The organism is Streptomyces sp. NPDC025273 (genome assembly GCF_040638585.1).
GTDB classification, from domain to species: domain Bacteria; phylum Actinomycetota; class Actinomycetes; order Streptomycetales; family Streptomycetaceae; genus Streptomyces; species Streptomyces cinereorectus.
In genome coordinates this window covers 226,937-284,607 of the sequence record NZ_JBEZYP010000004.1, presented here as the reverse complement: position 1 = coordinate 284,607, position 57,671 = coordinate 226,937, and the positions used below count along the sequence as shown (strand labels likewise).

The window sequence follows — 57,671 nt, the reverse complement described above, 5'->3', positions numbered from 1 at the left end:
TCAGCCCGTTGGGGCCCGCCCCCACGACTACGGCATCCAGCATCGATGGCACCTTCGGACTCCTTCGTCAGCCGATGGCCAGGACACCCAGGATATTCGGGCGCGCCGACGACCTGTCCGCGGGTAGCCTCCCGCCCGATGAACAGCGCACCCGCACTCTCCTCGGCCGTGTCCTCGATGGCCTCCCGGCTCGCCGGGCTGCCCGGCGTACGGGCCGTCGTCCTGGGCGGCAGCCGGGCCCGCGGCACACACCGGCCCGATTCCGACTGGGACCTCGGCGTGTACTACCGCGGCGCCCCCGACCTGGCCGCGCTGGCCGCCCTGGGCTCCGGGATCCAGGGTTCACCGCTGGAGGTGGCGGGGCCGGGCGGCTGGGGGCCGTGGGTCAACGGCGGTGCGTGGCTGACGGTGGACGGAGTCCGGGTCGACTGGATCCTGCGCGATCTGGACCGGGTGGAGTCGGTGTGGTCCGACTGCCGGAAGGGCCGCTTCGAGGTGGGCGTCCAGCCCGGCCATCCGCTGGGCTTCTGGTCCCCCTGCTACGTCGGCGAGGTCGCCCTCGGCCGCGTGCTGGAGGATTCCCGCAACGAGTTGACGCTCCTTCAGCAAGCGGTGCGGACCTATCCCGAGCCTCTGCGCGAGGCGCTCGCCGACGCCGCGTGGGAGGCGGAGTTCTCCGTGGCCGGCGCCCGCAAGTCGGCCCCGGCGGGCGACACGCTCCATGTCGCCCTGTGCCTGTCGAAGGCGTTCGGGATCCTCGCCCAGTCCCTGCACGCCCACCACCGCACCTGGTGTCTCAACGAGAAGGGCGCCCTCGCCGCGGCGGCGGCCCTGCCGCACACGCCCGCGGACTTCGCGGGCCGGGTCGCCCGGTCCCTGCGCGGCCTGGACGCGGCAGCGGTGGAGACCGCGGCCGGTGTCGTGCGGGACGTGCGGGAGGTGCTCTCCGGCGGCGGGACGCCCACCAGCCCCGGAGCGTGAACGCTACAGGCCCGCGCGCAGCGCGGACAGGATCCTGTCCGCGGTGGTCCTGTCCCTGGCGGCCGTGAACGGGAGGTCGTTGCCGCCGGTGATGCGGTACGGGACACCGGAGAGGGTCGACTGGGCCCCGCCCGCCTCGGTGACCAGGAGGAGGCCCGCCGCGTGGTCCCAGGCGAATTCCCAGTTGAACGCGACGGCGTCCTGTGCGCCGCAGGCGACGGCGAGGTACTCCAGGCCGGCCGATCCGCACGCACGCGCTTCGATGCCTTCGGTACGCAGGCCGAGCAGGGCGCGCTTCTGGGCGTCGGAGGTGTAGTCGGGGTGCGACATCGCCACCTTGAGCACGGCGCCCGCCGCGGGCGAACCGCTGTGCAGCGGTGTGCCGTTGAGCGTGGCACCCCTCCCCCGGACGGCGACGGCCATCTCGCCGAGCACGGGGGCGTACGTCCATGAGGCGTATACCTCTCCGTGGCGGGCGAGGGCGACCAGAGTGCAGAAGCCGGGTTCGCCGTGGACGAACTGGCGGGTGCCGTCGACGGGGTCGACGATCCATACGGGTGCGTCGCCGCCGAGCGCCTCGTACACCGCCGGGTCGGCGTGGACGGCCTCCTCGCCGACGACGGCCGAACCGGGCAGGAGCCGGGTCAGTGACCTGGTGAGGTGCTCCTCGGCCAGCCGGTCCGCGGCGGTGACCAGGTCGTGCGGGCCGCTCTTCTCGACGATCTCGTGCGTGGCGAGCTGCCGGTAGCGCGGCAGGATCTCCGCGGCGGCCGCTGCGCGGACCGCCGCCTCGACCTCGGTCAGGCGCCCGTTGTCGGCGAGGAAGTCATCGATCATGCCTCCAGCTAAGCATGCTCCTCGCGGGGCACCGAGGGTGGGCGTTCAGCGGCCGACCGCGTACCCCTGCATGCCGCGCGGATTGGCGGCGGCGGACAGCACTCCGGTCTCCGGATCGCGGGCGACGACGCACAGCCTCCCCTCGGACCAGGGCGCGCCGACGGTGACGTCGTGGCCGCGGCGGCGCAGCTCCGCGACGACTGCGGGGTCCGTGCGCTCCTCGACGGTCACACTGCCCGGGCGCATGCCGCGCGGGTGGAAGGAGCCGGGGAAGCTGTCGTTGTGCCAGTTCGGGGCGTCGATGGCACCTTGCAGGTCGAGCCCGCCGCGGACCCGGGGCCGCAGGGCGACGGCCAGGAAGAAGTGGAGCTGCCACTGGTCCTGCTGGTCGCCTCCGGGGGTGCCGAAGGCCATGACCGGGATGCCGTCGCGCAGGGCGAGCGAGGGGGTCAGGGTCGTGCGGGGGCGGCGGCCGGGGGTGAGGGTGTTGGGCAGCCCGTCGTCGAGCCAGGCCATCTGCAGGCGGGTGCCGAGCGGAAAACCGAGCTCGGGGACGACAGGGTTCGACTGGAGCCAGCCGCCGCTGGGGGTGGCCGAGACCATGTTGCCCCAGCGGTCGACGACGTCGAGGTGGCAGGTGTCGCCGCGGGTCGCACCGTCCCTGGAGACGGTCGGCTCGCCCGCACCGGCGGCTGCCGCGGGTAGGCCGGGGGTGCAGAGGCCGGACGCGACCGCCCGGGCGTGGGCGCTGAGGACGGGGGCGCGCCCGCCGGGGCTGCCGGGGCGGAGCTCGTGGGACGCCTCGCCGGTGACGAGGGCACGGCGCGCGGTGTTGTACGGCTCGGAGAGCAGGGTGTCCAGGGGGACGTCGTCGGCGTCGCCGTACCAGGCCTCACGGTCTGCCATGGCGAGCTTGCAGCCCTCGATGAGCAGGTGCACGTAGTCGGCAGAGCCGTAGGGCGGCAGCTCGTCGGGGAGCAGCGCGAGCTGCTGGAGGAGGACGGGGCCCTGGCTCCAGCCCCCGGCCTTGGCCAGCGTCCAGCCGTGCCAGTCGTACGTGACCGGGGCCTCGTAGGCCGCCGACCAGCCGGCCAGGTCGGCGGCGGTGAGCGTGCCGGTGTGGTGGGTGCCGCTGGTGTCCAGGGTGGGGACGGCCGCCTGGCGGACCAGCGCCTCGGCGACGAAGCCCTCGCTCCAGATCCGGCGGGCTGCCTCGATCTGGGCGACGCGGTCGGTGCCCCCGGTCCGCTCGGCCTCGGCGGTCAGCCGCCGCCAGGTCGCGGCGAGTGCGGGGTTGCGGAACAGCTCGCCCGGCCGCGGGGCCTTCCCGCCGGGGAGGTACACCTCGGCGGAGGACCGCCAGGCGGTCTCGAACAGTTCGCGGACGGCCTCGACGGTCTCCCCGATCCGCTCGACCGGTGCGTGGCCGTCCTCGGCGTATCCGATCGCGTACCGCAGCACCTGGCCGAGGGTCCTGGTGCCGTGGTCGCGCAGGAGGACCATCCACGCGTCGAAGGCGCCCGGCACGGCGGCGGCCAGCGGCCCGGTGCCGGGTACCAGGTCGAGGCCGAGCGCCCGGTAGTGGGCGACGGTCGCTCCGGCGGGGGCGGGGCCCTGGCCGCACAGCACCCGCACGTCGCCGTCCTTCGGCGCCAGAATGACCGGGACCTCCCCGGCCGGACCGTTGAGGTGGGGTTCGACGACGTGCAGGACGAATCCGGCGGCGACGGCCGCGTCGAAGGCGTTGCCGCCGTCCTCCAGGACGGCCATCGCGGACTGCGAGGCGAGCCAGTGGGTGGAGGACACCATTCCGAAGGTGCCTTGGAGGGTCGGCCGGGTCGTGAACATCGCACCTCACCTTGCTGGTTGGACGTGTCAAACGGACCGAACACGGCTCATGACCGGCCCTGGGGAGAGTCTGGGGAGTTTCGCCCTGCAAGGTCGTTCACCTGATCGTCGAGCAGACTATCGATCGCGACCCGCCTCCGGCACGAAGTGCCCGTAGCGATCGAGGATGATGGTGAGGGAAGCTTCCCGTGATCATGGAGTGCTCTACGCCGGCCCCAGTGGCACGGCGAGTCCGGAGCCGTCCGCGGACCCGAAAAGCCGACAACTCCTACCGGGCCAGGGGCGGGAGCCCGGAGCCAGCGGCGCCGGCAACAGGCGGGTACGACGACAATCCCGGCCATGACCGGGCGACGCGGCCTCCCGGGTCGCGTTGTTCAGCCGGCCTGGAAGACCGCGGCCTTGCCTACGCACTGCAGATCACGGGCGAGATGGGGCCCTGGCCCAAGGCCCTGGAACGGTTCAGCGGCCTGGAGGAGATCCTGCGGAAGGTGGGGGACTCGACGCGGATGGCCCAGCCGCGGCGGCGCGCGTGGCAGGCCGGTGCGAGGACGTCGAGGTTGACGGAAGCTTGGCCTCGCCGTGTCACTTGGCCTTGCCCCGGATGACTGCCAGGCAGAGCGCGTCGATCCACTCCCCAGTCGTGATGCTCTCCGCGGGGGCATCCTCACCCGGGTCGTAGCTCATGCCGAAGTTCACGTACTCCAGGAAGACCTGGAAGCTGCAGGGGGTGGTAAGCGGCGTAGGCGCCGGCAGCGGCTTCGGAGGCGTCCTTGAGGGCGGCCTTGGCCTCCGGGGTGCCGAGGCCGGGTGTCTCGACGGAGAGGGCGCCCAGGTGGTCGAGGAACTCCTCGGCGATCGCCTGCCACTCGTAGGTGGCCATGCGGCCCGCCCTCGACATGGAACGAACCTGACCCCCGATGCGGTTCGTGAAGTCCTCGCGCGCTGCCGACACGACGGCTCCGCCCACCTGGTGACGCTCTATTCGCACTGCCCTGCTCCTTGACCAAATATCTGCGACAGCCTAGGCGCGCCCGCACCGAGTCCGACTGACCGGGCCGGTGCCCGATCAGCGGCAGCGTTTCGGTGGTCCACCATCCAGCAGGACGGGGCGGATCCGGTTGGGACAGCCCCAGACCGTGGCCTCGTCGCGGGGCCGGGACCTGGGGCCGACGTCGTGCAGGAGGCGAGCCCGGTGCTCCATGTCGCGGCGGATTCCGGGGGCGCCGCCTTCGAGCTTGCGCTCCAGCCAGATCGAGCCGCATACCCGACATATTCGCGAACACGTTCGTTACGATCGGGCTATGACTGCGAGAAGAGAGCCGATCAGCCGCCGGGAGCGTCCGGCAAAGCCTGCCCTTTCACGGCAGTGGATCGTGGACACCGCCGTGCGGGTCATGCGCGCCGAAGGGCTGGAGAAGGTCACCATGCGCCGTCTGGCCAAAGAGCTGGATACCGGTCCGGCGTCGCTGTACGTCTATGTGGCCAACACCGCCGAACTGCACGCGGCCGTGCTGGACACCCTGCTGGGCGAGGTCGACCTGACCGGCGGAGGCGCCGAGGACAGCTGGCGCGAGCGGCTCCGCGCCGTACTGGCCTCCTACACCACCGTGCTGTTCGCGCACCCGCAGCTGGCCCGGTCGGCTCTCGTCGCACGCCCCGGCGGCGAGAACTACCTGCGCCTGGTGGAGCGCGTCCTGGAGCTGTTGTCCCGCAGCGGAGCGTCCCGCGAGCAGGTCGCCTGGGGCGTGGACACGCTGCTCCAGGTCGCCACGGCCACGGCCGCCGAGCACTCGACGCAGGAACACGACCCCATGACCGAGGACGACTGGAACGCCACCACCCGGGCCCTGCAGTCCGTGGACGAGGCCACCCATCCGGCGATCGCAGCACACATGCCAGCCCTGGTCAGCGGCTCGGCCGACGACCGCATGGGCTGGAGCTTCGACGTTCTGGTCAACGGCATCACGCACACACCCGTCCCCGGCACGGAGGGCTGAAGCGGCCGAGCAGGCAGCCCGGGCAGCTCCGCCGTGGGCGCACGCCCCGTGACCGCGCGAAGCCGGCACCGGCATAACGAACTTGTTCGGAACGAACATGTTCGTTATCGTCTGGGTGTCCGGTCAGGTCGCCTCACGACCGAGCCGTCCGCCGCCCTGCCGCGGGACGGGCGGTGCTGCTCCAACCCCTTCCCGGGCTGCGCTTGTGCGCACTCGGCCAGTCATCTGGAGGCTCTTATGAGCACCCACCACCCCATCGCGATCATCGGCGCGGGTCTCGGCGGTCTCACCGCCGCCCGCGTCCTGCACGTCAATGGCATCCAGGCCGCCACCTTCGAACTGGAGGCGTCCGCCTCGACCCGCACCCAGGGCGGCATGCTCGACATCCATGAGGAGAGCGGCCAGAAGGCGCTGCGCGCCGCCGGCCTCTACGAGGACTTCTTGAAGATCGTCCACGAGGGCGGGCAGGAGATGCGCCTGGTCGGCCCGGACGCCGTCGTCCACGTCTCGGAAAAGGACGACGCCACCGGCGGCCGCCCGGAGGTGGACCGCGGTGACCTGCGGGACCTACTGCTGAACTCGCTGCCCGACGGCACGATCCATTGGGGCAGGAAGGTCACCGGCGCCCATGCCCTGGGCGACGGCCGCCACGAGGTGTCGTTCGCCGACGACTCCGCCATCACCACCGACCTTCTGATCGGCGCCGACGGGGCATGGTCCCGCGTGAGGCCGCTGCTCTCCGACGCAACGCCCGCCTACACCGGCATCTCCTTCGCAGAGACCGACCTGTACGAGGCCGATGCCCGCCACTCGCGCAGCGCCGCCGTCATTGGGGGCGGGTTCTTCATCAGCCTGGGCAACCGGTGCGGCTTCCTCGCGCACCGCGAGACCGACGGCAGTCTCCACGTCTACGCCGCGCTGAAGGCCGACGAGGGCTGGCTCGACGCCATCGACTTCACCGATCTCGCTGCCGCCAAGACCGCCGTCCTCGCCCACTTCAAGGACTGGCACGAGGATCTGCGTGCCCTGGTCGCCGACGCGGACACCATCACCCCGCGCCGCATCCACGCCCTGCCGGTCGGACACCGCTGGGAGCGGATCGCGGGAGTGACGCTCCTCGGTGACGCCGCCCACGTGATGTCCCCCTTCGCCGGAGAGGGCGCCAACCTGGCCATGTTCGACGGCGCCGAACTCGCAGAGGCGCTCGCCGCCCACCCGGGCGACACCGAGGCCGCGCTCGCCGCGTACGAACAGGCTCTCTTCCCGCGCAGCGAGGCATCCGCCGCCGAGTCCGCCGCCGGCCTGGAGGCAATGTTCGGCGACCAGGCGCTGGAGCGGATGATCCAGTTCTTCACTTCCGGACCGGCAGCCGAGTGACCGCCGCGAGCAGCACCGACACCATCGACGCGATCCAGGAGATTGCATGACCGCGCCCGTCCTGCGCACTGTCACCGCACGGTCCGGCCTCGGCGTGACCGTGGGCTGCCGCCTGTGCGGAGCACGTCCTCGGCCTCTTCGAGTCGGCCCAGCCCGGGGACCCGCGACCGCGCCGGGCGATCGAGCATGCCCGGGCCTGGGTGCGTAGCGAGGTCAAGATGAGGCAGGCCCGCGCGGCGGGCGGCCATGCGCGGCCAGGCGCCGACCACCGGATGGCTCACTTTGCGGAACCTTTACCCGGAACCGGCCGTTGGGCCAGTGAGCACACGGCTCGCGACGACAAGTCAGAATCAGACCGAGGTGATGTCAATGGCAGTGTGGGACCGGCTCAAGGACCAGGCCAAGAATCTGCAGCAGTCCCAGGGAGGACGCCCGTCCGGCGGACGGAGCGGCGGAACGCGGTCCGGCGGTGGTTCACGTGCCCAGCTGGTCAGCACGCTGAAATCGCAACTGACGTCTCTCAAGACCGAGCTGAAGAGCGGCGCGTACCGGGACGCGAGCATGGCGGTGTGCGCACTGGTGGCCGCCGCGGACGGGCATGTGGACCCGGCCGAGCGGCAGCACGTGGAGTCGATGATCCTCGGCAACGACGTCCTGCAGAACTTCCCTCCGGATCAGTTGCGCCAGCGTTTCAACAAGCACGTGGACCAGCTGGCCCTGAACTTCCCGCAGGGCAAGGCCGATGCGCTGCAGGAGATCGCCAAGACCGCCAAGAAGCCGACCGAGGCGCGGGCGGTCATCCAGACCGGCATCGTCGTCGCCGGTGCGGACGGCGACTTCTCCCATGCCGAACACATGGTGCTGCGGGAGGTGTGCACGGCGTTGGGGCTGTCCCCGGCCGAGTTCCAGCTCTGACGACCGGCACCCGCGGTCCGGTTCCCCGGGCGGCGCCCGTCGTCGGACCTCGTCCGACGACGGTTCCGCCGGCCCGGCACCGTCCGGCGGGTCAGTGGCCTCCCCGGTTCTCGACGCAGGGCCCCGTGCCGGGCTGCGGCTCGGCGTAGGCACCGTGCACGTCGCCGGTCAGCTCGTCCTTCGTCACATGTCCGGACACACACGTGACTCCCGTGTGGACGCTGTAGAAACCGGACCAGATGTAGACGCCGTGCTCCTTGCCACACCCGAGGCGCTTCAGCGCCGCCGCGATCCGGGCGTCGCTGAAGTCGCCCTCCTCGCGGACGTTCTCCAGCTCCGTGCGGATGAGCCGGGCCGAGGCTTCTCCCTGTGCGCGCTGGTCCTCGGCCAGCGGGACCTGCATGCGGTACGCGTGGTTCTCGTCGTAGTGGGGTGCGCCGTCGCCGTTCTCGCCCTGCCGCGTGCCGTCGGCGTCAGGAACGGCACTCGGAGCCGGGGAGGACGGAAGATCCGCGGGCACCCCCTCGGCGGGCTGCGCGCATGTCGGCCGGGGTGCGAAGGATGTCTGCGGGGTGACGGAGGGCTGCGGCGCCGACCGCACCCCACCGCTCCGCTCGGTTCCGCAGGCGGTGACGATGATCAGCAGGAGGGCGGCTGCCGCGACGGACCGCCGGATGGGGTTGGCCATGCGCGAAGTTTCCCACCCGGGCCGCGTACGGGCATGAGCGCGGGTACTCATCTCCGCCGGGCTCTCGTTCGGTGAGGGTGCCGGTCTCCGGATTCGAGGACCAGCGGGCGGTACACGCGTGTCAGCGGTGCGCAGACCCGTGCCCGGCCGGATCTCGTCGTCAGGCCTGCCCCTTCGCCGGGCGGCCGGCACGTGGCGGGCCGTGGGGGTGGTCACGGGCGCGGGTCGTACGGGGCGCGGGTCGTAAGGGGCGCGGCCCCCTCACCACCGGCCGGGCTCGGGAGGGCACACGCGGGCCGCCCCGGCAGGCTGGTGCCTGCCGGGGCGGCCGGTGACGTGGGTGCCGCGCCGACGGGACGGCGCAGCAGGGATCAGCCCAGCGTCGCGATGGCCTTGTTGAAGGTCGCCGACGGACGCATGACGGCGGCCGCCTTCGCCGGGTCGGGACGGTAGTAGCCGCCGATGTCGGCGGGCTTGCCCTGGACGGCGACCAGTTCGTCGACGATGGTCTGCTCCTGCTCGGCCAGCGTCCTGGCGAGGGGCGCGAACGCCTCGGCGAGCTTGGCGTCCTCGTCCTGCCTCGCCAGCTCCTGGGCCCAGTAGAGGGCCAGGTAGAAGTGGCTGCCGCGGTTGTCGATGCCGCCTAGCTTGCGGCTGGGCGACTTGTCCTCGTTGAGGAACGTGGCGGTCGCACGGTCCAGCGTGTCCGCGAGGACCTGGGCACGGGCGTTGGCCGTGGTCTGCGCGAGGTGCTCGAAGCTGACCGCCAGGGCGAGGAACTCACCCAGGCTGTCCCAGCGCAGGTAGTCCTCCTTGAGGAGCTGCTGGACGTGCTTCGGCGCGGAACCGCCGGCGCCCGTCTCGAACAGTCCGCCGCCGTTCATCAGCGGGACGACGGAGAGCATCTTCGCGCTGGTGCCCAGTTCGAGGATAGGGAACAGGTCCGTCAGGTAGTCACGCAGCACGTTGCCGGTGACGGAGATGGTGTCCTCGCCGCGGCGGATGCGCTCCAGGGAGAAGGCGGTGGCCTCCTCGGGCGTCTTGATCTCGATCTGCAGACCGTCGGTGTCGTGGTCCGCGAGGTAGGTGCGGACCTTCTCGATGAGCTTGGCGTCGTGTGCGCGGTCCTCGTCGAGCCAGAAGACGGCAGGGTTGCCGGTCGCGCGGGCGCGGGTGACGGCGAGCTTGACCCAGTCCTGGATCGGCAGGTCCTTGGTCTGGCACATCCGGAAGATGTCACCGGCGCCGACGGCCTGCTCCAGCACGGCGTTGCCGGCGGCGTCGACGACCCGCACGGTGCCCGTGGCGGGGATCTCGAAGGTCTTGTCGTGGCTGCCGTACTCCTCGGCCTTCTGCGCCATGAGGCCGACGTTGGGCACCGAGCCCATCGTGGACGGGTCGAAGGCACCGTTCGCACGGCAGTCGTCGATGACGACCTGGTAGACACCCGCGTAGCTGCTGTCCGGCAGGACGGCGATGGTGTCGGCCTCCTGGCCGTCCGGGCCCCACATGTGGCCGGAGGTGCGGATCATGGCCGGCATGGAGGCGTCGACGATGACGTCGCTGGGGACGTGCAGGTTGGTGATGCCCTTGTCGGAGTCGACCATCGCGAGCTCGGGGCCCTCGGCGATCTCGGCCTCGAAGGACGCCTTGATCTTCGCGCCCTCGGGCAGCGCCTCGAGTCCCTTGAGGATGCCGCCGAGCCCGTCGTTCGGGGTGAGGCCGGCCGCGGCGAGCGTCTCGCCGTACTCGGCGAACGTCTTCGGGAAGAACGCGCGGACCACGTGGCCGAAGATGATCGGGTCGGAGACCTTCATCATGGTGGCCTTGAGGTGCACGGAGAACAGCACGCCCTCGGCCTTGGCCCGGGCGATCTGCGCGGTGAAGAACTCGCGCAGCGCGGCCACCCGCATCACGGCGGCGTCGACGACCTCGCCCGCCAGGACGGGCACGGACTCGCGCAGCACGGTGGTGGTGCCGTCGTCGCCGACGAGCTCGATGCGCAGGGTGCCGGGCTCGGCGATGACGGCGGACTTCTCCGTGGACCGGAAGTCGTCGACGCCCATGGTGGCGACGTTCGTCCTGGAGTCGGCCGACCAGGCGCCCATGCGGTGCGGGTGCGTCTTGGCGTAGTTCTTGACCGAGGCGGGGGCGCGGCGGTCGGAGTTGCCCTCGCGCAGGACGGGGTTGACCGCGCTGCCCTTGATCTTGTCGTAGCGCGCGCGGACGTCCTTGTCCTCGTCGCTCCTGGGGTCGTCCGGGTAGTCCGGAAGTGCGTAACCCTGCGCCTGCAGCTCGGCGACCGCGGCCTTGAGCTGCGGAATCGACGCCGAGACGTTCGGCAGCTTGATGATGTTGGCGCCGGGAGCCTTGGCCAGCTCGCCGAGCTCGGCGAGTGCGTCATCGATACGCTGGCCGGCCTCGAGGTGCTCCGGGAAGGCGGCGATGATCCGGCCTGCCAGGGAGATGTCGCGGCTCTCCACCGTGACTCCTGCGGTCGAGGCGTAGGCCTCGACGACCGGCAGGAACGAGTACGTCGCCAGGGCAGGGGCCTCGTCGGTGTGCGTATAGATGATGGTCGAGTCAGTCACCGGGTGCTCCGCTCCACGTCTGCAACATTGCTTGACATCAAGATATCTCGTGACCGCCCCCCTCTCCACAGGGGCCCGCCCCCGTTCTCGGCCGGATGTCACGTGCGCCCGGTACCCGGCGCACCGGTCCCCCGCGTCCCGGGTGGCCTGCCTGCCCCGACCAGCCCCGACTCGTACGCGAAGACCACCAGCCGCAGCCGGTCCGCGCGCCCAGCTTGATCATGGCGCGGCTGATGAGCGACGAGGCGCATCTGGTCGCGTCCGGCGCGGTCTGCGCCGTGGAGCGGGTCGCGTCCGGTCTGCGGGAGAGGGAGAGGTCAGCCCCGTGACGTCCCGGGGGCGGGCGGCCGGTGCTCGTACCAGCGCTGGTCGGATTCCAGCTGGGCGGCGAGCGAGACGAGGCGTTCCTCGCTGCGGGAGGGGCCGAGCAGCTGGGCGCCCAGGGGCAGGCCGTCGCGGGTGAAGCCCGCGGGGACGTTGACGCCGGGCCAGCCGAGGACGTTCCACGGCCAGGCGTACGGGCAGGCCGCGGTCATCGCGAGGTCGGTGCGCCAGGCGCTCAGGTGGTCGAAGGTGCCGACCCGGGGCGGCGGGGCGGCGGTGGTCGGGGTGAGCAGTACGTCGTATCCGCGGCCGGACCCCGTCGGCTCGAAGAAGGCGCCGAGCCTGCGGTGCTGGCGCACCTCGCGGGCCCTGGCCGCGCGGACCACCCGGCCGCCGAGGCGGGTTCCGGTGCGCAGGGCGCTGCGGGTGCGCGGGTCCAGGAGAGCAGGATCGGGGTGCAGCGCGGCGAGTTCGGCGATTCCGGCGGTGGCACGGGGGACGAAGGAGAGACCGATGAGTCCGTAGCGGGGGCGGGCCTCCTCGACGTGGTGGCCGAGGCGGGCGAGGGCTTCGGCGAGTGCGGTGACGGCGCGCACCACCTCGGGGTGGGGTGTGTTCCTGGTGAGGGTGAGCGGGGGCTGCAGGGCGAGGCCGATCCGCAGTCTGCCGGGGTCGCGGCGCGCCGCGGCGGACGCGTCGACGGCGGGCGGCCGGTGCGGGTCGCCGGGGTGCGGTCCCGCGGCGGCGTCCAGGAGCAGGGCCGCGTCGGCGACCGTACGGGCGAGAGGGCCGTTGACGGTGAGGCCCTGGAAGGCGTCGCTGTTGGGGTGGACGGAGATCCGGCCGCGCTGCGGCTTGATGCCGACGAGGTGGGTCCAGGCTGCGGGGATGCGGATGGATCCCGCGCCGTCCGAACCGAGTGCCGCGGGGACGAGGCCGGCGGCGACGGCCGCGGCGGAGCCGCCGGACGAACCGCCGGGCGTGTGGGCGGTGTTCCACGGGTTACGGGTGACGCCGAAGGCGGGCCCCTCGGTGAAGGCCCACTGGCCCAGCTCGCAGGAGTTGGTCTTGCCGACGACGACGGCCCCGGCCGCGCGCAGCCGTCGGACGGCCTCGCTGTCGGCGGTGGCGGGCGGCAGTTCGCCGTCGCAGCCGAAGTAGGTGGGCATGCCGGCGACGTCGGTGTCGTCCTTGACGGCGACCGGCACCCCGAGCAGCGGGAGCCGCTCCCCCGCGGCGAGGCGCCGGTCGGCGTCGGCGGCCTCGGCGAGCGCGGCCTCGGTCCGCAGGTGCCGGAAGGCGTTCAGGGAGTCGCGGCTCGCCTCGATGCGGGCGAGCGCGGCGGAGACGAGGGCCCGCGAGGTCGTCCGGCCGTCGGCCAGCCACTGTGCGCTGTCTGCGAGTCCGGGCTGTTCGGACAGCTCGTCGGGCCTGCCCGGTCGCCGCTCCATCGGTTCTGCTGAGGACATCGCTGCCGCCTCCTCGCGCCCGCCCGAGCACCGGTCTCCCGGGTCCGCCCCGGGGCCGCCCGAGCGGGGTCTACTGGAGAGTAACGAGGCGGGGTGGTCCGCTCAAGCATGCTGTCGGAAGGACGGTCCGCGCCGCCGCCGGCGACGCGGACGGTCCGGGGGCTCCATGGGGGGGCCGGAGGCCTACGGCCTGACGTGGATCTCGCCGATCCCCGTACCGAGACCGGCGCAGTGGGCGGTCGACTGCCCGGACTGGCCCGGATCGAGGGTGACGTGCTCGCCGTCCACGTCCGGGGACCAGCCGCAGACCAGATGGACCCAGAAGGTCCGGGGCGCGGCGCCGTCGTTCCGGCAGAGCGCGTACCCGGTGTGGTCGTCGGCCGCGTGCTTTCCGGTGTCGCAGGACAGGCCGGGAGGTGCGGCGGCCGGAGCCGGGGCGGCCGCGGCGGTCACCGGCGCGGCCGACGCGAGGGCCAGCCCCATGACCGCGGCGGCGCGCGCGAGGGTGCGGACCTTGGACAGCTTCTTCATGTCTCCCCTTCGGTTCCTCGCTCGTCACGGCAGCTCTCCCCCACGGTCCGTAGCCGAAAACAGCGCCGAACCTCACACTCCGTGCATGCTGTCGGCCGCGTGGGGGAGAGGTGCGGCGGCCCGGGGAGGTGGGCCGCCGCGGACGGCGGCCCCTCGGTCAGACCCGGGCCCGGGAACCTCGGCTGAGCAGTATGTACAGCAGCAGCGACGAGGCCAGGCCCACCGCCCAGCCGTAGTCGGCGAGCGGTTTCAGGAAGGGGATGAGCCCGTCGGCCGGGAAGGGGCCCTTGCCGGGGGCCGAGTGGGAGCCGCCGATCGCGAGGACGCCACCGGCCGCGAAGGCCGCCACCGCCCGCGGGTTCCAGCCGTTGGTGTACCAGTAGCGGCCGCCCGGCCGGTAGAGGTCGGGCAGGTCGAGCACGGTACGGCGGATGATCCAGTAGTCGGCGATCAGGATGCCCGCGACCGTACCGAGCAGCCCGCCCACCAGGCCGAGCCAGGTGAAGATGTACAGCTCCGGGGTCTCGGTGAGCTTCCACGGCATGATCAGGACGCCGACGACACCGGTGATCAGTGCGCCCGTACGGAAGGTGATGAACTTCGGCGCCAGATTCGCCAGGTCGTACGCGGGTGACACGACGTTGGCCGCGATGTTGACGGAGATCGTCGCGATGAGCACGGTGATCAGTCCGAAGAGGAGTCCGAAGACGTTGTCGGTCCTGGCGACGAGCTGCACCGGGTCCCAGATGGCCTCCCCGTACACGGCCTGCGAGCCGGAGGTCACGAAGACGGAGAGCAAGGCGAAGAACGTCATCGTGGTCGGAAGTCCGAGCGACTGGCCCCAGATCTGTGCGCGTTGGCCGGCGCCGAAGCGGGTGAAGTCGGGAATGTTCAGCGACAGCGTGGACCAGAAGGCGATCATGCCCATCAGGGACGGGAAGAAGACCGGCCAGAAGTCGGCACCCCAGCCGAGCGCGGACGGCTGGTCAAGGAGCGGGCCGAAGCCGCCGGCCCTGACCGCGACCCAGACCAGCAGCACCACCGCGCCGACCAGGACGAACGGCGCCGCCCAGTTCTCGAAGCGCCGCAGGGTGTCCATGCCCCGGTAGATGATGGCGAGTTCGAGCGCCCAGAAGAGGACGAAGCAGAGCCAGAGCGTCCAGGGCTGCCCGCCGATCTCGTCGGCCCGCGCCCAGCCGCCGAAGATCTTGCCGAGCAGCGTGAAGATGCCGACGCCGCCGATCCAGGTCTGGATCCCGAACCAGGCGCAGGCGACCGCCGCCCGGATCATCGCGGGCAGATTGGCGCCGCGCAGCCCGAAGGAGGCGCGGGCCAGGACGGGGAAGGGGATGCCGTACTTGGGTCCGGCGTGCCCGGTGAGCAGCATCGGGGCGAGCACGATCAGGTTGGCCAGCGCGATCGTGAAGACGGCCTGTTTCCAGTCCATGCCGAGCGCGACGAGCCCGGAGGCCAGCAGCCAGGACGGGATGTTGTGCGCCATCCCGATCCACAGGGCGGCGAAGTTGTACGTCGTCCAGCGGCGCCGCTCCAGGGGGACCGGCAGCAGGTCCTCGTTGACGAAGCGGGGGTCGTCGGGGACGGCACCCTGGACGAGTTCGACCCGGCCGGAAGGATCGGGTATCTGCTCCCCGGGTCCGGAGGGTGGGACGGGTGGGACGGTGGCGGTCATGGCTGCGGGACCCTTCGCTCGGGAGCGGTGCCGTGCGGGGCGCGGGGGGGGTTGGGGGTGCGGCCGGGGGACTCGCGCGGGCGCGGGTCAGGCGGAGAGCGCGGGGATGATCGTCGAGCCGTAGGCGTCGATGGTCGCCTCTCGCGCGTCGTGCATGTCGTAGACGGCGAACTGGTCGACACCCAGGTCGCGCAGGGCCCGCAGCTTCTCGATGTGGGCCTCGGCCGGGCCCAGCAGGCAGAACCGGTCGACGATCTCGTCGGGGACGAAGGCCGTGTCCGGGTTCCCGGTGCGGCCGTGATGGCTGTAGTCGTATCCGGAGCGGCCGGCGATGTACGCCGTGAGGGCTTCGGGCACGAGGTCCGAGTGCTCTCCGTACCGGGAGACGAGGTCGGCGACGTGGTTGCCGACCATGCCCCCGAACCAGCGGCACTGCTCGCGGGCGTGGTCCAGGTCCTCACCGACGTAGGCGGGCGCGGCGACACAGATGGTGACGGAGTCCGGGTCGCGGCCGGCGTCGGCCGCCGCGTCGCGCACCGCCTTGATCATCCATTCGGTGAGATAGGGGTCGGCCAGCTGCAGGATGAATCCGTCGGCCTTCTGCCCGGCCAGGGCCAGCGCCTTGGGGCCGTACGCGCCCATCCAGACGGGGAGCCGGCCGTCCTTCACCCACGGGATCCGGACCTGCTGCCCGTCCACGGTGGCCTCGCGCCCCTCGGCGAGGTCGCGGATCACGTCGATGGCCTCCCCCAGCCTGGCCAGGGTGTTGGGCTTGCGGCCGGCCACCCGCATCGCCGAGTCGCCGCGCCCGATCCCGCAGACGGTGCGGTTGCCGTACATCTCGTTGAGGGTGGCGAAGGTGGAGGCGGTGACCTCCCAGGTGCGGGTGCCGGGGTTGGTGACCATCGGGCCGACGATCAGCCGCTCGGTGTGTTCCAGGATGCGGCTGTAGATGACGAAGGGCTCCTGCCAGAGCACCGCCGAGTCGAAGGTCCAGCCGTAGCGGAAGCCGTTCCGTTCGGCGCGGCGCATGAGTCCGACGACGGCCGAGGCGGGCGGGTCGGTCTGGAGGACGAGTCCGAAGTCCATGGCGGGTGCTCCTAGTCGAGGTACTGACAGGTGGCGCGCGGGGTGTACATGCCGTGACCGGCCCGGCCGGTGAACGTGCGCTCGTCGATGACCACGTCGCCGCGCGAGAGGACGGTCTCCACCCGGCCGGTGAGCTGCTTGCCCTCGTACGCCGAGTAGTCGACGTTCATGTGGTGGGTCTCGGCCGAGACGGTCTGCCGGGCCCGCGGGTCGTAGACGACGACGTCCGCGTCGGCACCGGGCGCGATGGTGCCCTTCTTCGGGTAGAGCCCGAACATCCTGGCCGGGGAGGCGCAGGCGATCTCGATCCACCGGCGGCGGGAGATGTGGCCGTCCACGACCGCCTGGTGGAGGAGGTCCATCCGGTTCTCCACACCGGGCATGCCGTTGGGGATCTTCGAGAAGTCGCCGCGGCCCATCTCCTTCTGGCCCGAGAAGCAGAACGGGCAGTGGTCGGTGGAGACGACCTGCAGTTCGTTGTTCCGCAGCCCGCGCCAGAGCGCCTCCTGGTGCTCCTTGGGGCGCAGCGGGGTGGAACAGACGTATTTCGCGCCCTCGAAACCGGGCTCGGCGAGGTTGTCCGTGGAGAGGAAGAGGTATTGCGGGCAGGTCTCACCGAAGACCGGGAGTCCCTTGTGGCGGGCGGCGGCGAGCTCGGCGACGGCCTCGTCGGCGGAGACGTGGACGACGTACAGGGGTGAACCGGCGACCCTGGCGAGCTGGACGGCGCGGTGGGTGGCCTCGGCCTCCAGGGCGACCTTGCGTACGTCGCCGTGGTGACGCGGGTCGGTTCGGCCCTCTGCGAGCGCCTGCTCGACGAGGACGTCGATGGCGATGCCGTTCTCCGCGTGCATCATGATCAGGCCGCCGTTGCCGGAGGCCCGCTGCATGGCGCGCAGGATCTGTCCGTCGTCGCTGTAGAAGACTCCGGGGTAGGCCATGAACAGCTTGAAGGAGGTGATGCCCTCCGCGACCAGGAGGTCCATCTCCTTGAGCGAGGACTCGTTCACGTCGGAGAGGATCATGTGGAACGCGTAGTCGACCGCGCAGTTGCCGTCCGCCTTGGCGTGCCAGGTGTCGAGCCCCTCGCACAGGGAACGGCCCATGCTCTGGATCGCGAAGTCGACGATCGTCGTGGTACCGCCCCAGGCGGCGGCCCGGGTGCCGGTCTCGAAGGTGTCCGCGGCGAAGGTCCCGCCGAACGGCATCTCCATGTGCGTGTGCGCGTCGACTCCTCCCGGGATGACGTACTTCCCGGTGGCGTCGATCCGCCGGTCGGCACTCCAGCTCGCGGCCGCGTCGGTGCCGTGGGCGGCGAGGGCGGCGATGCGACCGCCCTCGATGAGTACGTCGGCGTGGATCTCGTCGGACGCGGTGATGACGAGGCCGCCGTGAATGACGGTGCGGCTCATGTACCCCTCCTCGCAGTGGCGGAATGGGTCTACGCACGTAGACATGATGCGTGGTCAAGAACGTAGGAGCGGGTGCCCCACTGTGGCAATACCGCTGCTGTCAACCGGTGAAGACGTTTCTGTTTCCGCTGCGGCACACCCCTGCGGCCCGGCGCGCGGCGTGCCGTATACGGGCGCCCGGACAGGGGGCGCGGACCCCCGGCGGGCGGCCGGTGCCGGAGGGCCCCTGACCGGCCGGCCCGTGCGGCCGGGCCGGTCAGGACGTCTCACACGGCGCGCAGGGCGTCGGCCAGGATCTCCGCGCCCTCCTCCGCCTCGGCGACGGTGAGCGAGAGCGGTGGTGCGATCCGCAGGACGCTGGTGCTGTGCCCGCCACCCTTACCGATGAGCAGTCCGCCCGCGCGGGCCGCTTCGAGCACGGCCGCCGCGGCCTCCGGATCGGCCTCGTCGGTGCCGGGTCTCACGAGCTCGATGCCGATCATGAGGCCCCGGCCGCGCACCTCCCGTACGGCCGCGGAACCGGCACCGACCGCGCGGATCCGCTCGATGAGCAGGCCGCCGACCCGCCGCGCGTTCCCCTGGAGGTCGTGTTCCAGGAGGTACGAGAGGTTGGCGAGCCCGGCAGCCATCGTGACCGGGGAACCGCCGAACGTCGAGATGGAGTTGGCGTCCAGGCAGTTCATGACGTCGGCACGGGCGACGACCCCGCCGATGGACATGCCGTTGCCGATGCCCTTGGCGAAGGTGAGGATGTCCGGCGGGCCGCTCGAAGCGTGTGCCTGCCAGCCCCAGAAGTGCTCGCCGGTCCGGCCCCAGCCGGTCTGCACCTCGTCCGAGATCCACAGGACGCCGTGCCGGTCGAGGACCTCGCGGAAGGCCGCGTACAGCCCGTCGGGCGGTGAGGTGAAGCCGCCGACGCCCTGGACCGGTTCGGCGATCAGCGCCGCGGCCTGCCGGGTGTGGCCCAGCAGGTCCTCCAGGTCGGCCACGCACGCCCTGATGAACTGCGCGTCGCTGAGCTCCGCGTACGGTCCGCGGCTGCGGACCCCGCCATGGACGTACAGCGTCTGCAGCGGCGACAGACCGGTGGGCGACCAGGCCTGGTTGCCCGTGATGGACACCGCCGAGAACGATCTGCCGTGGTAGCTGTTGCGCATCGCCAGGATCTGGTTCGACCGACGGTAGGCGGTGGCGAGCAGCAGGGCGGTGTCGTTGGCCTCGGTGCCCGAGGTGGTGAAGAAGACCCGGGCGTCGGGGATGCCGGAGAGTGTGGCGATGCGCTCGGCCAGCTCGACCATCGGCCGGTTGAGGTAGAGCGTCGAGGAGTGGATGATCCGGCCGGCCTGCTCGGTGACGGCCTTGGTCACCTCGGGCAGCGCGTGCGCCGTCATCGTGGTGAGGATGCCGCCGAAGAAGTCGAGGTAGCGGCGGCCGTCCGCGTCCCAGACATGGCGCCCCTCGCCGTGGGTGATCTCCAGGGGCTGCCGGTAGTAGAGGGCCAGCCAGTCGGGACTGACCGCCAGATGCCGTTCGTGCAGTCCGGTCACGGCTCCACCAGCCCTTCGTAAGCGTCCGGCCGGCGGTCCCGGTAGAAGGCCCACTGCTGCCGGACCTCCTCGATCAGGTCGAAGTCGAGGTCGCGGACGAGGAGTTCCTCCGCCTTGTCGCTGGCGACCTCGCCGACGAACTGACCGCGCGGGTCGACGAAGTAGCTCGTGCCGTAGAAGTCGTTGTCGCCGTACTCCTCCTGGCCGACGCGGTTGATCGCGGCGATGAAGTACTCGTTGGCGACGGCGGACGCGGGCTGCTCCAGCTGCCACAGATAGCTGGAGAGGCCGCGCGAGGTGGCCGACGGGTTGTAGACCAACTGGGCTCCGTTGAGCCCTAGTTGGCGCCATCCCTCGGGGAAGTGCCGGTCGTAGCAGATGTAGACGCCGACCTTGCCGACCGCGGTGTCGAAGACCGGCCAGCCTGCGTTCCCGGGCTTGAAGTAGTACTTCTCCCAGAAGCCCTTGACCTGCGGGATGTGGTGCTTGCGGTACTTGCCGAGGTACGAGCCGTCGGCGTCGATCACCGCGGCGGTGTTGTAGTAGAAGCCGGACTGCTCCAGCTCGAAGACCGGCACGACGATCACCATGCCCGTCTCGCGGGCCAGGTCCCGCATCCGCCGGACGGTGGGACCGTCCGGGACGGCTTCGGCCCAGCGGTAGTGCTCGGGCTCCTGCACCTGACAGAAGTAGGGGGCGTTGAACACCTCCTGGAAGCCGATGATCTGCGCGCCCTGCCGGGCAGCCTCGCGAGCGTGTTCCTCATGCTTGGAGATCATGGATTCGGTGTCGCCGGTCCAGGTCGCCTGGACAAGTGCGGCGCGTACGACGTGGGACATGAGCTGCTCCTTCGACGCGGCGTCAGAGAGCCTCTACGCGTTTTCTACGCCCGTAGACGCGGTGCATAGGAGGAGAACGTAAGCCCCGTCACACAGCGGGGCAAGACCATCGCCGTGAAGCGACGGAGTCGATCATGTTTCACACCCGAGCGGTCCACAGGGTCCGGGCGGCGGCTCGTCCGGTGCGCGTGGCGTCCCGTACGCGGCCGGGACGAACCGCGCGAGCGGGTGGCGGCCGTGTCCGTGAGGGCCACTGGTCCGGTGCGCGAGCCGGGGAGGAAGCCCGCGGAAGCGGTGACCGCGGGTGCCTCCGGAGGGGTGGAGCACCGCTCCGTCCGGTCGCGGGCGGAGATTCCGGACGCGCACGCCCGGGAACCGGTCCTGGGCACGCCCGGCCGGGGCGGGCAGGCCGGGCATCAGCGGGACCGGGCGCGGTCTGCCCCTCCGATGTCACCGCGGTCGTGGAGATTCGCGAGCAGGGCGGCGGGACCGGGGACCAGGTCGCGCCGTCCCGGCTGCGCGGCCGGCCGGACGACACCGTGCCGGTCGCCGGCTCCCCCACGGGGCGCGGCCCACGGACTGTCTGGCCTACGGCGCCGCGATGCCCGCCACCCGCAGGGCGTGGACCAGGTCCCACTCCCGCTCCGCGGACACGTCGCGGGCGGCGGCGAGCAGCTGGGGGACGAGGTGTCGCGGACCGCCCTCGGCGATCCGCGCCGCGTCCTGCGCCGTCCGTACGCGCACGAACGCGCCCAGCAGCGCCCGCGCCTCGGGTTCCCGGCCTGCCCGGTCGAGGGCGACCACGGCGTCGGCGATCTCGGCGGCGGGCCGCGCCACGCCCTGCCGGAGCAGGTGCCCACAGTCCTCGGCGCGTCCCGCCGCGGCCAACGCTCCGGCCGCTGCCGCGAGTTCGGCGGGCGGCAGGGAGGACACCTCCCACAGCAGGGTGGCCCAGTCGGCGGCCAGTCCGGCCCGGTGCAGCGCCACGGCGAGTACCGGCAGATGCCCGGCCGGCCAGGCCGCCGCCTCGCAGAGCACGGCGTGCGCCTCGCCGCTGCGGCCCTCCGCGCGCAGCCGCACGAGCAGTGCGACGGCGTCGTCGGCGGCGCCTCGGGCAGCGGGGTCGGGTACGGGCGCCTGGGGCAGGGCCGCGGTCACGTTCTCGGCGGGGGCACCGCCGAAGCGGGCGCCGCGCGGTACGGCGGCGGCCGGAGAGGGCTCGGGCAGCACGGGGACGGCCGGCGCGGCGGGGGCCGCCTCCGTGTCGTCCTCCGGTTCCAGACCGGCGAAGCGGGCGCCGCGCGGCTTCCCGCGCTTCGGTGCGGGCCGCGCCTCCGGCTCACCGCCCGGAGCCGGGGCCACCGTCCCGGACAGGCGGCGGGGTCGCGGGATCCGGTGCGTACTCCCGGCGGGTTCCGGTCCGGGTGTGCGCCCGTCCACCTCCGTGCGGAACCAGGTGTCCGGTACGGCGCCCTCCACGGCCGCCAGCCGGTTGCGGAGCTCCGCGCAGCGGGCCGTGGCACGACTGTGGTCGTCGCGCGCCCAGGCCAGGACGTCCGGCTCCGCGCCCGCGTGCTCCTCGGCGGCCCGCAGCCGCTGGGCCGCATGGGTCTGCTCCCTGAGCATCAGTCCCAGTCGGTCGACGAGGGCCTGCCGTCCGCCCGGTCGCCGGTCGTACGCACCGGCGGACGCGGTGTACAGCGCGGCGGCCCGGACGGATTCCTGCGCGGCGACGTCGTTGCCCCGTGCCGCGGCGAGGTCCTGGAGGAGCGATTCGACCACGTCCCAGGGCGGCACCTCGGCGCCGTCGAAGCAGGCACGCATCCCCTCGGGGTCACGGGTGCAGAAGACTCCGTACCACCCCTGCCCGGGATCGAGCAGGGCAGCGAGATCTCGCAGGTACTGCGCGAACTTCCTTATGTCCCAAGCATGTTGCTGCACTGTCACCGTCGCCCTCGCCGGCCGTCGACTGGAGCGTTCCAGTCCGGTGGCATTCGACCGCAGGCGTGTTACGGGCGGACTACGCGCGCTTTTCGAGCGTGGTGCGTCCGGAGCGCGGCACGGGCCGCGCGCGCCCCTCAGAAGGTGACGGCGATCCCGGTGTGGGGCCGCTTGCCGAGGCGTACGACCATGGCGGGCCAGTCCACGATCCAGAACTTCCAGGTGTACTTGCGTGCCAGCACCTTGCGCACCCCGGTCGTCCCGGCCTCGTCGAGGAGCCGCGCCGTCCCTTCGGCGCTCGGCGCCCCCTCGGCGATCCTGCCGCGGGCGTCGCAGACGGTGACCAGGACCCGCGGGTCGTTGCGCAGCCGCTTGACCTTCCAGGAATCGCTTCGGGTCCAGACGTACAGCACGTCGCCGTCCGCCGCGGCCCAGACGGGCGTGGCGACGGGCGTGCCGTCCTTCCGGTACGTGGTCAGGCTGACGTACTCACTGCGGGCGAAGTCCTGGAGGGTCACGGGCGTGACCTTACTCCGCCCTTCGCCATGAGCAGCGCGGTGTCCCCGGTCCGGTCACCGGCACAGGACGCTACGGCCGTCGGGAGGGACAGCGGCCGGCCGGACGCGGAGAACCCCGGCGGGTCCTTCCTCGCCTACGCGGACGGGACAGACCCGGCCGCGTCATGACCTCGGGGTCCGGTACGACGCGGCAGAGCGCGGCGTACCGGCCCCGGGGCCGGTGCTACGGCCGGCCGGTCATGGACGACCGCTCGGACGCACCACCATGGCCGAGCCGCCGCCCCGCCGCACCTTCTCCGCGGCCGCGAGCCAGCGTCCGTCCGGCAGCCGCTGGACGCCGGTGGCGGCCCCGATCTCCGGATTCGCCCTGAAGACGTGCCCGAGCGCCTCCAGTTGCCCGCGCACCGGACTGTTCCACAGCCCCGGCTCGATGTCCGTGGTGGCCGCGTTGCGCTGGCTGGCGCGCGGCGCGGCGATCGCCTCGACCAGCGGCAGCCCCCGGTCGAGATGACCGGTCAGCGACTGCAGCACGGTGGTGATGATCGTGGCGCCGCCGGGCGAGCCCAGGGCCAGTACGGGGGTGCCGTGCTTCAGCACGATGGTCGGCGAGATCGACGACCGCGGCCGTTTGCCCGGACCGGGCAGGTTCGGGTCGTGGACCGCCGGGGCGGCGGGCGCGAAGGAGAAGTCCGTCAGTTCGTTGTTGAGCAGGAAGCCCCGGCCCGGCACCGTGATTCCGCTGCCGCCCGTCGACTCGATGGTGAGGGTGTACGCGACGACGTTGCCCCACTTGTCGGCGGCGGTCAGATGCGTCGTGTTCTCGCCCTCGAACGTCGTCGGGGAGGCGGTGCCGCCGGTTGCGCAGCGCGCGGGGTCGCGCGGGTCGCCCGGAGCGAGGGGGCTGGTGAGGACCGCGTCGTCCTTGATGAGGCACTCGCGTGCGTCGGCGAAGCGCTGGCTGAGCAGTCCTCGCGTCGGTACGTCCTCGAAGGCCGGGTCGCCGACCCAGCGCCCCCGGTCGGCGAACGCGATCCGGCTCGCCTCGATGAGCCGGTGCAGGTACTGCGCCTCGGTGGACTTCGAAAGGTCTGTGGACTCCAGGATGTTGAGTGCCTCGCCCACGCTGGTCCCCCCGGAGGAGGAGGGTGCGATGCCGTAGACGTCGAGGCCCCGGTAGCCGATTCTCGTCGGGGCCTGACGAAGGGCCTTGTAGGACGTCAGGTCTTCGGCCGTCAGATCTCCAGGTCGCACCACGCGGGCAGCCGCCGGAGCCACGGGGGGATTGCGTACCGTCGACACGATGTCCTGGGCGATGTCGCCCCGGTACAGCTCGTCGATGCCTTCCCGGCCCAGGGTCCGGTAGGTGCGTGCGAGGTCGGGGTTCTTGAAGACCGAGCCGACCACCGGGAGTTGCCCACCGGGCAGGAAGAGGTCCGCGGAGGCGGGGAAGTCGGCGAACCTGGCCTGGTTGCCCGCGGTCTGCGAGCGGAAGGTGTCGTCGACGACGAATCCGTCGCGGGCGAGTCGCTCGGCCGGCTTCAGCAGTTGGCGCAGGGACTTGGTGCCCCAGGCGTCCAGCGCCTTGTCCCAGGTGGCGGGGGTGCCGGGGGTGCCGACACCGAGACCGCTCGTGACGGCGTCGGAGAAGGGGATCGGCTGCCCGTTCTCCAGGAAGAGCGAGGAGTCGGCGCTGCGTGGCGCCGTCTCCCGGCCGTCGATGGTCTCCACGGTGCGCTTCGTGGCGTCGTAGTGGACGAAGTAGCCTCCGCCGCCGATGCCCGCCGAGTAGGGCTCGGTGACGCCCAGCGCCGCCGCGGTCGCCACGGCCGCGTCGACGGCGTTGCCGCCCTTGCGGAGCACCTCGATACCGGCGGCGGACGCGTCCGCGTCGACGCTCGCGACGGCTCCCCCGAATCCCACCGCCACCGGCGACTTGGGCGGTGGCTCCGGGGACGGCGTCGCCGGGGCCGCGGCACCGAGCGAGCCGATCACGGCGATCACGCTTAGGAACGACACATTCCGGCCTACGGAACGACGCATCCGTACCTCCTGTGAGGGATCGTCCGCGCAGGGTAACCCCGCCCCGGCCGGATCGTCAGGACCGCCTCGGACGCGGGGCCGCGCGTACACACGCTCGCGATGGACGACGCGCGCGCACGGTGCCGGGTGCCGTGGCTGCCAGGATCAGCGCCTGTCCGGGCCGGCTCGCCCGGAGCCACTGCGGCGGCGCAGGCGCGGTGCCTGGCCGACGGATCACCAGGCAGGGGGGCCGCATGGCCGGATGTCGCCACCGCCGTCTGCCGCACCCCCGTCACCGCGGGACTCCGGTGCCGGCTCACGGTGCCGACGGTGGTGACACGCCGCGGCGGGCGCGGCCCTCGCAGACCCCGGAATTCGCCCCGGTGCCCCGCTTCGCCGGCCCGCGGCGAATGCGCTCTGCCGCTACGACAGGTCGTCGGCGACCACGGCTGCCGCTTCCGCGATCAGCCTGTCGTCGTAGTCGGCGTCCGCCTGCCGCCCGTTCGACATGATCGCCATGACGATGGGGGCGGTGTCGGGGGGCCACACCACGGCGATGTCGTTACGGGTGCCGTAGGTGCTCCCGGCTCCGCTCCGGTCGCCGACGACCCAGCCCTTGGGCATCCCGGCCTTGATGAGTCCGGCGCCGGTGGTGCTGGCCTTCAGCCACTTGGTGAGCTGTGTGCGCTCGCCCTCGCCGAGAACGTCCCCGAGGACGAACGCACGCAGGTCCTCGGCCAGCGCCCGCGGCGTGCTCGTGTCGCTCGTGGCGCCCGGAGACCACTGGTTGAGATCCGGCTCCCGGCGTTCCACCTGGGTGACGTCGTCGCCGATCTCCTCAAGAGCGGCGTCGAGGCCCTGAGGACCCCCGAGCTCATCGAGAAGCAGATTGCCCGCGGTGTTGTCGCCGACGCGGACGGCGGCGTCACACAGCTCGAGCAGGCTCATCCCCGTGTCGACGTGCTTCTCGGTCATCGGGGAGCGGGAGACCAGATCGCCCGAGGAGTAGGTGACCGTGCGCCTCGTCCCGCTCAGCGAGTGCTTGCGCAGCACGGCACCCGCTGCCAGCGCCTTGAAGGTGGAGGCGTAGGCGAACCGCTCGCCGTCGTTGTGGACGACCTCCTGCCCCGTTCCGGTGTCGACGGCATAGACACCCAGCCGTGCGTCGAACCTGCGCTCCAGCGCGGTGAACTCGCGGACGGACGACTTCGCGTCCGGGCCGGGCTTCGTCATCCCGGCGGAGGGGGACGACGGGGCCGGGGGCGACGCGGCCGGTGGTGCCCCCTCCCCGCAGGCCGCCAGCGGGACGAGGGTGAGCACCGTGAGCGCACTGAGAACGGCATGTCGGGCACGGGTATGCTGCATGGTCCAAGCCTCCGGATCGCCCCTGCGCGCAGGACGCGGGACGCACAGATGATGGAGCGACCGGGCCCCGTTCCGGAGCGTGATCATTATCGGGACCATCCTTGCGTTCGGGGCCTATGCGGTCAAATGCACTGGTGTGCAGTCTCCTGTCCGATGGGCGGGGGACCGTGGATCTCGTGGGAGCGTGTCGCGCGGCCATCGGCCGTTCCGACGGTGCGCTCGCCGTTCGGATGCTCCCGCCCCAGGCCCTGTCCGGCGGAACGCGGATCCTGCTGGCCCGTCAGGAACGGAAGGCAGCCGGAGGATCCAGAGCCATGAGCGGATGGCTGCCGTGCTGCCGTGGCGACGGTGCGCAGACGCAGGCCCTCTTGTCGTTGCGGCTCGTTGTCGTCGCGGCTCGTCGCGGCGTCTGCGGATCCCGCGCGGTGGGCGGGCCGCATTTCCTGCCGCTCCGTCTTCGGTGGGCCCGCCGGTTCCGGCCCGGGGATGGTGTGGGCGATCCGGTGTCTTCGCGGCGAGCACCGGTTGCCGCGGGAACTCGCCCCGTCCGATCCGCAGGGAGAACGCGAAAGGGCCCGTCAGCAAACTGACGGGCCCTCGTGGAAGGCCGGTGCTATCCCCAGGATCCGACCGGCGTGCCGTTGTCATCGGCCGGGCTTCGGCCGATCGTGGTCAACACGGCCGGCAGAGCCGTCTCAGGTCTGGCCGTTCTTGGTGATCAGCTTCTGCAGGCCCTGCTGGAGATACTCGCCGTACGAGATCGCCGGGTTCAGCTCCACCTCGCCTCCACTGTCGGGCAGGAAGGGCTCGACCACGCTGTTGTGCCCGCCGTTGAGGAAGAACGGCAGGGACAGGCGCTCCGCGTTGACGAACTTCACGCGGTGATTCGGGGCCGGGAAGTAGTCGTTCGTGACGTGCCCCATGTAGGTGCCGCAGTTGACCAGGAAGTTGTCCTCGGACGTCGGCAGGTCCTGCCAGCCATCGACCGTCTCGACCTGCAGGTTCTGCACCTGGGTCTGGAAGAGCACGGTGATCATCGACACGTCCAGGTGGTCCTCGAAGCTCAGCTTCGTACCGTCCGGTCCCGTCTTGACCGGCGGGTAGTCCTCCAGATAGGGGTAGCGGATCATCGAGACGGAGGACAGCGAGTCGGCCTTCGCGAGCGCGGGGTCGAAGAAGTTCTCGGCCTTCCCGAGAGCCAGCGCGAGGCCTCGCATGATCACCGTGGAGAGCTGGAGCATGTCCCGGTAGTACTGCTCGCAGAACGTCCGGAACCCCGGGTGCCTGTCCTCGTCCGGCCAGATGTTCACCTCGTGCATCGGCGTGCCGGACTTGATCATGGGGTGTTCGTCGTTGAAGAGCGGGTTCAGGTAGCAGAAGGACTCGACGGCCTTCCTGCCCTTGACGGCCATGTAGTAGCCGTTGCGCACGTGCGGGTTGTTCTCGTTGTACGCGTTGATCGCCAGGTCGTACTTCTCCTGGTCGCTCATGGTCCGGTGGAACTCGTTGACCACGTCCTGCAGCCGCTGAACGTCGATGCCGTGGTGGGATGCGTAGAAGAAGCCGGATCCCCGGCACGCCTTGTTGATCTGCTGCGCGACGCGCGTCTTCTCGTTCGAGTCGTCACCGAACAGCGGCGAGATGTCGATCGTCGGAACTTCTGCCGACGGCATCGGAATTGGCATGGAACCCCTCCGTGGACTGAGCACCCAGCGCTGGCGCTGGTGGCTGGAATCGACGCGTGAACCGCGCCTCCGGGCGGTCGAGCACCCTCGTCGAGTGCTCGACCGCGATCTGCGGGACATCACCCGGCTGAATCGACCCGGGTTCCGCATGTCTTGTTCACCAGGCATCCGACAACGACGTCGAGACGCGTTCACATATGCCACCGACCAGGCGTTCGTTGCGTACCCACGAATGATGGGTCTCACCGCGGAGCAGGTGAACCTCGATCAGTTCGGTCGGCAGGAGCGTGTCCAGGCCGTTGTACGGCGATCGCTGATAGAAGTCGAACAGCCGGCGCTGCTGGTCGTCGCGGACGATCTCGTTCGGCTCGCCCGCCTTGAACATCACCAGGTTTCCGATGCCCGCGCCCAGCCTCTCCAGATCCGCCTGGCTGGGCTGGTAGTGGTAGTTGATCGGATCGAGGATGTCCTCGACCTCGGGAAGCCCGATACCGGCCGACGCGTGCCGCATGTTGAAGTACGAGTCGATGAGGAACAGGTTGTCGACCTTCTCACCGGCACGCGACAGCTGCAACGACACCTCCAGAGCGAGCACACCTCCGAAGCTCCAGCCGAGGAAGCTGTACGAGCCGGACGGCTGGAGGTCCCTTATGTGGTCGAGGTGGTACCGGGCCAGGGCCTCGAACGACTCCATGGGAGAGTGCAGGTGCACGTTGTTGAAGAGCACGAGCCGGTATCCGGGCAGCCGTTGCGCGATGTTGCTCAGGTAGCTCTCGGCCCCGCCCTCGCCCGGGGGGAAGACGAAGAGGGTGTGCTCGGTGCTCTCCTCGTTGACGAGGATGTACGGGTCGAAGTCACCCTCGGCCGCTTCCGGTGCCTCCGCCTGCCGGGAACCGCTCCCCTCCCGCGACACGGTCGACGTGTGGACCACCAACTGCTCAAGCCACGACTGCAGTTCGGTCGTGAACCGCTGGGTGGCGGCCTCGCTCAGCCGACTGTCGACCACGGTGACGAGACGACCGCCGGTGCACCTCATCGTCACGTCGACGCTGAACTGGTCCGCTCCCCGGTTGTGGTCCGAGATCCGGCTGCCCGACATCGCGGAGTCGAGATGCCAGCCCGCCGACACGTCCGGCGTGTGCCGGCCCTCGTCGGACAGCCGCCCCAGATAGTTGAAGCTGACCGGCGGAAGGGGCGCCCGCTCTGTTCCGTACCTGCCGAAGAGGGCACCGTAACCGACGCCGTGGTGCGGTACCCGCCGGGCGGCCTCCCTCGTCGCCTGGATGCTGCGCCCGAGGTCCTGCTGGTCCACCTCGAGGGCCAGCGGGTGCATCGTCGTGAACCATCCGACGGTGTGCCGGACGTCGGGCGCACCGTCGAAGCGCTCACGACCGTGGCCTTCGACCGTGACGTAGTTCGTCGTCAGCCCGGTGATCGACCGCAGGGCGAACCCGGTCGCCGTCAGCAGCAGGTCGTTCATGGTGGTGTCGTAGGCCCAGTGGCTCTCGGTGAGCAGCGTCTGGGTGTCCGAGGCGTTCAACGCGAACTCCCGCCGGTGCGTCACCACATCGCGTGACTCGGCTGCCAGCGCTTCCGAGGCCGTCGTGGCCATGCCCTCGGTGACCTCCTCCCAGAGCTGCCGCTCGTCCTCGCCGGGCACGTAGCCGCTCAGGGCCTGGGCCCACTGACGGTAGCTACTGGTCTTCTCCTCCAGCTCACCGTCGTGGTAGAGGATCTCCAGATCCTGGGCGAGGATGTGCCAGCTGACGCTGTCCACGATCAGGTGATGCATGGCGAACCAGATCCTCGCCGTGCCGTCGTCGAACCCGTGGAGGTACGCGGCGCAGGAGGTCGGGCCTTGTTCGAGGTCGAAACCGCTCTGCCACCGCGCGAGTTGGCGGCTGATGTCCTCGTCGCGCAGGCCTCGTACATCGAGCTCGTGCAGCACGATGCCGGGGCGGTCGTCCCCGTAGGTCTGCGTGACCTCTCCCCCGTCGTCGGTCCCGGTGTAACGCAGGCTGAACGCGTCGTGGTGCGTGACGAGTTCATCCATGGCCCCGCGCAGCTTCGCCACGTCGAGCGGTGGAGTGCGGACGGCGAAGTTGTGGTTCCAGTAGCCGCGTTCGGCCAGCGGCTTCGCGAAGAACCACTCCTGGACGGGAAGCAGCGGGCAGTCGCCGGTCAGCCGGCCCTGCTCGGGCTCGTCGTGCTCGTCCCCTTCGGCGGCGCTCCGGCCTTCCGGCCTGGCCAGGACGTTGTCGACCAGTTGCCGGACGGTGGGGAAGTCGAAGATGTCCTTGACGCCGACCTTGCGCCCGACCTCCCGCTGCACCTGGACCGCCAGGTGCAGGGAACTGATGCTGTCACCGCCCGACCGGAAGAAGTCGTCGTCGATGCCCACCGAGCCGCCCGGCAGCTGCGCGCTCCACAACTGGCACAGACGAGCCTCGGTACGGCTCCGCGGAGCCACGTAGACCGCCCGCTTCGCCGAGAGGCCCACCCGCGGCAGGGCCTTGAGATCGAGCTTCCCGTTGATCGTCATCGGCAGCGGCCGGTCGAGCCGCACCAGCAGCGACGGCACCATGCTCGGCATCAGCCTCGCCCGCAGAACGGCGAAGATCGCGTCCTCGTCGACGGCCGTGTCCCCGTCCGGCACGTAGTAGCCGACGAGCCGCCTGCTCTCCGGGGAGCGCTCGTCCGCCACCACGACGACCGCGCACTCCCGCACCTGCGGACAGGTGGCCAGGACCGCCTCCACCTCGCCGGGTTCGATTCGGAGTCCGTTGATCTTGACCTGGGCGTCGTTGCGTCCCAGGTACTGGATCTCGCCGTTCCCGGTCCGCCGAACGAGGTCACCGGTTCGGTAGATGACCGGACAGCGGCCGTCACGGCGCTCGGCCTCGGTCTGGAACGGGTTCGGCAGGAACCGCTCCCGGGTGAGCTCCGGCCTGTTCAGGTACCCGTCCGTGACGCACTCACCGGCGATGCAGAGCTCGCCGACCGCCCCGGGGGGAAGCAGCTTCATCGAGCCGCTGAGCACGTGGAGCCGGGAGTTGCCGAGTGGCTGACCGAGGGTGTTCCGGTAGGGCTCACCGGGCTCGAAGCGCCGGACCGTGTTGTACACGGCGCTCTCCGTGGTCCCGTACGCGTTGACGACGGGCCCGGAGAACTCGCGCCGGATCTTCTCGAAGTGGCGCTCGTGGAACGCCTCCCCGGCGACGAGAACGCACCGCAGGTGCTCCAGACGTGTGAGGTCGAACTGCTGGATCTGCGTCGGCGTACCGCTCATGTACGTCAGCCCCGCACCGTTCGCGTACGCGTAGAAGGCGTCGTCGTGGGCGGGCGAGGGCGGCGGCACGATGAGCGTGTGGCCGCCCAGGATCGACAGTGCCAGCTGCTCGACGGAGAAGTCGAAGACGTAGTTCGCCAGGAACAGGACGCCGTGACGCGCCACGTCGGGTGTCCCGAAGTACCGTCCGGCCAGCTGCTCCCGGAAGCTGTCCACCGCGCGGTGCGGGACGAGGACCGCCTTGGGCCTGCCGGTGGTGCCGGACGTGTAGATCGCGTACGCCACATCGGCGCTCGTCACCGGCGTCACCGGGTTCTGCGCGGACTCCGTGTCCAAGGGCAGACGCTCGATGTCCAGCACCGGCAGCTCTGCCGCGGCCGGCAGACCGCGAAGGCGTTCGCCGTGGTCCTGGCCGGCCAGCACGAGCCGGGCCCGCGTGTCCTGCAGCATGAACGCGACCCGCTCGTCGGGATGGCCCGGGTCGATCGGCACGTACGCCGCCCCGGCCTTCCACACCGCGAGGATCGCCGTGATCATCGCCTCGCTCTTGTCCAGCACGAGACCGACCAGATCGCTCGGACGCAGCTCGACGACGGAGCTGAGGTGGTGCGCCAACCGGTTGGCGCGCTCGTTGAGTTCCCGATAGGTCAGCCGCGTGTCGCGGCAGACCACCGCGATCTCCTCCGGCCACGCCTCGGCCATCTCCTCGAACACCCCGTGCAGCGTCCGCGCAGGGCCGGCGGGGGCCGCCGGCGCCACACCGTGGCCGGACCCGGCGTCCAGCAGCGCCGCCTGACCCGCTTCGTCGAGGCAGGTGACGTCGGTCAGCCTGGCCTGCTCCCCCAGGGCGGAGAGCCGGGCGAACTCCGTCAGGATGTGCCGGAACGTGGAGATGAAGCCGCCGGCCCGTGCGTCGTCGAAGAGCGACGCGGCGAACGTCAGGTTGCCCGCCAGGCCCTCGGAGGTCTCGGTCAGAGTGGCCGACAGGTCGAACTTGGTGGCGGTCCAGCCGCCGGCGTCCGGCTTGTGCTCGACCAGCTCGGGCAGTCCCTCCACCGAGGCACGGGCGGTGCGCTCCGTTCCGTTCTGCAGGGTGAAGTTGATCTGCAGCACCGGGTGGCGGCTCGGGTCCTTCTCCAGGTCGAGTTCCTTGACGAGCTGCTCGAAGGGCAGCTCGCCGTGCACCTGTGCCGCGACGACGTCCCCGCCGACCGCGCGTACGTGGTCCATCAGCGTCGCGTCCGGGTCGACCCGGACGCGGAGAGCGAGCAGGTTGGCGAAGAAGCCGATCGTGCGGTCGAACTCCGGTCGCCCGCGGTTGGCGGAGGGAGTTCCGACGACGATGTCGTGCTGGCCCGTGTACACGTTCAGCATGAGGCTCCACGCGCCGAGCAGCACACTGTAGAGACTGACCCGTGCCGACTGGGCCAGGGCCCGGAGCGCTTCCGTGGTCCGCTCGTCGAGGTCGAACTCGATCTCACGGCCGCGGTAGTCGAACCGGGGCGGACGCGGCTTGTCCAGCGGCAGCCTCACCGTCTCGAACCCGGCGAGCCTGTTCGTCCAGAACTCGGTCAGCGCCGACAGCCGCCGGCCGGTCAGGTACTGCCGCTGCCACACGGCGAAGTCCGCGTACGTGCCGCGGATCGTTCCGAGGTCCGCGGCGGGCACACCGTGGAGCAGGGCAGCGAGCTCCCGTCGGAAGCCGTTCCATGACCAGCCGTCGAAGGAGCTGTGGTGGAAGACCAGGCTCAGGTAGACGGTGTCCGGAGTCTCGGCGAGTTCGAACAGGTCCGCCTGGAGGGGCAGCTCCTCGTGCAGCCGGAACACCCGCAGGGAGCGCTCGACGAGTCTCCTGTCCAGCTCCGTGAGGTCCTCGACCGCGTGAGCGACCACGTCGAACATGGCCGATGCCTCGTCCTCCGGCACCGTGTGCAGCCGCCGGGCACCGTCCTGGTCCGTCCTGAGCAGCGTGCGCAGCGCGGGGTGGCGCCGCATCAGGGTGCGCAGGGCCCGGACGATCGCTTCCTTGGACACGACGTCGTCCGTCGCGATCCGGAGCACGAACGGGATGTTGTAGGCAGCGGTGCCGCCCTCGAACTCGTCGATGAACAGGAGACGTTCCTGCGCGAGGGAGAGCAGGGGGCGTGCGGCCCCCGCCGCGGCGCGTCCGGCCACCGGCTCGATGTGTTCGTCACCGGCCTGTGCGCCCATGCCGTGGATGTGTTTCGCCTGTGCCCCGAGGGTCGTGTGCTGGAGTACGGTCGCGACGCCGAGGCCACGGCCGAAACCGGTGGTGATGGCCTGCGCGAGCGCCATCGCACGGATGCTGTCGCCGCCGAGTGCGAAGAAGTCGTCGTTCACGCCGATGCGCTCGGGCGCGACGCCCAGCACCGTGGACCAGAGGCCGCAGAGCTTGACCTCGACGTCGTCGGCGGGCGCGACGTACTCGGTGTTGTCCCCCGCCCCGAAGTCCGTCTCCGGGAGCCGCCGGGTGTCGAGCTTTCCGCTCGGTGTCACCGGGATGTCCGTGATCCGCAGGATGCGGGACGGCACGATGGCGTCGGGCAGCTTCGCCCGCATCCACTGCCTCACGTCCTGCTCGTCGAGGTCGTCGTCGCAGACGTAGAAGCCGACGAGGTACTTCTGCGTGACGGCGGCCACCGTCGCCTTGTGCTCGCGGGCGATCACCAGGGACCGGGTAACGCCGGGGTACGAGGACAGGGCCGCCTCGACCTCACCGAGCTCGACGCGCTGTCCTCGGATCTTGACCTGGAGGTCGGTGCGGCCCAGGCACTCCAGTTCTCCGTTGGGCAGCCACCGGACCAGGTCGCCCGTCTTGTAGACGCGCGCGTTCTGCCCCGACTCCCTCTCCTGAGGGGTCTGGAACGGGTTGTCGACGAACCGGTCAGCCGTCAGGTCGTCACGATTGAGGTATCCACGCGTGACGCCGGTGCCACCGATGTAGAGCTCGCCCATACCGCCGACCGGAACGCGCTTCATCTCCTTGTTGAGCACATAGCACGCGGTGTTCGCCACCGGGTGGCCGATGCTCTTGGTGGCGCGCCGCTCGCCCAGCCCGTAGAGCCGCTTGTGGCTCGTGATCGAGATCTCCGTCGGGCCGTACCCGTTGATGATGGTGCCCTTGAACGTCCCGCGGATCTTGTTGAAGACCGGCTCGGTGAAGTCCTCACCGATCGCGTCGATACGGGTCAGGGTCGTCGTCGTCGAGTAGTCGTACAGCGACAGCACCGAGGGCGTTCCGGAGAGGTACGTGACCTTCTCGTCGTTGATGTACCGGTACAGGCGTTCCGTGTCCGTGCGCATCCTGTCGTCGAGCACCACCAGCTTCTGCCCACTGAGCAGCGCGTCGGTCATCTGTTCGACGAAGTGGTCGAAGACGTAGTTGGAGAACGACAGGACGGCCTCGTCCCGCCGGTCCTTCTCCAGCCCGAACAGCTTCACCATGGAGGCCTGGAGGTTGACGACTCCCCGGTGTTCGACGAGCACCGCCTTGGGCTTGCCGGTGGTGCCCGAGGTGTAGATCGCGTAGGCCAGATCGGTGCTCGTCACCGTGGTGAGCGGCTTGGGTCCGGGCTGCTCGTCCAACGGGAGCCGCTCGATGTCCAGCACCGGCAGCTCTGCCGTGGCCGGCAGACCCCGGAGCCGCTCACCGTGTGTCTCGCCGGTCACCACCAGGCGGGCCCTGGTGTCCTCCAGCATGAAAGCGATGCGGTCGTCGGGGTAGCCCGGGTCGATCGGGACATACGCCGCCCCGGCCTTCCACACCCCCAGAATCGCGACGAACATCAACTCGCTCTTGTCCAGCACCAGGCCCACCAGATCATTCGGCCCCAGATCGACGAGGGACCTCAGGTGGTGCGCCAACCGGTTCGCCCGTTCGTCGAGCTGACGATAGGTCAGCCTCCGGTCGCGGTACACGACCGCGATCTCGTCCGGCCAGGCCGCGGCCATCTCCTCGAACACCCCGTGAAGGGTCTTCTCCGCCGGGAACTCGGTCTCCGTGCGGTTCCAGGAGTCGAAGCACTCGACCATCGCCGGTGACACGAACTCCAGGGCGCCGACCGGCTGCTCGATGTCGTCGGCCACCTGGCCGAACAGCGTCCGTGTCGCGTCGAGCAGGGTGTCGATGGTGGCGGATTCGAACAGCTCACCCGCGTACCACAGGGTGATCGTCAGCTCGTCGCCCTCCTCACGCGCCACGACGGCCAGCGGGTAGTCGACCTTGTCGGCGTCGTATCCCTTCTCGTAGCGGAGGAGTTCGTCATGCTCCCGCTGCTCGGCCTCGTCCAGCAGGCGCGGGTAGTTCTCCAGCACCAGCAGGGTGTCGAACAACCGGCGCTTCATGCCGCCGGTCTCCAGCCGGCCCAACTCCACCGTGCTCGTGCTGGTCATGGTGTTGACGGCGGCCTGGATGTCACCGATGGCTTCGCCCACGCTCTTGGACGCCTGGTCATCGTGGTCGACGATCAGGGGAAGAGTGTTGATGAACAGGCCGACCGAGTTCTCGATGGCGTCGACGTGAAGGTTGCGTCCGGACACGATCGTCCCCACCACCGTGGTGTTCCCGCCACCGATGGCGTACAGGACCTTGTGCCACACGAACTGCAACACCGAGTGCAGAGTGACGGAGTTGGCGGCGCACCTCGCCTTGAGCGCGGCGGTCCGCTCCGCACCGAGGCACAGCTTCCGCGTCCGGTGCTCCCGCACGTGGTCGTAGTCGTTCAGCGCGACCTGGTAGCGGATCTCCTCCTTGACCAGTCCGCCGAAGTCGCCGCGTTCGTCGATGCGCTCGATCTGCTCCACCCAGTAGTCGGCGTGGTCGTCCCGGTGCGCCTCCCAGTGCAGCTGGGTCGCCACGTACGCGCTGTCCACCGCCGGTTCGAGCTCGTCGCCCCGGATCAGACGCAGGTACGTGCGGTGCACGTCGTCGTGCAGTACCGCCAGGCTCCAGCCGTCCAGGATGAGGTGGTGGCAGCTGAAGACCAGCGAGAACAGGTCCTCGCGCTGCTTGACCAGGTAGACACGGAACAGCCGGCCCTCGGCCGGCTCGTACGGCTCGGTCCGGTCCCGCTCCTGCAGCTCCCGGATGCGGTCGTCCTGCTCACCGCAGTCCGCCGGCCCGCTCAGATCGACGAATCGCCAGTCGAAGGGCCGGTCGTCGTGGTCGATGATCTGCAGCGGTTGCTCGGCCCACTCGAAGCGCAGCCTCAGCGCGGGGTACTTCCGCTGCGCCGCCTGCCACGCCTCCTTCATCAGGTCGGGGCGGATGTGACATCGATAGCGATGCACCGACTGCATCACGTAGGCGTCGTCGCCGTCCCGGCTCTTCAGCGCGTGATAGAGCAGACCCTGCTGCAGGCCGTTCGCGCGCAGCCTGAGGGATCCGTCCTCGGCCGTGAACTGCTGCACGTCCAACGGCGGTTCCTCCGCCTGCCCCTGCTGCCGCTCCAGGTGGTCCGCCAGCTCCCCCAGCGTCCTGAGGGTGAACACGTCCTCGACACCGACGTAGACGCCCAGGCGCTGCCGCACCCGTGCGATGAGCAGGATGCACGAGATGCTCTGGCCCCCGAGCCGGAAGAAGTCGTCACGGTCGCCGATCCGTTCCGCCGGGACGCCGAGGACCGTGCTCCAGATCTCGCGCAGCTCGTCGCGGAAGCCGCCGGCCGTACCCGCCGGACGGTCGCCGCCGGCGGACAGTGCGGACGCCCCGCCCGAGCGGGTGATGTCCACCTCGGGCAGCGCCCGCCAGTCCACCTTTCCGTTGACGTTGACCGGGACGCTGCTGAGGCGGACCATCCGGGCGGGGACCATGATGCGGATCAGCCGCTGTTCGAGGAACGCCAGCAGTTCCTCCTCGGTCACCTCCGCCGAGGGTTCGGTCACGTAATAGCCGACCAGGCAGCGGTCGGTCGCACCGCCGGCCCCTTCACGGGCCACGACGACGCACTTGCGTACACCCGGGAACTCGGTCGCCTGCGCCTCGATCTCGCCCGGCTCCACGCGGACACCGTTCAGCTTCAGCTGGAAGTCGCTGCGGCCCATGAATTCGACTTCGCCGGACGGCAGGACCCGGGCCAGATCACCGGTCCGGTAGATGCGGGAGTTCTGTCCGCGGGTCTCGTCCCGCTCCGACTGGAACGGGTTCGGTGTGAAGCGCTCGGCGGTCAGGTCGTCCCGATTGAGATAGCCCGGAGCCACACCCCGTCCGCCGATGTACAACTCGCCGATGGCACCGATCGGCAGTTGCTTGAGATTCTGACTCAGGACGTACCACTTCACGTTGCGTACCGGCCGGCCGATGCTGCGGTCCCTGCGCTCCGTGACGCCCGGTGCGAATTCCTTGACGGCGGTGACGAAGGCGGCCTCGGTGAAGGCGTACTCATTGATGATGTGACCGGAGAAGACCTCACGGAGCTGGCGAAGCGAGGCCGCCGTCAATTCCTCCCCGACCAGCAACAGCTTCTTGAGGCTCGAACATCGACGCAGGTCGAAATGCTGGAGCACCGATCCCGTGGCGTTGAGATAGGTGACGCCGTGCCGCTCCAGGAATGCGGGGAACTGGTCGGGGTCCAGCCTGACCGCCTCGGGGACGATCACCAGGGTCTGTCCGTTGATGAGCGCGATCAGGGTCTGCCGCAGATGCGGTTCGAACACGTACGAGGCGAAGAGCGCGACACGCTCCTCGCCGGGCCGACGCATGTCGTAACGCTCGGACAGGTCCGTGATGCTGTTCACGACGCTGTCGTGATATTTGGGAACTCCCTTCGGCACCCCGGTGGTGCCCGAGGTGTACGTGAGGTAGGCGAGATCCCCACTGCCGAGCGACAGCGCCGGCTTGTCCCGCACCGCGCTCCCGCCGGCGGCCTGCTCCGCGAGGGCCGTTTCGATCTCGATGACGCGGACGGCGGCGTGCTCCGGACCGAGGATCTCCCTGATCCGCGCTGAGTTGCGCCGATCGGTGACGATGCCGGAAAGCCGGGTGTCACCGACGACGAAGCGAACCCGCTCGGCCGGGTAGCCGGGGTCGATCGGCACGTAGGCCGCCCCGGCCTTCCAGATCCCGAGGGTGGCGACGACGCCCAGGTCACTCTTGTCGAGGTAGAGACCGACGAGCTCCTGCGGCCGGACACCCAGCTCGGACCCGAGCAGCCGGTGCGCGAACTGGTTGGACCGCTCGTCGACCTCGCGATAGGTCAGCCTGGTGTCGCCGAAGACGACGGCCGTGCTGTCCGGCGACTGCCGGGCAGCGTCCTCGAACAGGTCGTTGAGCCGCTTCCCCACCGGGAAGTCACCATCGGTGTCGTTCCACCGGTGAAGCTGCTCCCGCTGCTCCTCGGACACCAGCTCGATGCCGGAGACGAGCTGCGTGGGACAGCCGAGGAACTGGCCGAGCACCTCGCGGACGACGTCGAGCACGCCGGCGATCGTCCTGTCCTCGAACAGGTCTCCGGCGTAGGCCAGCGTCCACTGCAGGCATCCGTCCGTCTCGACGTCCCTGACGATGACGGCGAGTGGTGTCGAGGGCAGGTCGGCCAAGGCCACGTCGTGATCGGCCAGCAGAAGCAGGGCGTCGAACAGACCACGCTGCAGCAACGCGTCCGGACGTGTGTACGCGTCCTTCCGGCGCAGGGCCTCGTCGAGCTCCTCGACCGCCGCGAGGCAGGTGAGCCCGGACTGCTCGACATGGTCGACGATGACCGGAAGAACACCGGCCTGCCGTATGTCATCCGTTCCGGTGGCGTCGACGAGTGCGGTGACCGTCCGGTTTCCGTGGCCGTACGCGCGCATGACGCTGTGCAGCGTGGCGAGTGCGAACGCACCGACCGACACACCACTGTTGTCGCGCAGCGCGCTCCTCAGCGCGGTGTAGTCCTGCCCACCGATGAGTAAGGCCTGGTGTTTCGTCGCACGGATGCCAGGATCGTCGTCCCGCACCGCGATCCTCTTGCGCCACTCGTCCTTGAGGAGCATTTCCAGATCGCAGCGCTCGCCCGACACACCTTCGATGCGGGCAGACCATTCCGCGGCCGTCGTGCCGTGTCGTCCTGACATCATACGTAGGCTCTCCGTCATGCAGGATGTGTGCGACGCACAGCGGTGGCAGGAGCCACCTCCCGGTCGCGAGATGAGGGAACTCGTCGTTTCGCACGGCGCGAGGACGTCACCGGCAACGGGGACGTCCTCGGGGAACCGCCCTGTGGCTTTCTGATCGCCGCCGGTCAGACGGAACGTGCATCGGACGGTGAGAGGCCGACGCTGCGCGCCAGTGCGGCGAGAGCGTGGTCGATCTCGCTCTCGGTGATCGTCAACGGCGGACGGAACCGGAGGCTGCGGTCACCGCACGGCAGAGCGATCACCTGGTGCTCCTGGTACATCCGGCGCAGGACGTCGTCACGGACCTGGGCGTCCGGCAGGTCGATCGCGCACATCAGACCGCGGCCGCGGGCGTTGCTCACGAGCGCGGGCAGCTCGGTGGCCAGGGCTTCGAGGCCGTCGCGGAGGTACTTGCCGCGCTGGACGACGGTGTCGAAGAGCTGCGTACGCTCGATCGTCTCGAGCACCCGGGTGGCCCGGACCATGTCGGCGAGGTTGCCGCCCCAGGTCGAGCTGATCCGGGAGGACACGCGGAAGACGTTGTCCGCGACCTCGTCGATCCGACCGCCGCCCATCACGCCGCAGGCCTGGGTCTTCTTGCCGAACGCCACCAGGTCGGGCCGCAGGCCCAGCTGCTGGTAGGCCCACGCGGTGCCCGTGATCCCACAGCCGCTCTGGACCTCGTCGAGCACGAACAGGGCGTCGTACTCGTGGCAGAGTCGCTGCATGGCCTGGAGGAAGCCGGCGCTGAGGTGGTTGTCGCCGCCTTCGCCCTGGATCGGCTCGGCGAGGAAGCAGGCGATCGTCCCGCCCGCGGCACGGAATGCCGCCTCGGCGGCTTCCAGCGCCCGCTGCTCGGCCTCTCGATTCGCCTCGGCGTGCTCGGTGAGTGGATGCTGAAGGGCGGGCGAGGGGATCCGCGGCCAGGTGAACTTGGGGTAGCGGGCGGTCTTCGCCGGCTCGGTGTTCGTCAGGGACAGCGTGTAGCCGCTGCGACCGTGGAACGACCGCTCCAGGTGCAGCACCTGGAGACCGTTGACGGCGTCCTCGTCGAGGCCGAGCTGCTGCGCCTTCCAGTCGAAGGCGGCCTTGAGCGCGTTCTCGACGGCCAGCGCACCGCCGTCCACGAAGAACAGGTGCGGCAGCAGCGGGTCTCCGAGCACCCGGGCGAACGTCCTGACGAACCGGGCGTACGGAACCGTGTACATATCCGGGTTCGATGGCTTGTTGACGGCTGCCGCGGCGAGTTCACGCATGAACTCCTCGTCGTCGACGATGCAGCCCGGATTTATACCCAGGGGTGCCGAGGCGAAGAATGAGAACAGGTCGAGGTAGCGGTTTCCCGTCACGGCGTCCACGAGCCAGGAGCCCGAACTCGCCGACAGGTCGAGTACGAAGTCGTATCCATCGACCAGCACGTGGGGCTCAAGCGCGCTGCGCACATCCCGAGCATTCGGACCAGCCTTTTCAGGAATGCCGAAATCGGGGTCGTCTTCTCGTTCACCCATTTTTGACGTTTTCAGAGACATGCACTCTCCCAGTGTCGCCGGGCGCGATGAGTGCACAATCCTGTGCCGTAGGAGGAGTTGTCAACACCTGCCAAACCCTCCCCAGGGCGGCGGACAGCGCAGCAATTCGCTGCACCGACGCGGCCGGCACCCTTCGAGCGCACTCCCGCACCAACTGATCGATCGAAGACGGATAAGCACCCTGACGGCATGGACGGCCGGCTCGGGAACGCCGTACATGCATGGCCCAGCCGCCGGCGGGCACGCCGAACGCGAGGGGCGCGTGGTCGCGACGCACCCCTCGAGTCGACGACCTACTCTATTGCCCGAACTCTTCGGGTTCTCTTCCGGAACTCTCAGGATCTTCCTCTGCCGCTCTCGAAGCTCTCTTTACGGAACGCGACCTGCGCATACACGTCCACAAGAGCCGTCGAGGGGTTTCCGTAAATAGCGGAAGAGCCATTCCACAGGCCGCAATTCGGACAGGCCTCACCGTCTCGCCGATGTGGCCGAAAGTATGTCATCAGCTTGATCAGAACGCCGACGTGAAGCCATGGTAATCGTCTCGACCGAAGCTACCCAGGAAGTGGAGGTCGCTGGTACGGTGACCGCGTCGACCAAGGGCCCGCCCGAGTTCCTCGCAAATCGGCCCAGTTATGCATCCGGCATTGAACGATCCACGGAAAGGCTCGGCGGGTGTTCCGGGAGCGCGGCGTCCGAGCGAAGCCGCCAATTCCCTGCGGAGCCGAGGCGCCTATCGGGGCGAGCGGTGGTCGGCGTCCCGGGGAAGTCCGGAGAACCAGCAACACGAAGTGACGCAACGGGACCACGAGGCAGGCGAGTCAATGGGTGCGAGGGGCGGGAGATCACCACATGGTCGTAGCCGACTGGGGTAATGCCCGTGAACAGATGCTGCTCGACCCCACGGTCGTCAACCTCAACACCGGCTCCGGTGGACCGCTGTCCCGTAGCACCTTCGCGCATGTGACCAGCCTTCGCAGCCGCCTCGCCGCCGAACCGATGGACTTCCTGTTGCGCGAGGTCCCCTCACTGTTGGGGAAGGCGCGCGAGCGCATGGCCGGTTTCCTGGGTGGAGATCCGCGACGCCTGGTCTTCACCACCAACGTGACCGGAGCCGTCAACCTGGTGGCCTCCTCCCTCGACCTGGCCGCACCGGGCGAGATCCTGCTGACCGACCACGAGTACACGCCGATGCGGTGGTGTTGGGAACGCGTGGCGCGGCGCCAGGGACTGGCGCTGAGAACGTTCCGCCTGCCGACCCTGCCCACCGGCCCGGGTGAGATCGTCGACGCCGCCGTCGCCGCGATGAGTCCGCGGACCCGGCTGTTGTCCTTCAGCCATGTCGTGTCGTCGACGGGGCTCGTCCTGCCCGCCCGGGAGTTGTGCGAAGAGGCCCGCCGCCGCGGGATCGTGACCGTGGTCGACGGCGCCCACGCACCGGCGTTCACGGATCTGGACCTGGACGGCATCCCGTGCGACTTCTACGCGGGTAGCGGCCACAAATGGCTGTTGGCACCCACCGGCGTGGGCTTTCTGCACTTCGGCGCGGGGCACGAGGAGAGCCTTGAACCGCTGCAGGTGAGCTGGGCGTACCGGTCCCCGTCGGGGAGCGGACCGCCGGACGAACCCGACCGGTTCGGCAGTACCCCACGGGTGCGCGGACTCGAGTGCGAGGGGACGCGGGACATCTGCCCGTGGCTCACCGTGCCGGAGTCCATCGACTTCCAGGCGGCCCTCGGCCACGATCTGATCCGCTCGCGCATGCGCGAGGTCGCGGGCTACGCGCGCCAACGCCTCACCGGCTGGCAGGGGCTGGAGCCGGCGACGCCGGAGGCTGCGGCGCTGTCCGGCGGGATGGTGGCGTTCCGCCTGCCCGAGGGAACGGACGCGGCCGGACTGCACCGCCTGCTCTGGGAGCGCTTCCGCATCGAGACGGCGGTGGCGGAGCGGCCGGACCACTCTCTGATCCGGGTCTCGACGCACTTCTACACCACCGAAGGCGAGATCGACTGCTTGGCGGAGGCGCTGAAGGAGTTGATGTGAAGCCCATGACCCGGTCTCGAGTCCCGGGGTCACCACCGCGTCGCGCTTCCCGCACCTGCGCTTCCCCGCGGTCGGGTTCTCGTGGGGCGCGCGCCCCCGGTGCGGGGACGGCCGCCGGCGGGCCGCCCGTGTGGCAGGGCGGGAGCGGCTGACGCCGCGAGGTGGACGAGATCCGTCACGTTCAGGCAGCAGGAAGTTCGGGCGCGGGATGCAAGAGGCAGCCGGGTCTCGACACGGTCGATGAGGAGTCTCCATGGTTACAGAGGTCAGCAGCACCGACGACGTCCGTGCGAAGGCCGAGAACGCTCTGGCGCGCTGCGGAGTCGAACTCGGCGCTTTCAAGGGCGATGCCATCACCGCCCGGACGCCGGTCACCGGCGCCGCCCTGTTCGGCCTGCGCGCCGACACCCCGGCGGACGTCGACCGGGCCGTCGAAGCCGCGCAGGCGGCGTTCCTGGACTGGCGGACCACTCCGGCGCCGGCGCGGGGCGCTCTGGTCAAGCGGTTCGGCGAGCTGCTCACCGAGCACAAGCAGGACCTCGCCGACCTGGTCACCGTCGAGGCCGGCAAGATCCGGTCCGAGGCCCTCGGCGAGGTGCAGGAGATGATCGACATCTGCGACTTCGCGGTGGGCCTGTCCCGGCAGCTCTACGGCCGCACCATGCCCTCCGAGCGCCCCGGGCACCGGCTGATGGAGACCTGGCACCCCCTGGGGGTGGTCGGCGTGATCTCCGCCTTCAACTTCCCGGTCGCCGTGTGGGCGTGGAACGCGACGGTGGCCCTGGTCTGCGGCGACACCGTGGTCTGGAAGCCGTCCGAGCTCACCCCTCTGACCGCGCTGGCATGTACCGCTCTGCTCGACCGCGCCTGCACCGAAACCGGCGCCCCTGCCCACCTCAACCAGGTCGTGCTCGGTGCCTCCGAGATCGGCGAGCGACTCGTGGACTCCCCGCTGGTGCCGCTGATCAGCGCGACCGGCTCGACCCGGATGGGTCGTGCGGTCGGCCCCCGCGTGGCCGCCCGGTTCGGGCGCAGCATCCTGGAGCTCGGCGGGAACAACGCCGCCGTGGTGACGCCGTCGGCGGACCTCGCTCTCACCGTCAACGCGGCTGTGTTCGCCGCGGCAGGCACGGCCGGCCAGCGGTGCACCACGCTCCGCAGGCTGATCGTGCACGCCGACATCGCCGACACCGTCGTCGAGCAGCTCACCGCCGCCTACCGCCGGCTCCCGATCGGCGATCCCTTCCAGGACGCCACCCTGGTCGGCCCCCTCGTCAACGAGGCCTCCTACGACAGGATGCGCGCCTCTCTGGCCCGTGCGGTCGAGGAGGGCGGCACCCTGTGCGTCGGTGGTGAACGGCAACTCTCGGACGCGGCACCGGACTCCTTCTACGTCCGGCCCGCCATCGTGCGGATGCCCGAGCAGACCGCCGTCGTACGGGAGGAGACCTTCGCGCCCATCCTGTACGTCCTCACCTACCGCGACCTCGGCGAGGCGATCCGGCTGCACAACGACGTGCCGCAGGGGCTGTCCTCCGGCATCTTCACCGCCGACCAGAGCGAGGCGGAGAGGTTCCTGGCCGCCGACGGCGCGGACTGCGGCATCGTCAACGTCAACATCGGCACCTCGGGCGCGGAGATCGGCGGCGCGTTCGGCGGCGAGAAGGAGACGGGCGGCGGCCGCGAGTCCGGATCCGACGCCTGGCGGGCGTACATGCGCCGCGCGACCAACACGGTGAACTACTCCGGGCAGGTGGCGCTGGCACAGGGCGTGGACTTCTCCCGGTAGGGACGACCGGGGAGCCCGACAGCCGTCGGGTCAGCGGCGAGGCCATGGCTCGGCACCATCTGGTCCGAAGGGTTGGGGACATGCGCGGCAGAGCGACAGCCACGACGACGCTTGCGTTGGCGTGCGCGGCCCAGTTCATAGTTCTGTTCGACATCTCGGTGATCACCGTGGCGTTGCCGTCGATCCAGACGGATCTGGGTTTCGCCTCGGCGGACCTGCAGTGGGTCGTCAGTGGCTACGCGTTGGCCTTTGCCGGCCTGTTGCTGCTGGGCGGGAGGCTGGCCGACCTCTGCGGACACCGGCGGGTCTTCGTCGGCGGTCTGGCGGCGTTCACCGCCGCCAGTCTGGTCGGCGGTCTCGCGATCACCCCGGCGATGCTGATCACGGCGCGTGCCGCGCAGGGCGTCGCCGCGGCCGTGCTCGCCCCGCTCGCCCTGACCCTGCTCACCACCACGTTCCCCGAAGGTCCGCGGCGCACGAGGGCGTTGACGATCTGGACCGCGGTGAGCCTGGCCGGCGGCGCCTCGGGCAACCTCCTCGGCGGTGTGCTGACCGAGTACCTGACCTGGCGGTCGGTGCTGCTGGTCAACGTCCCGCTGGGGGTCCCCGCCATCCTGTTCGCCACCCGGGCTCTCGCCCGGCGCGCCACCCCCGTGCGACGGGTCCGGCTCGACGTGCCCGGCGCGGTGCTGGCCACGGCCGCGCTGACCCTGCTCACCCTCGGCATCGCCCAGGCCCACACGCACGCCTGGTCCGACTTCCAGACCGCTCTGCCCCTCCTCGGCGGTGCCGTCGCCCTCGCCGCCTTCGGGATCGTCGAGACGAGGCCGGCCTCGGAACCACTGATACCACCGCGGCTGTTCAAGCTGCCCGGAGTGGGCTGGGGCAACCTGGCGATGATGCTGGCCGGAGCGGGCTTCCACATACCGATGTGGTACTTCCTGACCCTGACCATGCAGGACGTGCTCCACTACAGCGCCGCGCAGACGGGGCTGGGGTTCCTGCCGCACACCGTGGTGATGCTGCTGGTCGGGTTGTTCCTGACGCCGAGGCTGATGCGGTACGTGCAGGCCCGGACCCTGATCGCCACCGGGGCTCTCATCGCCGCCGCGGGCTTCCTGTGGCAGGGCGGCATCACCCCGGACAGCGGCTACGTCACCGGCATATTCGGCCCGGCGGTGGTGATCTCGTTCGGCACCGGCCTGGTCAGCACCCCGCTGACCACCACCGTCACCACAGGCGTCGGGCCCGCCGAGGCCGGCGCCGCATCCGGACTGGTCAACACCACGCGGCAGTTCGGCGGAGCGTTCGGTCTCGCCGTGCTGCTCACCCTGACCTCCACGCACACCGCCGAGGCGCCTGCGGTGCTCGCGGACAGCTACGGAAGCGCGTTCCGTGGCATGGCCGTCATCATGGTCGCGCTCGCGGCACTCGCGTCCGTGCTGCCCGCCCAGCACCTCCTGACCCGGCGCGGTCGTCCGGCGAAGGCCGCTCCTCCGGCAGATCGGCGAGGTCCGCGGCCCGTCCGGTGAGTCGGCCTGAGCCGTACGGCGGTCCGCGGAGTCGCGCCGGGCTCCTCCTCGCGGCGCCGGTCGCATCACGTTGCAGCCGGTTCAGGCAAGGACGGCTGTGGACGGGGACACACACGTGCCGAACCTCAACGCGTCCTGCCCAGGCTGGGTATGTGACGGATGGCAGCCCTCCCGGTGAGGCCCCGGTATCGCCCTCTCCGGCGCGGCCGTGCCCTCGGCCCGCGATGCCGTCACCGGTCCCTGTCGCGTTCATCGTGTTGCGGTCCCTGGCCATTCCGTTCGCCACGTTCGGCGGTGGACGGGTCGGTGTGTCCGGCGGATCGGCGATCCTCATCCGTCCACTTCTGGGTGTCGCGTGGCTCGACGTAGGGTTCTTCGTCCGTCGGGTGGCCGCTCACGATGGCTCGTTCGCGCGCCATCTCCGCGTCGAACTCGAGGCCCAGGAGAATGGCCAGGTTCGTGATCCAAAGCCACACGAGGAAGATGATGACGCCGGCGAGAGTCCCGTATGTCTTGTTGTAGGAGCCGAAGTTCGCCACGTAGAACGCGAAACCGGCCGAGGCGGCCAGCCAGATCAGCAAGGCCAGCAGACTGCCCAGGGAGACGAACTTGAAGCCTCGGCCCTTGGCGTTCGGCGCGGCCCAGTAGAGGATCGCCAGCATGGTGGCCACCAGCACCACGAGCACGGGCCACTTGGCGATGGACCAGACGGTCATGGCGGTGTCGCCCACCCCCAGCGCCGTGCCGATCTGCCGGGCCAGTCCTCCTGTGAGTACGACGATCAGCGCACTGACACAGGCCAGGATCATCAGTACGAGCGTGAGCCCCACGCGCACCGGCAGAATCTTCCATACCGGGCGGCCCTCCGGCACGTCGTAGACGACGTTGGACGCGCGGATGAAGGCGGCGATGTATCCGGAGGCGGACCACAAGGCGCCCAGCAGACCGACGATGGCCAGCACCGTGCTGGTCCCGCCACTGGACTGCAGTTGCGTCACCGCGTTCGTGATGACGTCGCGGGCCGAGCCGGGTGCGAGCTTCTTGATGTTGTCCAGGACGGTCTGGGTGGCCGAGTCGCCGGCGATGCCGAGCAGGGCGACCAGCACCAGCAGAGCGGGGAACAGAGCAAGGATGCCGTAATAGGTCAGCCCTGCCGCCCTGTCGGTCAGCTCGTCCCGCTTGAACTCCTTCAGCGTACGTCTCAGCACCTGCGCCCACGAGCTCTTACTCACCTGCGTCGGCGACTGGGGTGGCTTGTTGGACCGGTTCATGCGGGTGTACCCCTGTTCGACGAGCTGCGGCGGTGGCCTGCCACACACAGCGTGGTCCCGTTCGGCCGAGGCGTCTCGGCGCGCGCGCCCGCCTCTGGCCGTGGAAGGGGGCGCTCCTGATGGGTGCCGTGCCCCCTCTCCTGGATGCGCGGCGGCTGTCAGCCGCTCAAGGGCGACCCGTTTCGCGTGCCTCCTGGGCTGCGCTCTGGCCGACCTCGCGCAGGCCGGTGGCAGCCTCCTGGCCGGATTCCTGAGCCTGCTGCTTGGTGGCTTCGGCGGCGTCCTGCGCGGTGCTCTTCACCGACTCCACGGCTTCCGTGGCCGGCTGGCGCATCCCCACCTTGAGGTCCTGTGCCGCTTCCTTGGCGGGCTGGAGCAGTTCGTCGGAGTGCTCGCGGAGCTGGGACCCGATCCGCTCTTCGGCCTCCGAGACCGATAGGAGTGCGGCGGCGAGCATTCCGGCGCCGAAGGCGATGACCCCGGCGGCGAGCGGGCTGCCTTGCGTCTGCCTGGTCACCTGCCCCGGGGCTTCCCGCACGGACTGGCTGACCTGATCGGCCGTGCGCCGGGCGGCGTCCCCGGCCTGACCGGTGGCATCACCCGCGGCCTGGGCGAGATCGTGTGCCTTCTGTCCGGGCTGTGTGCCTGGAGTGTGGTCTGCCGTTCCCATCACACGCTCCTTCAAGCCGGTCAGCCTGTGCTGCGCGGCGTCGGCCTTGCGCCGGGCTATCTTTCCCGGCGTCGCCTTGTCCGCGAGACGATCCACGTTGTGCGCCAGCCGCGCCCGGGTGTCTTCCACCTCGGTCTTCAGTTCGTCCGGGTCCGTGCCCATCGGGCATCCTCCTTCAATGTTTCCGCGGTCCGCTCCGGTTTGACCTGTACCGCGCGCATACGCTTGCGACCGATCACGAAGAGGACACCACCCACCAGTGCCCAGATGCCGGTCACGATGAGGGCGGCCCAGGCGAGGTCGACCAGGTGCGCGAATCCGAAGATCGCGGCCAGGCTGCCCAACAACAGCACCAGGTGACCGGCGTATCCGGAGCCGGCGAGCATCCCCGCCGCCTTGCCCGCCCTGGTCGCCTCCTGCTTGAGTTCGGCTTTCGCCAGTTCGATCTCGCTACGGACAAGGTGGGTGAGGTCGTCACTGATCTCGCCGACGAGTTCTCCGACGGAGGGGTCCGCCGGGGTGGCCCGGTGAGAACCGGACCAGGTGGCGTCCTGTGGGGCGGGGGCGTTCCGCGAAGAGGAAATGGCCACTGTTCAGCCCCCCTTATGGCTGTTGCGGGTCAGAGTTCGGATACGGGTCCGTGACCGGAAGGGGCCCGGACAGCGAGACCGAGCCGCCGTACGACGGGGTGGGCGGCGCCTGTTCGTAGGAGTCTGCGGGCTCCGTCGCGCCGCGTGTCCGACCGTCCGTGACAGCGGCGGGCCAAGCGCTTTCACCGGCTCCCACCGCCGAGTGGTCGCTACGGTCGGCCTCGGTGCCGGAAGCCGGCCCGTTGCTCGCGGACTTCATGCCTTTACCGAGACGAGCCGTCGCGAAACCGGCCAGGGCGGCACCCGCGAGGAAAGTGCCCGGGCGTCGGCGCGCAAAGTCCTGCAGGTCGCTGAGGAGTCCTTGCGGACCCCGGTCCTCCAGCTTTGCCGCCATGTCGTGGCCGCGATGGGATATCTGCCTGACCGCGTTCGTGGCCGGGGAATTCTCCTTCCCTCTGTCTCCCATGTCACCCAGCTCGTCAGCCAGTTGGCGGACGTTCTGAGCCAGGCGCTGCGTCTGGGTCCGCGCTTGGTCCTGTAGCTGATCGCGAAGCTCACCCACGACGTCCCGGGCCCGGGCCGAGGCTTCGTCCGCCACGTCGCCCGCACGTTCCCTGGCGGTGCCGGCGACATCGGTCGCCTTCTCACCCACCAGTCCGACGCCTTCTCCGGCTTTGTCCTGCGCCGTCTGCTTCACGGCTGCCGCTGTCTTGTCATCCGGACGGTTCGCACCGCTGAAGTCACTCAACGTTCCTCCTCGGTCATCCTGCGCGGGGTGGGGGACGTGCCCCTCTGCCCATAGCGGGCGCATCACTCTCCATCATGACAATCCATGCCAGATCTGCCACATGGCCGTTTGCGCCGCTCAAGGGTCCGGGCCGAGCGGTCGATGTGGCTTCGTCGAGGTCCCCCTCCACCTTCACCCGCACCGGGCATCCGGCTGAAAGCGGTGGCGCGGTCCGCCCGGGCCGACGGTCGGCGGCACCCTTGCGCTGCCTGGTGCCGGGCCACCCGCCCCAGCGAGAGCGGCGCCCGGCCTCGGCAGACTGGCCGGCAACGCCCCCCATACGTTTCGTGGGCGGGCACCGGGCCGGTCGTCCTCCGTCGGCCTGGAGCCGTACTCCATCGCCCACGGCGTCCCGACCGGTCACCGGCTCGCCCCGGTGACCGGCATGCGGTCACCGCTGCGTCGATCTCCCTCCGACCGGCGAACAGCTGACCTTCTCCGCGCGAGGAACGGACCCGGGACACGTCCCGGTACCGCCGCGTGAGGAGTGATCACCGGCTGCTGCCGGGCGGTCTCGGCTACTGCCTGCCCGGCAGCACCGTTCCTGGTTCCGCGGGGGCGACGCCCACCGCTTCCGTCTTCGGGTTGCGCCGCTGCCGTCTGGCCATCCAGGTCGCGAACCACGAGAGCAGCATGCACATCCCGATGTAGATGGGTGAGATCACCATGACCACCGGGATGAACGGCAGATCGTAGTCGAGGTTCGACGCGATGAGCTTGCCCGCGTGGAGGAATTCCTCGTAGGTGATCAGATAGCCCAGCGAGGTGTCCTTCAGGGCCACCACGAGCTGGCTGATGATGGTGGGCAGCATCGCACGGACGGCCTGCGGGGCGAGGACGTGGGTGGTGACCTGCGTCTTGCGCATGCCCAGGGCGTACGCCGCCTCCCGCTGGCCCCGTTCCACGGAGACGATTCCGGTACGGAAGACCTCGGCGAGCACGGAACCGTTGTAGAGGGTGAGCCCGGCCACCAGCGCGGGCAGCGGCTGCACCTTGAGCGCGACGAAGATGAAGAAGATCATCACCAGCACGGGCATGGCCCGGAAGAACTCGACCAGCAGCGTCGCGGTCCAGCGCACCGGCCGGTGGACGGAGAGGCGACCGACGGCGAGCACCGCCCCGAGTGCGAGGGAGAGCACCGCGGCGTACGCGAAGGCCTTCAGGGTGTTGCCCAGCCCGCGGAGCAGCAGCTCCTGGATGCCCTTGTAGGTGAAGGGATTCCACTTCGCGGCGGTGAACTGGTCCGTGTCGAAGAGCAGGTAGAGGATCCAGCCGAGCAGCGCGACGATCGCGATCGTCGAGACGACCCCGTACAGGAAGTGCCTCTTGCGGGTCGCCGGCCCCGGAATGTCGTAGAGCGCGGTGGCCGAGGCGGTGGAGTGGGTCATCGGGCGACTCCCCAGCGCTTCTCCATCACGTTGAAGAGCGCACTGATGGACAGGGTGATGATCAGGTATCCGAGGGCGATCCAGACGAAGGACCAGATGATGCTGTAGCCCAGTTCGTTGAGGGTCTTGTAGGTGCCGAGCAGCTCGGTGACGCTGAACGCCCCGGCGATCGCGGAGTTCTTGGCGAGCGCGATGAGCGTCGATCCGACCGGCGGGATCACCGAGCGGAAGGCCTGCGGCAGCACGACGCTGTTCAGCGTCTGGCCGAAGGACATCCCGAGGCTGCGGGACGCCTCGCCCTGTCCCGTGGACACGGTGTTGATGCCGGAGCGCAGGGCCTCGCAGATGAAGGCCGAGGTGTAGCAGCCGAGGGCGAGGACCGCGAAGACCTCGAAGGGCAGCACCAGGCCGAAGCGCGGCAGCCCGAGGAGGACGGCGAAGAACAGCAGGGTCAGCGGGGTGTTGCGGAGCACCGCCACCCACACCGTGCCGATCACCCGGAGCGAGCCGACGGGCGCGACCCGGAAGGACGCCATGAGGAAGCCGAGCAGCAGCGCCAGGACCGAGGCGTAGACGGTGAGCTCCACGGTGCCGAGGAAGCCCTTGCCGTAGAGCGAGAAGTTCTCTGTCAGTACATCCATGGTGGTGGGCCGCCCCTCAGTTCGCCGGGTAGCGGTCGATGGGCGGGGGCGTCGGCGCGGGAACCCCGGACAGGCCGAGCGTGGCCTCGAACGCCTTCTTCCAGTTGCCGTTCTTCTCGTTCGCCTCCAGGGCGTCGTCGAGAGCGAAGCGCAGCGCGTTGTCACCGCGCGGGACGCCGATACCGTAGGGCTCCTCGGAGAAGGTCTTGCCGACGACCTTCATCTCGTCCGGCGCCTTGGCCGCGAAGCCCAGGAGGATGGCGTCGTCCGTGGTGACGGCGTCGACCTGGAAGGTCAGCAGGTTGTCGACACAGATCGAGTACGTGTCGTAGGCGACGAGGTCCGCCTCGGGGTGGTCGGCGGCGATCCGCTGGTACGGCGTGGATCCGGCGGCGGAACAGACGGTCTTGCCCGCCAGGTCCTGCGGCCCGCTGATGTCGTTCTCGTCGGTGCGCACGAGCAGTCCCTGCCCGGCCATGTAGTAGGGCCCGGCGAAGCCGACGAGCTTCTTGCGCATGTCGTTGATCGTGTACGTGCCGACGTAGTAGTCGATCTGCCCGTTCTGGAGGGCCGTCTCGCGGTTGGCGGAGGCGATGGTCCGGAAGCTGATCGTGCCGGGCTCGAAGCCGAGCGCGGCCGCCATCATCCGGGCGATCTCGATGTCGAAGCCGGAGTAGACGCCGGTGGCCGGGTCCTTCTCGCCGAGATAGGGCTGGTCCTCCTTGGCACCGACCACGAGGTGACCGCGCTTCCTGGCCTTCACCCAGGTCTTCGACTCGGGCAGCTGGAAGCTCGTGTCGACCGTGTACTGAGGCAGCGCCCCGGCCTTGGGTCCCTTGACCGGCGGGCTGCCCTCCTTGCCGCAGCCGGCGGCGAGCACGGCCAGCAGGAGGCCGGCGAGCACGGCCGCGATGTTCCTCGTACGCAACATGGGGCCCCCTGTCAGTGCTTGAGGATCTTGGACAGGAAGTCCTTGGCGCGGTCGCTCTCCGGGGCGGTGAAGAACTGCTCCGGTGTGCGGTCCTCGATGATGCATCCCTCGGACATGAACACCACGCGGTTGGCGGCGGACCGGGCGAACCCCATCTCGTGCGTGACGACGACCATGGTCATGCCCTCGCGGGCGAGCTGCTGCATGACCTCGAGCACCTCGTTGATCATCTCCGGGTCGAGCGCCGAGGTGGGCTCGTCGAAGAGGAGGGCCTTGGGGTCCATCGCCAGCGCGCGGGCGATGGCCACGCGCTGCTGCTGGCCGCCGGAGAGCTGGGCGGGGAGCTTGTCGGCCTGCGAGGCGAGCCCGACCCGCTCCAGCAGTTCCCGGGAGCGCCGGTCCGCCTCGTCCTTCTTCCGCTTGCGGACCTTGATCTGGGCGAGCGAGACGTTCGCCAGGACGGTCTTGTGCGCGAAGAGGTTGAACGACTGGAAGACCATGCCGACTTCGGCCCGGAGCTGCGCGAGCCCCTTCCCCTCCTCGGGGAGGGGTTTCCCGTCGATCGCGATGTAGCCCGACTCGATCGTCTCGAGTCTGTTGATCGCCCGGCAGAGCGTTGACTTGCCCGATCCCGAGGGGCCGATGACCACCACCACCTCCCCGCGGCCGACGGTGAGATTGATGTTCTGCAGTACGTGCAACGTCCCGAAGTGCTTGTTGACGTCCCGCAGCTCGATCAACGGATCGACGGCCATACGCTGCCCTACCCACTTATCGCTGTGTCGAGGTCAGCGCAAACTATCCAGGCCCGCCGCGCACTTCGGGGCCGACACGCACCGACAGCGCATAAGGCTGTTTATCGCGTTTTGGGTTCTGGCCCGCTCTCGGCCGACTCCGCGTACATCTCCGAGAGCTCGGGGCTGCCCGACACGGCCCAGTCCAGACCCGCCCCGACGACGTCGATCTCCCGGCCCGAGGCCAGGCGCACCACGGGCTTCCCGCCGGCCAGGATGTCCCAGGCGGCGCCGGGGACGGTCCGCACGAGGACGGTGCCGAGGTAGAGGCCCGCGTCGTTGCCCAGCCAGGGCAGCTCCTCGGGATCGTCGCGCCACAACGGCGGGAGCTGGTCGAGCGCGGACAACGAGGCCGGGCTGTCGTCGAGTTCGAGGCCGTACTGCCCTGCCCGGGCACGCAGCAGTTCGCATTCCGCGAGCAGCTCGGCCACACCGTCCGGATCGGTCTTGACGGCGACCGCGAGAGCCACTCCCCGCGTACCGCCCTGGCGCTTGCGCCAGTTGTCCAAGAAGGAGATGTTCATACCACCAGGATCCCACTCCGGACGTCCTTGGCGCCGCAGGGCGCGCGACGCGCCGGATCCGGGACGAGTGCCGCAATCGCGCCTGTCTAGGCTGTGCGGATGACGTCGCAGAACTATCTTTCCGAACTCTTCTCGCTGGACGGCCGGGTCGCCGTGGTGACCGGCGGCAGCTCCGGCATCGGCCGGGGCATCACCGGGGCGCTCGCGCGTGCGGGCGCGCGCGTCGTCGTCGTGGCGCGCCGGGAGGCGGAGCTGACCCGCACCGTCGCCGAACTGACGGCGGAGGGCTGCCGGGCAGCCTGGGTGAGCGCCGATCTGGGGACCACGGAGGGCGTGCGTACGGCCGGCGACAAGGCGGTGGCCGCGTTCGGCGAGCCCGACATCCTCGTCAACTGCGCGGGGATCAACCTCCGGCCGCCGATGGGCGAGCTGGACGAGGACGTGTGGGACACCACGATGACGGTGAACCTCAAGGCGCCCTATCTGCTGGGCCGGCGCTTCGGGCCCGGCATGGCCGAGCGCGGGTACGGGCGGATCATCCACATCACCTCGCAGCAGGCACACCGGGCGTTCGTGCAGAGCGGGGCGTACGGGGTCTCCAAGGGTGCGCTGGAGTCACTGGCCCGCTCCCAGGCCGAGGCCTGGTCCCCGCGGGGTGTCACCTGCAACACCCTGGTGCCGGGCTTCGTGATGACGCCGCTCAACGAGCAGCTGTCGTCCGACCCGGAGCGGGTGGCGGCGCTCGCCGCTCGCACGATGGTAGGGCGCAACGGGCTGGCCGAGGACTTCGCCGGAGCCGCGGTGTTCCTGGCGAGCGCCGCCTCGGCGTACGTCACCGGACAGTCGATCTTCGTCGACGGCGGGTTCTCCGTGCACTGAGCGGTGCGGAAACGCGTGATGCCGCCCCGGTGAGGGGGCGGCATCCGCACGTGTGGGCGCCCGAGATCGATGTCGGCGGCGGAGACAAGATGCTACCGCTACACCACGGTCCGGCCTGGGCCGGACCTCCAGGATTCGAACCTGGCCCCTCTTCTTCGCAGAAAGAAGTATCCGTCGCCTGCGCACCGGGCGCTCGACGCACTCACCCTAGCTCTCGGCGGCGGGAGCCGCCGCTTCCTTTTCCGCGGCGGCACCGGCGACGGCGGCCGACGCGGCCTCCTTGTCGATGCCGAGCCCGGCGAGCACGCCCGTGCCACCCTCGTGCTCCAGCAGGGCCAGCAGGATGTGCTCCGTGCCGACGAAGCCGTCCCCCAGCCGCAGCGCTTCCCGGAAGGTGAGCTCCAGGACCTTGCGCGCTCCCGCGTCGTACGGGATCAGCTCGGGCACGGTGTCTGCCGCGGCAGGCAGGGCGAGCACCGCCGCCTCGCGCACGGCGGCGTGCGATACGCCCTGCCCCGCGATCACGTGCGCGGCGAGGGCGTCAGGTTCCCCCAGGAGCCCGAGGACCAGGTGCTCGACGCGCACCTCGTCGTTGCGGGCCGCGTGCGCCTCGTTGTGAGCACCCATCACGACGTTCCGGGCCTGCTCCGTGAACCGACCGAATCCCTGACTCGGGTCGAGGTCCGCGGTCTCCTCCGGCTTCTTGGCAACGAACCTCTTCTGGGCTGCCTGCCGGGTGACACCCATGCTCCTGCCGATGTCCGTCCACGAGGCGCCCGAGCGCCGCGCCTGGTCCACGAAGTGGCCGATGAGGTGGTCGGCGATCTCACCGAGATGATCCGCCGCGACGACGGCACCGGTGAGCTGCTCCAGAGCGTCGGTGTGGGTCTTCTTGATCGCGTCGATCAGGTCGTCGAGGCGAATGGGAGGGTTGGGCCCGAGCGGCTTCGTCATGAGGCAACCTTAGGTTGACACCCACCGATCGTCAACCCTCAGTTGACAGTGGGTGGGACTGGCCACCCGGGTGCCGGGCCGTCGAGGAGCACGGCACGCACCCGCTGGACGCCGCGGGGCCGCCGAGGCCGGCCGGTCAGAGGTCGAGGTCCACGACCACCGGGGCGTGGTCGGACGCGCCCTTGCCCTTGCGCTCCTCACGGTCGACGTAACTGTCCTTGACCGCGGCCGTGAACGGGGCGTTGCCGTAGACCAGGTCGATGCGCATGCCCCTGTTCTTCGGGAAGCGCAGCTCGCGGTAGTCCCAGAAGGTGTACGGGCGGTCGTACTTGAGCGGGCGCGGCATCACGTCCGACAGACCCTCCGCGCGCAGCGTGGCGAGCGCGGCGCGCTCGGCGGGGGTGACGTGGGTGGCCCCCTCGAAGAGCGCCGGGTCCCACACGTCCTCGTCGGTCGGCGCGACGTTGAAATCACCCAGGACCGCGAACGGCAGTGCACCCGCGGCGTCAGCGGCCACGGCCTTCTGCAGCGCCTCGAACCACCGCAGCTTGTACGCGTAGTGGTCATGCGCGACCTCGCGGCCGTTGGGGACGTAGACCGACCACACGCGGACCGGTCCGCAGGTCGCCGAGATCGCCCTCGGCTCCTGCACTCCCTCGTAGTCCGGGCCGTCGGGCAGGCCCGTCACGACGTCCGCGAGGCCGACGCGGGAGAGCAGCGCGACGCCGTTCCACCGGCCCGTGGCGTTGACCGCGGACTCGTAACCCAGCTCACGCAGCGCGTCGGTGGGGAACTGCTCCAGCGTGCATTTCGTCTCCTGGACGCACAGCACGTCCGTGCCGGTGCTCTCCAGCCAGGCCAGCAGCCTCGGGAGCCGGGCGGTGATGGAATTGACGTTCCAGGTGGCGATGCGCATGCAGTAAACCTAGCCGCTCCCACTGACAGCCGTGTCAGAGACGGGTCGCGTCGCCCGGTGCGAGCCGGCCGTGGTCCGTTCCGCCCAGGGCGCCGATCTGACGGTCGTAGATCGGCCGGGCGAGATCGGTGAGCAGCGCGTCGTGGACGTCGATCGCACGCCGCGGCGCGACCTCGCGCACGTAGTCGATGACCTCGGAGATCTTGTTCCAGGGAGCCATCACGGGCAGCATCAGCGTGTCCACCGCCCGGCCGGGCACCGTGAGCGCGTCGCCCGGGTGGAAGACCGAACCGTCCACCAGGAAGCCGATGTTGGTGATCCGCGGAATGTCCGGGTGGATCACCGCGTGCAGCTCGCCGTGCACCTGTACGTCGAACCCGGCGGCGGAGAACGTGTCGCCGTGGCCGACGGTGTGGACGCGCCCGGGGAACGCCGCGGAGAGCTTCCCGGCCACACTCCGCAGGGTCCACACCTGCGCGGCCGGGTTGGACTCCAGACCGGCGCGCAGCCGCGCCTCGTCGAAGTGGTCCGGATGTTCGTGCGTCACCAGAATCACGTCGGCACCGACCGCGGCGTCCTCCTCGGAGAATCCGCCGGGGTCGATGACGAGCGACTGCCCGTCGCGCTCCAGACGGATGCAGGAGTGCGTCTTCTTCGTGAGCGTGAGGGTGCTGGGCGGTGTGTTCATGCCCACCATCCTGCTACGCGGGCGGGTGCTCGTGCCCGCCGTCCTGCTACGCGGGCGGGGTGGTCTCCTCCTGGATCACGGACTGCGCGATGCCGAACGCGGCACTCGCTGCCGGGATGCCGCAGTAGACGGCCGTCTGCAGCAGCACTTCCTTGATCTCGGTGGGGGTGAGCCCGTTGCGCAGCGCGGCCCTGACGTGCTGGGCGAGGCTCCCCAGGTGCCCGGAGCTGACGACCGCGGTGAGGGTGACGCAGCTGCGGGTCCTGCGGTCGAGACCCTCCCTGGTCCAGATCTCGCCCCAGGCGTAGCGGGTGACGAGCTCCTGGAAGTCGTCGGTGAAGTCGTCGGACGCGGCCGTCGCGGCGTCCACGTGGGCATTGCCCAGTACTTCGCGCCGGACCTTCATCCCGCTGTCGTAGCGGTCCCCACGGCCGGCGGGAATCGCTTCGGGCACCACGGCGGCGGCGATCTCCCCCACCGGCACCACGGGCACGAAGGAGGCCGTGCTGCCCGGGGCGATCGGTACCGGGATCGAGCCGAGGGTGTCCTGCCAGCCCGTGGAGAAGTGCGTGAGGAGCAGGTCGGTGACGGCACCGGGCTGCTCGACGGGGGCCAGGTGGGAGGCACCGGGGACCAGGGCGAGCCGGGCGTCCGGGATGCCGGCGACAAGGGTGCGGG

The 57,671-nt window shown here is 70.2% G+C and carries 41 protein-coding genes and 1 pseudogene (2 of these 42 running past the window's edge); 9 read left to right on the top strand and 33 right to left on the bottom strand.

Going from position 1 to position 57,671, the window contains the following annotated elements; all coding sequences use genetic code 11:
• A protein-coding gene (locus AB0F38_RS10120; RefSeq protein ID WP_361889590.1) for an NAD(P)/FAD-dependent oxidoreductase crosses the window boundary here: on the bottom strand, positions 1-52 show its 5' portion. Its footprint begins 1,364 nt before the window's first position; only the first 52 of its 1,416 coding nucleotides appear in the window; its start codon is at positions 50-52; its stop codon lies off the left edge, out of view.
• An 86-nt stretch (positions 53-138) separates the two neighbouring features.
• Between AB0F38_RS10120 and AB0F38_RS10115 the strand changes: the two genes are divergently transcribed.
• Positions 139-981 (top strand): nucleotidyltransferase domain-containing protein, encoded by an 843-nt coding sequence (locus AB0F38_RS10115; protein ID WP_361889587.1) that lies wholly within the window; start codon positions 139-141, stop codon positions 979-981.
• Between the two features lie 3 nt (positions 982-984).
• Here the strand turns inward: AB0F38_RS10115 and AB0F38_RS10110 are convergent, their stop codons facing one another.
• From AB0F38_RS10110 to AB0F38_RS10100, 3 genes are all read right to left on the bottom strand, one after another.
• Positions 985-1,818: an inositol monophosphatase family protein gene (locus AB0F38_RS10110; RefSeq protein WP_361889584.1), complete on the bottom strand. Its 834-nt coding sequence runs from the start codon at positions 1,816-1,818 to the stop codon at positions 985-987.
• Between the two features lie 45 nt (positions 1,819-1,863).
• The gene (locus tag AB0F38_RS10105) at positions 1,864-3,666 is read right to left on the bottom strand and encodes a gamma-glutamyltransferase (RefSeq protein ID WP_361889581.1); all 1,803 of its coding nucleotides are present in this window, start codon (positions 3,664-3,666) and stop codon (positions 1,864-1,866) included.
• A gap of 664 nt (positions 3,667-4,330) precedes the next feature.
• Entirely contained in the window at positions 4,331-4,654 is a 324-nt protein-coding gene (locus AB0F38_RS10100; protein WP_361889578.1) for a hypothetical protein, read from the bottom strand.
• A 313-nt stretch (positions 4,655-4,967) separates the two neighbouring features.
• Between AB0F38_RS10100 and AB0F38_RS10095 the strand changes: the two genes are divergently transcribed.
• The 4 genes and pseudogenes from AB0F38_RS10095 (at position 4,968) to AB0F38_RS10080 (ending at position 7,955) form a co-directional block, all read left to right on the top strand.
• Positions 4,968-5,663, top strand: a complete 696-nt coding sequence (locus AB0F38_RS10095; RefSeq protein WP_361889575.1) for a TetR/AcrR family transcriptional regulator — start codon at positions 4,968-4,970, stop codon at positions 5,661-5,663.
• Between the two features lie 237 nt (positions 5,664-5,900).
• Positions 5,901-7,040: an NAD(P)/FAD-dependent oxidoreductase gene (locus tag AB0F38_RS10090; RefSeq protein WP_361889572.1), complete on the top strand. Its 1,140-nt coding sequence runs from the start codon at positions 5,901-5,903 to the stop codon at positions 7,038-7,040.
• A gap of 101 nt (positions 7,041-7,141) precedes the next feature.
• Positions 7,142-7,291 (top strand): annotated as a pseudogene (locus AB0F38_RS10085) (putative immunity protein); the annotation flags it as partial.
• 118 nt (positions 7,292-7,409) lie between these two features.
• Positions 7,410-7,955, top strand: a complete 546-nt coding sequence (locus AB0F38_RS10080; protein ID WP_361889570.1) for a TerB family tellurite resistance protein — start codon at positions 7,410-7,412, stop codon at positions 7,953-7,955.
• 91 nt (positions 7,956-8,046) lie between these two features.
• On the opposite strand, the gene AB0F38_RS10075 is transcribed toward AB0F38_RS10080, so the two are convergent.
• From AB0F38_RS10075 to lat, 16 genes are all read right to left on the bottom strand, one after another.
• Complete coding sequence (locus AB0F38_RS10075; RefSeq protein WP_361889568.1) at positions 8,047-8,643, bottom strand: hypothetical protein; 597 nt, start codon at positions 8,641-8,643, stop codon at positions 8,047-8,049.
• Between the two features lie 371 nt (positions 8,644-9,014).
• Positions 9,015-11,234, bottom strand: a complete 2,220-nt coding sequence (locus AB0F38_RS10070; protein WP_361889565.1) for an NADP-dependent isocitrate dehydrogenase — start codon at positions 11,232-11,234, stop codon at positions 9,015-9,017.
• 317 nt (positions 11,235-11,551) lie between these two features.
• Positions 11,552-13,027 (bottom strand): amidase, encoded by a 1,476-nt coding sequence (locus AB0F38_RS10065; RefSeq protein WP_361889562.1) that lies wholly within the window; start codon positions 13,025-13,027, stop codon positions 11,552-11,554.
• A 183-nt stretch (positions 13,028-13,210) separates the two neighbouring features.
• Complete coding sequence (locus AB0F38_RS10060) at positions 13,211-13,558, bottom strand: hypothetical protein (protein WP_361889559.1); 348 nt, start codon at positions 13,556-13,558, stop codon at positions 13,211-13,213.
• A 157-nt stretch (positions 13,559-13,715) separates the two neighbouring features.
• Positions 13,716-15,248: an NCS1 family nucleobase:cation symporter-1 gene (locus AB0F38_RS10055; RefSeq protein WP_361889556.1), complete on the bottom strand. Its 1,533-nt coding sequence runs from the start codon at positions 15,246-15,248 to the stop codon at positions 13,716-13,718.
• Between the two features lie 87 nt (positions 15,249-15,335).
• Positions 15,336-16,337 carry a TIGR03842 family LLM class F420-dependent oxidoreductase gene (locus tag AB0F38_RS10050; RefSeq protein ID WP_361889553.1) on the bottom strand — a complete coding sequence of 334 codons (1,002 nt, stop codon included), beginning with the start codon at positions 16,335-16,337 and terminating at the stop codon, positions 15,336-15,338.
• A gap of 11 nt (positions 16,338-16,348) precedes the next feature.
• Positions 16,349-17,749 carry a dihydropyrimidinase gene (gene hydA, locus AB0F38_RS10045; protein WP_361889550.1) on the bottom strand — a complete coding sequence of 467 codons (1,401 nt, stop codon included), beginning with the start codon at positions 17,747-17,749 and terminating at the stop codon, positions 16,349-16,351.
• Between the two features lie 266 nt (positions 17,750-18,015).
• Positions 18,016-19,296: an aspartate aminotransferase family protein gene (locus AB0F38_RS10040; RefSeq protein WP_361889547.1), complete on the bottom strand. Its 1,281-nt coding sequence runs from the start codon at positions 19,294-19,296 to the stop codon at positions 18,016-18,018.
• Positions 19,293-20,135, bottom strand: coding sequence for a nitrilase-related carbon-nitrogen hydrolase (locus tag AB0F38_RS10035; protein WP_361889545.1), 843 nt, complete (start codon positions 20,133-20,135; stop codon positions 19,293-19,295). The genes AB0F38_RS10040 and AB0F38_RS10035 overlap by 4 nt, the downstream gene beginning before the upstream one ends.
• Before the next feature lie 588 nt (positions 20,136-20,723).
• Entirely contained in the window at positions 20,724-22,082 is a 1,359-nt protein-coding gene (locus tag AB0F38_RS10030; RefSeq protein ID WP_361889542.1) for a hypothetical protein, read from the bottom strand.
• A gap of 131 nt (positions 22,083-22,213) precedes the next feature.
• On the bottom strand, positions 22,214-22,594 hold the full coding sequence (locus tag AB0F38_RS10025) for a PPOX class F420-dependent oxidoreductase (protein WP_361889539.1): 381 nt from the start codon (positions 22,592-22,594) through the stop codon (positions 22,214-22,216).
• Between the two features lie 237 nt (positions 22,595-22,831).
• Entirely contained in the window at positions 22,832-24,634 is a 1,803-nt protein-coding gene (ggt, locus tag AB0F38_RS10020) for a gamma-glutamyltransferase (RefSeq protein WP_361889536.1), read from the bottom strand.
• A gap of 402 nt (positions 24,635-25,036) precedes the next feature.
• Positions 25,037-25,978 carry a class A beta-lactamase gene (bla, locus tag AB0F38_RS10015; protein WP_361889533.1) on the bottom strand — a complete coding sequence of 314 codons (942 nt, stop codon included), beginning with the start codon at positions 25,976-25,978 and terminating at the stop codon, positions 25,037-25,039.
• A 695-nt stretch (positions 25,979-26,673) separates the two neighbouring features.
• Complete coding sequence (locus tag AB0F38_RS10010) at positions 26,674-27,663, bottom strand: 2OG-Fe(II) oxygenase family protein (protein WP_361889530.1); 990 nt, start codon at positions 27,661-27,663, stop codon at positions 26,674-26,676.
• Positions 27,664-27,820: 157 nt separating this feature from the next.
• The gene (locus tag AB0F38_RS10005) at positions 27,821-39,028 is read right to left on the bottom strand and encodes an amino acid adenylation domain-containing protein (RefSeq protein ID WP_361889527.1); all 11,208 of its coding nucleotides are present in this window, start codon (positions 39,026-39,028) and stop codon (positions 27,821-27,823) included.
• Between the two features lie 164 nt (positions 39,029-39,192).
• Positions 39,193-40,575 (bottom strand): L-lysine 6-transaminase, encoded by a 1,383-nt coding sequence (gene lat, locus AB0F38_RS10000; protein WP_361889524.1) that lies wholly within the window; start codon positions 40,573-40,575, stop codon positions 39,193-39,195.
• A gap of 873 nt (positions 40,576-41,448) precedes the next feature.
• Here lat and AB0F38_RS09995 point away from each other — a divergent pair.
• The 3 genes from AB0F38_RS09995 to AB0F38_RS09985 all read left to right on the top strand — a co-directional run bounded on the left by AB0F38_RS09995 (position 41,449) and on the right by AB0F38_RS09985 (position 45,960).
• Positions 41,449-42,639, top strand: coding sequence for an aminotransferase class V-fold PLP-dependent enzyme (locus tag AB0F38_RS09995; RefSeq protein ID WP_361889522.1), 1,191 nt, complete (start codon positions 41,449-41,451; stop codon positions 42,637-42,639).
• A gap of 253 nt (positions 42,640-42,892) precedes the next feature.
• The gene (locus AB0F38_RS09990) at positions 42,893-44,428 is read left to right on the top strand and encodes an aldehyde dehydrogenase family protein (RefSeq protein WP_361889519.1); all 1,536 of its coding nucleotides are present in this window, start codon (positions 42,893-42,895) and stop codon (positions 44,426-44,428) included.
• Positions 44,429-44,508: 80 nt separating this feature from the next.
• Entirely contained in the window at positions 44,509-45,960 is a 1,452-nt protein-coding gene (locus tag AB0F38_RS09985; protein ID WP_361889516.1) for an MFS transporter, read from the top strand.
• A gap of 230 nt (positions 45,961-46,190) precedes the next feature.
• Here the strand turns inward: AB0F38_RS09985 and AB0F38_RS09980 are convergent, their stop codons facing one another.
• The 9 genes from AB0F38_RS09980 to AB0F38_RS09940 all read right to left on the bottom strand — a co-directional run bounded on the left by AB0F38_RS09980 (position 46,191) and on the right by AB0F38_RS09940 (position 53,556).
• Positions 46,191-47,231: a YihY/virulence factor BrkB family protein gene (locus AB0F38_RS09980; protein ID WP_361889513.1), complete on the bottom strand. Its 1,041-nt coding sequence runs from the start codon at positions 47,229-47,231 to the stop codon at positions 46,191-46,193.
• Between the two features lie 166 nt (positions 47,232-47,397).
• Positions 47,398-48,063: a DUF3618 domain-containing protein gene (locus AB0F38_RS09975; protein WP_361889510.1), complete on the bottom strand. Its 666-nt coding sequence runs from the start codon at positions 48,061-48,063 to the stop codon at positions 47,398-47,400.
• A complete protein-coding gene (locus tag AB0F38_RS09970) occupies positions 48,039-48,491 on the bottom strand; it encodes a phage holin family protein (protein ID WP_361889507.1) in 453 nt (150 codons plus the stop codon). The genes AB0F38_RS09975 and AB0F38_RS09970 overlap by 25 nt, the downstream gene beginning before the upstream one ends.
• A gap of 13 nt (positions 48,492-48,504) precedes the next feature.
• Positions 48,505-49,239 (bottom strand): hypothetical protein, encoded by a 735-nt coding sequence (locus AB0F38_RS09965; protein ID WP_361889504.1) that lies wholly within the window; start codon positions 49,237-49,239, stop codon positions 48,505-48,507.
• A gap of 557 nt (positions 49,240-49,796) precedes the next feature.
• Positions 49,797-50,666: an amino acid ABC transporter permease gene (locus AB0F38_RS09960; RefSeq protein ID WP_361889501.1), complete on the bottom strand. Its 870-nt coding sequence runs from the start codon at positions 50,664-50,666 to the stop codon at positions 49,797-49,799.
• A complete protein-coding gene (locus AB0F38_RS09955; RefSeq protein ID WP_361889499.1) occupies positions 50,663-51,307 on the bottom strand; it encodes an amino acid ABC transporter permease in 645 nt (214 codons plus the stop codon). The genes AB0F38_RS09960 and AB0F38_RS09955 overlap by 4 nt, the downstream gene beginning before the upstream one ends.
• A gap of 16 nt (positions 51,308-51,323) precedes the next feature.
• Positions 51,324-52,238: a glutamate ABC transporter substrate-binding protein gene (locus AB0F38_RS09950; protein ID WP_361889496.1), complete on the bottom strand. Its 915-nt coding sequence runs from the start codon at positions 52,236-52,238 to the stop codon at positions 51,324-51,326.
• Positions 52,239-52,249: 11 nt separating this feature from the next.
• Positions 52,250-52,993: an amino acid ABC transporter ATP-binding protein gene (locus AB0F38_RS09945; protein WP_361889493.1), complete on the bottom strand. Its 744-nt coding sequence runs from the start codon at positions 52,991-52,993 to the stop codon at positions 52,250-52,252.
• Positions 52,994-53,094: 101 nt separating this feature from the next.
• The gene (locus tag AB0F38_RS09940; RefSeq protein WP_361889490.1) at positions 53,095-53,556 is read right to left on the bottom strand and encodes a DUF6278 family protein; all 462 of its coding nucleotides are present in this window, start codon (positions 53,554-53,556) and stop codon (positions 53,095-53,097) included.
• A 99-nt stretch (positions 53,557-53,655) separates the two neighbouring features.
• Here AB0F38_RS09940 and AB0F38_RS09935 point away from each other — a divergent pair, with 99 nt between their 5' ends.
• The gene (locus AB0F38_RS09935; protein ID WP_361889487.1) at positions 53,656-54,435 is read left to right on the top strand and encodes an SDR family oxidoreductase; all 780 of its coding nucleotides are present in this window, start codon (positions 53,656-53,658) and stop codon (positions 54,433-54,435) included.
• 207 nt (positions 54,436-54,642) lie between these two features.
• On the opposite strand, the gene AB0F38_RS09930 is transcribed toward AB0F38_RS09935, so the two are convergent.
• The 4 genes from AB0F38_RS09930 to AB0F38_RS09915 all read right to left on the bottom strand — a co-directional run.
• Positions 54,643-55,389, bottom strand: coding sequence for a Clp protease N-terminal domain-containing protein (locus AB0F38_RS09930; protein WP_361889484.1), 747 nt, complete (start codon positions 55,387-55,389; stop codon positions 54,643-54,645).
• 136 nt (positions 55,390-55,525) lie between these two features.
• Positions 55,526-56,305, bottom strand: a complete 780-nt coding sequence (locus AB0F38_RS09925) for an exodeoxyribonuclease III (RefSeq protein WP_361889481.1) — start codon at positions 56,303-56,305, stop codon at positions 55,526-55,528.
• Positions 56,306-56,339: 34 nt separating this feature from the next.
• On the bottom strand, positions 56,340-56,993 hold the full coding sequence (locus AB0F38_RS09920; protein WP_361889478.1) for an MBL fold metallo-hydrolase: 654 nt from the start codon (positions 56,991-56,993) through the stop codon (positions 56,340-56,342).
• 46 nt (positions 56,994-57,039) lie between these two features.
• Positions 57,040-57,671, bottom strand: partial view of an alpha/beta fold hydrolase gene (locus AB0F38_RS09915; protein WP_361889476.1) — the final stretch only. It continues 649 nt past the right edge of the window; only the last 632 of its 1,281 coding nucleotides appear in the window; its start codon lies off the right edge, out of view — the gene reads right to left on this strand; the stop codon is at positions 57,040-57,042.

Bases quoted from the DNA above. Each gene is read 5' to 3' on its own strand.
- AB0F38_RS10115 (WP_361889587.1), top strand. From the start codon at position 139: ATGAACAGCGCACCCGCACTCTCCTCGGCCGTGTCCTCGATGGCCTCC.
- AB0F38_RS10110 (WP_361889584.1), bottom strand. From the start codon at position 1,818: ATGATCGATGACTTCCTCGCCGACAACGGGCGCCTGACCGAGGTCGAG.
- AB0F38_RS10105 (WP_361889581.1), bottom strand. From the start codon at position 3,666: ATGTTCACGACCCGGCCGACCCTCCAAGGCACCTTCGGAATGGTGTCC.
- AB0F38_RS10095 (WP_361889575.1), top strand. From the start codon at position 4,968: ATGACTGCGAGAAGAGAGCCGATCAGCCGCCGGGAGCGTCCGGCAAAG.
- AB0F38_RS10090 (WP_361889572.1), top strand. From the start codon at position 5,901: ATGAGCACCCACCACCCCATCGCGATCATCGGCGCGGGTCTCGGCGGT.
- AB0F38_RS10080 (WP_361889570.1), top strand. From the start codon at position 7,410: ATGGCAGTGTGGGACCGGCTCAAGGACCAGGCCAAGAATCTGCAGCAG.
- AB0F38_RS10075 (WP_361889568.1), bottom strand. From the start codon at position 8,643: ATGGCCAACCCCATCCGGCGGTCCGTCGCGGCAGCCGCCCTCCTGCTG.
- AB0F38_RS10065 (WP_361889562.1), bottom strand. From the start codon at position 13,027: ATGTCCTCAGCAGAACCGATGGAGCGGCGACCGGGCAGGCCCGACGAG.
- AB0F38_RS10060 (WP_361889559.1), bottom strand. From the start codon at position 13,558: ATGAAGAAGCTGTCCAAGGTCCGCACCCTCGCGCGCGCCGCCGCGGTC.
- AB0F38_RS10055 (WP_361889556.1), bottom strand. From the start codon at position 15,248: ATGACCGCCACCGTCCCACCCGTCCCACCCTCCGGACCCGGGGAGCAG.
- AB0F38_RS10050 (WP_361889553.1), bottom strand. From the start codon at position 16,337: ATGGACTTCGGACTCGTCCTCCAGACCGACCCGCCCGCCTCGGCCGTC.
- hydA (WP_361889550.1), bottom strand. From the start codon at position 17,749: ATGAGCCGCACCGTCATTCACGGCGGCCTCGTCATCACCGCGTCCGAC.
- AB0F38_RS10035 (WP_361889545.1), bottom strand. From the start codon at position 20,135: ATGTCCCACGTCGTACGCGCCGCACTTGTCCAGGCGACCTGGACCGGC.
- ggt (WP_361889536.1), bottom strand. From the start codon at position 24,634: ATGCGTCGTTCCGTAGGCCGGAATGTGTCGTTCCTAAGCGTGATCGCC.
- bla (WP_361889533.1), bottom strand. From the start codon at position 25,978: ATGCAGCATACCCGTGCCCGACATGCCGTTCTCAGTGCGCTCACGGTG.
- AB0F38_RS10010 (WP_361889530.1), bottom strand. From the start codon at position 27,663: ATGCCAATTCCGATGCCGTCGGCAGAAGTTCCGACGATCGACATCTCG.
- AB0F38_RS10005 (WP_361889527.1), bottom strand. From the start codon at position 39,028: ATGATGTCAGGACGACACGGCACGACGGCCGCGGAATGGTCTGCCCGC.
- lat (WP_361889524.1), bottom strand. From the start codon at position 40,575: ATGGGTGAACGAGAAGACGACCCCGATTTCGGCATTCCTGAAAAGGCT.
- AB0F38_RS09995 (WP_361889522.1), top strand. From the start codon at position 41,449: ATGGTCGTAGCCGACTGGGGTAATGCCCGTGAACAGATGCTGCTCGAC.
- AB0F38_RS09990 (WP_361889519.1), top strand. From the start codon at position 42,893: ATGGTTACAGAGGTCAGCAGCACCGACGACGTCCGTGCGAAGGCCGAG.
- AB0F38_RS09985 (WP_361889516.1), top strand. From the start codon at position 44,509: ATGCGCGGCAGAGCGACAGCCACGACGACGCTTGCGTTGGCGTGCGCG.
- AB0F38_RS09980 (WP_361889513.1), bottom strand. From the start codon at position 47,231: ATGAACCGGTCCAACAAGCCACCCCAGTCGCCGACGCAGGTGAGTAAG.
- AB0F38_RS09975 (WP_361889510.1), bottom strand. From the start codon at position 48,063: ATGGGCACGGACCCGGACGAACTGAAGACCGAGGTGGAAGACACCCGG.
- AB0F38_RS09960 (WP_361889501.1), bottom strand. From the start codon at position 50,666: ATGACCCACTCCACCGCCTCGGCCACCGCGCTCTACGACATTCCGGGG.
- AB0F38_RS09955 (WP_361889499.1), bottom strand. From the start codon at position 51,307: ATGGATGTACTGACAGAGAACTTCTCGCTCTACGGCAAGGGCTTCCTC.
- AB0F38_RS09950 (WP_361889496.1), bottom strand. From the start codon at position 52,238: ATGTTGCGTACGAGGAACATCGCGGCCGTGCTCGCCGGCCTCCTGCTG.
- AB0F38_RS09945 (WP_361889493.1), bottom strand. From the start codon at position 52,993: ATGGCCGTCGATCCGTTGATCGAGCTGCGGGACGTCAACAAGCACTTC.
- AB0F38_RS09940 (WP_361889490.1), bottom strand. From the start codon at position 53,556: ATGAACATCTCCTTCTTGGACAACTGGCGCAAGCGCCAGGGCGGTACG.
- AB0F38_RS09935 (WP_361889487.1), top strand. From the start codon at position 53,656: ATGACGTCGCAGAACTATCTTTCCGAACTCTTCTCGCTGGACGGCCGG.
- AB0F38_RS09930 (WP_361889484.1), bottom strand. From the start codon at position 55,389: ATGACGAAGCCGCTCGGGCCCAACCCTCCCATTCGCCTCGACGACCTG.
- AB0F38_RS09925 (WP_361889481.1), bottom strand. From the start codon at position 56,305: ATGCGCATCGCCACCTGGAACGTCAATTCCATCACCGCCCGGCTCCCG.
- AB0F38_RS09920 (WP_361889478.1), bottom strand. From the start codon at position 56,993: ATGAACACACCGCCCAGCACCCTCACGCTCACGAAGAAGACGCACTCC.